Annotated in this window: 49 protein-coding genes (1 of these 49 running past the window's edge); 24 read left to right on the top strand and 25 right to left on the bottom strand. The window is 66.2% G+C overall.

Annotated elements, in window-relative coordinates; all coding sequences use genetic code 11:
- Positions 1–66: 66 nt before the first annotated feature.
- The gene (locus Q9R30_RS09240) at positions 67–333 is read right to left on the bottom strand and encodes a hypothetical protein (RefSeq protein ID WP_104997009.1); all 267 of its coding nucleotides are present in this window, start codon (positions 331–333) and stop codon (positions 67–69) included.
- 105 nt (positions 334–438) lie between these two features.
- Here Q9R30_RS09240 and Q9R30_RS09235 point away from each other — a divergent pair, with 105 nt between their 5' ends.
- Entirely contained in the window at positions 439–906 is a 468-nt protein-coding gene (locus Q9R30_RS09235) for a hypothetical protein (protein ID WP_104997008.1), read from the top strand.
- Between the two features lie 18 nt (positions 907–924).
- Here the strand turns inward: Q9R30_RS09235 and Q9R30_RS09230 are convergent, their stop codons facing one another.
- The 4 genes from Q9R30_RS09230 to Q9R30_RS09215 all read right to left on the bottom strand — a co-directional run bounded on the left by Q9R30_RS09230 (position 925) and on the right by Q9R30_RS09215 (position 4,548).
- Positions 925–1,815: a diacylglycerol kinase family protein gene (locus Q9R30_RS09230; RefSeq protein ID WP_104997007.1), complete on the bottom strand. Its 891-nt coding sequence runs from the start codon at positions 1,813–1,815 to the stop codon at positions 925–927.
- Between the two features lie 129 nt (positions 1,816–1,944).
- The gene (locus Q9R30_RS09225) at positions 1,945–2,793 is read right to left on the bottom strand and encodes a DUF1524 domain-containing protein (RefSeq protein WP_311217408.1); all 849 of its coding nucleotides are present in this window, start codon (positions 2,791–2,793) and stop codon (positions 1,945–1,947) included.
- 215 nt (positions 2,794–3,008) lie between these two features.
- Positions 3,009–3,152: a hypothetical protein gene (locus Q9R30_RS09220; protein WP_199775332.1), complete on the bottom strand. Its 144-nt coding sequence runs from the start codon at positions 3,150–3,152 to the stop codon at positions 3,009–3,011.
- A gap of 1 nt (position 3,153) precedes the next feature.
- Positions 3,154–4,548 (bottom strand): OFA family MFS transporter, encoded by a 1,395-nt coding sequence (locus Q9R30_RS09215; RefSeq protein ID WP_104997005.1) that lies wholly within the window; start codon positions 4,546–4,548, stop codon positions 3,154–3,156.
- Positions 4,549–4,864: 316 nt separating this feature from the next.
- On the opposite strand from Q9R30_RS09215, the gene Q9R30_RS09210 reads away from it, so the two are divergent.
- A complete protein-coding gene (locus Q9R30_RS09210) occupies positions 4,865–5,866 on the top strand; it encodes a bile acid:sodium symporter family protein (RefSeq protein ID WP_104997004.1) in 1,002 nt (333 codons plus the stop codon).
- A 107-nt stretch (positions 5,867–5,973) separates the two neighbouring features.
- On the opposite strand, the gene Q9R30_RS09205 is transcribed toward Q9R30_RS09210, so the two are convergent.
- Positions 5,974–6,309: a cupin domain-containing protein gene (locus Q9R30_RS09205; RefSeq protein ID WP_311217407.1), complete on the bottom strand. Its 336-nt coding sequence runs from the start codon at positions 6,307–6,309 to the stop codon at positions 5,974–5,976.
- A gap of 53 nt (positions 6,310–6,362) precedes the next feature.
- Complete coding sequence (locus Q9R30_RS09200; RefSeq protein WP_311217406.1) at positions 6,363–7,229, bottom strand: DUF1295 domain-containing protein; 867 nt, start codon at positions 7,227–7,229, stop codon at positions 6,363–6,365.
- Between the two features lie 158 nt (positions 7,230–7,387).
- On the opposite strand from Q9R30_RS09200, the gene Q9R30_RS09195 reads away from it, so the two are divergent.
- The 3 genes from Q9R30_RS09195 (at position 7,388) to Q9R30_RS09185 (ending at position 10,233) form a co-directional block, all read left to right on the top strand.
- Positions 7,388–8,662 carry a hemolysin family protein gene (locus tag Q9R30_RS09195; protein ID WP_104997001.1) on the top strand — a complete coding sequence of 425 codons (1,275 nt, stop codon included), beginning with the start codon at positions 7,388–7,390 and terminating at the stop codon, positions 8,660–8,662.
- 86 nt (positions 8,663–8,748) lie between these two features.
- Positions 8,749–9,636, top strand: coding sequence for a proline iminopeptidase-family hydrolase (locus Q9R30_RS09190; RefSeq protein WP_104997000.1), 888 nt, complete (start codon positions 8,749–8,751; stop codon positions 9,634–9,636).
- Positions 9,637–9,819: 183 nt separating this feature from the next.
- The gene (locus Q9R30_RS09185; protein WP_311217405.1) at positions 9,820–10,233 is read left to right on the top strand and encodes a nuclear transport factor 2 family protein; all 414 of its coding nucleotides are present in this window, start codon (positions 9,820–9,822) and stop codon (positions 10,231–10,233) included.
- A gap of 66 nt (positions 10,234–10,299) precedes the next feature.
- Here the strand turns inward: Q9R30_RS09185 and Q9R30_RS09180 are convergent, their stop codons facing one another.
- From Q9R30_RS09180 to Q9R30_RS09165, 4 genes are all read right to left on the bottom strand, one after another.
- Positions 10,300–12,234, bottom strand: a complete 1,935-nt coding sequence (locus Q9R30_RS09180; protein WP_311217404.1) for a hypothetical protein — start codon at positions 12,232–12,234, stop codon at positions 10,300–10,302.
- Positions 12,235–12,486: 252 nt separating this feature from the next.
- Entirely contained in the window at positions 12,487–13,578 is a 1,092-nt protein-coding gene (locus Q9R30_RS09175) for a DUF1524 domain-containing protein (RefSeq protein WP_311217403.1), read from the bottom strand.
- Positions 13,579–13,841: 263 nt separating this feature from the next.
- Complete coding sequence (locus Q9R30_RS09170; protein WP_104996996.1) at positions 13,842–14,219, bottom strand: VOC family protein; 378 nt, start codon at positions 14,217–14,219, stop codon at positions 13,842–13,844.
- A gap of 221 nt (positions 14,220–14,440) precedes the next feature.
- Complete coding sequence (locus Q9R30_RS09165) at positions 14,441–14,953, bottom strand: mycothiol transferase (RefSeq protein WP_311217402.1); 513 nt, start codon at positions 14,951–14,953, stop codon at positions 14,441–14,443.
- A gap of 141 nt (positions 14,954–15,094) precedes the next feature.
- Here Q9R30_RS09165 and Q9R30_RS09160 point away from each other — a divergent pair, with 141 nt between their 5' ends.
- Entirely contained in the window at positions 15,095–16,279 is a 1,185-nt protein-coding gene (locus Q9R30_RS09160; protein WP_311217401.1) for a metallophosphoesterase family protein, read from the top strand.
- Between the two features lie 3 nt (positions 16,280–16,282).
- Here the strand turns inward: Q9R30_RS09160 and Q9R30_RS09155 are convergent, their stop codons facing one another.
- Entirely contained in the window at positions 16,283–16,627 is a 345-nt protein-coding gene (locus Q9R30_RS09155; RefSeq protein ID WP_104996993.1) for an iron chaperone, read from the bottom strand.
- Between the two features lie 172 nt (positions 16,628–16,799).
- Positions 16,800–17,126, bottom strand: a complete 327-nt coding sequence (locus Q9R30_RS09150) for a hypothetical protein (protein WP_311217400.1) — start codon at positions 17,124–17,126, stop codon at positions 16,800–16,802.
- Positions 17,127–17,358: 232 nt separating this feature from the next.
- Between Q9R30_RS09150 and Q9R30_RS09145 the strand changes: the two genes are divergently transcribed.
- Together Q9R30_RS09145 and Q9R30_RS09140 are read left to right on the top strand one after the other, a co-directional pair.
- Entirely contained in the window at positions 17,359–17,814 is a 456-nt protein-coding gene (locus tag Q9R30_RS09145; protein ID WP_396136713.1) for a MarR family winged helix-turn-helix transcriptional regulator, read from the top strand.
- Positions 17,811–19,070, top strand: a complete 1,260-nt coding sequence (locus Q9R30_RS09140; RefSeq protein WP_104996983.1) for an MFS transporter — start codon at positions 17,811–17,813, stop codon at positions 19,068–19,070. Before Q9R30_RS09145 ends, Q9R30_RS09140 begins: the two co-directional genes overlap by 4 nt.
- A gap of 91 nt (positions 19,071–19,161) precedes the next feature.
- On the opposite strand, the gene Q9R30_RS09135 is transcribed toward Q9R30_RS09140, so the two are convergent.
- The 3 genes from Q9R30_RS09135 to Q9R30_RS09125 form a co-directional block, all read right to left on the bottom strand.
- Complete coding sequence (locus Q9R30_RS09135) at positions 19,162–20,094, bottom strand: 2-hydroxyacid dehydrogenase (protein WP_311217399.1); 933 nt, start codon at positions 20,092–20,094, stop codon at positions 19,162–19,164.
- Positions 20,091–20,873, bottom strand: coding sequence for a DeoR/GlpR family DNA-binding transcription regulator (locus tag Q9R30_RS09130; protein WP_104996981.1), 783 nt, complete (start codon positions 20,871–20,873; stop codon positions 20,091–20,093). The genes Q9R30_RS09135 and Q9R30_RS09130 overlap by 4 nt, the downstream gene beginning before the upstream one ends.
- A 69-nt stretch (positions 20,874–20,942) precedes the next feature.
- Positions 20,943–22,085, bottom strand: coding sequence for a Gfo/Idh/MocA family oxidoreductase (locus tag Q9R30_RS09125; protein WP_311217398.1), 1,143 nt, complete (start codon positions 22,083–22,085; stop codon positions 20,943–20,945).
- Between the two features lie 141 nt (positions 22,086–22,226).
- Between Q9R30_RS09125 and Q9R30_RS09120 the strand changes: the two genes are divergently transcribed.
- The 12 genes from Q9R30_RS09120 (at position 22,227) to Q9R30_RS09065 (ending at position 35,182) form a co-directional block, all read left to right on the top strand.
- Entirely contained in the window at positions 22,227–23,141 is a 915-nt protein-coding gene (locus Q9R30_RS09120; protein WP_104996979.1) for a PfkB family carbohydrate kinase, read from the top strand.
- A gap of 28 nt (positions 23,142–23,169) precedes the next feature.
- Positions 23,170–24,054 carry an aldolase gene (locus Q9R30_RS09115; RefSeq protein WP_104996978.1) on the top strand — a complete coding sequence of 295 codons (885 nt, stop codon included), beginning with the start codon at positions 23,170–23,172 and terminating at the stop codon, positions 24,052–24,054.
- A gap of 90 nt (positions 24,055–24,144) precedes the next feature.
- Positions 24,145–25,431: an ABC transporter substrate-binding protein gene (locus tag Q9R30_RS09110; protein ID WP_104996977.1), complete on the top strand. Its 1,287-nt coding sequence runs from the start codon at positions 24,145–24,147 to the stop codon at positions 25,429–25,431.
- The gene (locus Q9R30_RS09105) at positions 25,428–26,390 is read left to right on the top strand and encodes a sugar ABC transporter permease (protein WP_311217397.1); all 963 of its coding nucleotides are present in this window, start codon (positions 25,428–25,430) and stop codon (positions 26,388–26,390) included. The genes Q9R30_RS09110 and Q9R30_RS09105 overlap by 4 nt, the downstream gene beginning before the upstream one ends.
- A 4-nt stretch (positions 26,391–26,394) precedes the next feature.
- Positions 26,395–27,210, top strand: coding sequence for a carbohydrate ABC transporter permease (locus Q9R30_RS09100; RefSeq protein WP_311217396.1), 816 nt, complete (start codon positions 26,395–26,397; stop codon positions 27,208–27,210).
- A gap of 79 nt (positions 27,211–27,289) precedes the next feature.
- Complete coding sequence (locus tag Q9R30_RS09095; RefSeq protein ID WP_311217395.1) at positions 27,290–28,729, top strand: NAD-dependent succinate-semialdehyde dehydrogenase; 1,440 nt, start codon at positions 27,290–27,292, stop codon at positions 28,727–28,729.
- On the top strand, positions 28,730–29,473 hold the full coding sequence (locus Q9R30_RS09090; RefSeq protein ID WP_311217394.1) for a sulfite exporter TauE/SafE family protein: 744 nt from the start codon (positions 28,730–28,732) through the stop codon (positions 29,471–29,473).
- A 44-nt stretch (positions 29,474–29,517) separates the two neighbouring features.
- A complete protein-coding gene (locus tag Q9R30_RS09085) occupies positions 29,518–30,783 on the top strand; it encodes an AGE family epimerase/isomerase (protein ID WP_311217393.1) in 1,266 nt (421 codons plus the stop codon).
- An 80-nt stretch (positions 30,784–30,863) separates the two neighbouring features.
- The gene (locus Q9R30_RS09080; protein WP_311217392.1) at positions 30,864–31,061 is read left to right on the top strand and encodes a hypothetical protein; all 198 of its coding nucleotides are present in this window, start codon (positions 30,864–30,866) and stop codon (positions 31,059–31,061) included.
- Positions 31,062–31,235: 174 nt separating this feature from the next.
- Positions 31,236–32,510, top strand: coding sequence for an MFS transporter (locus Q9R30_RS09075; protein WP_311217391.1), 1,275 nt, complete (start codon positions 31,236–31,238; stop codon positions 32,508–32,510).
- Positions 32,511–32,729: 219 nt separating this feature from the next.
- The gene (locus tag Q9R30_RS09070; RefSeq protein ID WP_311217390.1) at positions 32,730–33,815 is read left to right on the top strand and encodes a glycerophosphodiester phosphodiesterase family protein; all 1,086 of its coding nucleotides are present in this window, start codon (positions 32,730–32,732) and stop codon (positions 33,813–33,815) included.
- Between the two features lie 155 nt (positions 33,816–33,970).
- The gene (locus Q9R30_RS09065; protein WP_104996966.1) at positions 33,971–35,182 is read left to right on the top strand and encodes a mechanosensitive ion channel family protein; all 1,212 of its coding nucleotides are present in this window, start codon (positions 33,971–33,973) and stop codon (positions 35,180–35,182) included.
- Here Q9R30_RS09065 and Q9R30_RS09060 read toward each other — a convergent pair.
- The 5 genes from Q9R30_RS09060 to fdhA all read right to left on the bottom strand — a co-directional run bounded on the left by Q9R30_RS09060 (position 35,179) and on the right by fdhA (position 39,598).
- Entirely contained in the window at positions 35,179–35,394 is a 216-nt protein-coding gene (locus tag Q9R30_RS09060; protein WP_311217389.1) for a hypothetical protein, read from the bottom strand. The two genes, Q9R30_RS09065 and Q9R30_RS09060, sit on opposite strands and share 4 nt — an antisense overlap.
- A 28-nt stretch (positions 35,395–35,422) precedes the next feature.
- Positions 35,423–36,787: an MFS transporter gene (locus Q9R30_RS09055; RefSeq protein WP_311217388.1), complete on the bottom strand. Its 1,365-nt coding sequence runs from the start codon at positions 36,785–36,787 to the stop codon at positions 35,423–35,425.
- A 45-nt stretch (positions 36,788–36,832) separates the two neighbouring features.
- Positions 36,833–37,660, bottom strand: a complete 828-nt coding sequence (locus Q9R30_RS09050; protein ID WP_311217387.1) for a serine hydrolase — start codon at positions 37,658–37,660, stop codon at positions 36,833–36,835.
- Positions 37,661–37,926: 266 nt separating this feature from the next.
- Positions 37,927–38,277 carry a GNAT family N-acetyltransferase gene (locus Q9R30_RS09045; protein WP_104996963.1) on the bottom strand — a complete coding sequence of 117 codons (351 nt, stop codon included), beginning with the start codon at positions 38,275–38,277 and terminating at the stop codon, positions 37,927–37,929.
- A 103-nt stretch (positions 38,278–38,380) separates the two neighbouring features.
- The gene (gene fdhA / locus Q9R30_RS09040; protein WP_104996962.1) at positions 38,381–39,598 is read right to left on the bottom strand and encodes a formaldehyde dehydrogenase, glutathione-independent; all 1,218 of its coding nucleotides are present in this window, start codon (positions 39,596–39,598) and stop codon (positions 38,381–38,383) included.
- 326 nt (positions 39,599–39,924) lie between these two features.
- Between fdhA and Q9R30_RS09035 the strand changes: the two genes are divergently transcribed.
- Positions 39,925–40,254, top strand: coding sequence for a DUF6457 domain-containing protein (locus tag Q9R30_RS09035; protein ID WP_104996961.1), 330 nt, complete (start codon positions 39,925–39,927; stop codon positions 40,252–40,254).
- A 23-nt stretch (positions 40,255–40,277) separates the two neighbouring features.
- Here Q9R30_RS09035 and Q9R30_RS09030 read toward each other — a convergent pair whose 3' ends face one another.
- Positions 40,278–42,605: an FdhF/YdeP family oxidoreductase gene (locus tag Q9R30_RS09030; RefSeq protein WP_104996960.1), complete on the bottom strand. Its 2,328-nt coding sequence runs from the start codon at positions 42,603–42,605 to the stop codon at positions 40,278–40,280.
- Between the two features lie 222 nt (positions 42,606–42,827).
- Between Q9R30_RS09030 and Q9R30_RS09025 the strand changes: the two genes are divergently transcribed.
- The 3 genes from Q9R30_RS09025 to Q9R30_RS09015 all read left to right on the top strand — a co-directional run bounded on the left by Q9R30_RS09025 (position 42,828) and on the right by Q9R30_RS09015 (position 49,533).
- Complete coding sequence (locus Q9R30_RS09025; protein WP_311217386.1) at positions 42,828–44,504, top strand: RecQ family ATP-dependent DNA helicase; 1,677 nt, start codon at positions 42,828–42,830, stop codon at positions 44,502–44,504.
- A gap of 37 nt (positions 44,505–44,541) precedes the next feature.
- The gene (locus tag Q9R30_RS09020) at positions 44,542–45,741 is read left to right on the top strand and encodes a TerC family protein (RefSeq protein ID WP_311217385.1); all 1,200 of its coding nucleotides are present in this window, start codon (positions 44,542–44,544) and stop codon (positions 45,739–45,741) included.
- A 177-nt stretch (positions 45,742–45,918) separates the two neighbouring features.
- Positions 45,919–49,533, top strand: a complete 3,615-nt coding sequence (locus Q9R30_RS09015) for a TM0106 family RecB-like putative nuclease (RefSeq protein ID WP_311217384.1) — start codon at positions 45,919–45,921, stop codon at positions 49,531–49,533.
- A 26-nt stretch (positions 49,534–49,559) separates the two neighbouring features.
- On the opposite strand, the gene Q9R30_RS09010 is transcribed toward Q9R30_RS09015, so the two are convergent.
- From Q9R30_RS09010 to Q9R30_RS09000, 3 genes are all read right to left on the bottom strand, one after another.
- Entirely contained in the window at positions 49,560–49,919 is a 360-nt protein-coding gene (locus tag Q9R30_RS09010) for an acylphosphatase (RefSeq protein WP_396136712.1), read from the bottom strand.
- A 111-nt stretch (positions 49,920–50,030) separates the two neighbouring features.
- Positions 50,031–50,960 (bottom strand): glycosidase, encoded by a 930-nt coding sequence (locus Q9R30_RS09005; protein WP_311217383.1) that lies wholly within the window; start codon positions 50,958–50,960, stop codon positions 50,031–50,033.
- A gap of 256 nt (positions 50,961–51,216) precedes the next feature.
- Positions 51,217–52,096, bottom strand: the 3' portion of a protein-coding gene (locus tag Q9R30_RS09000; protein ID WP_199775331.1) for an adenosine deaminase. It continues 185 nt past the right edge of the window; the window shows 880 of its 1,065 coding nt (coding positions 186–1,065); its start codon lies beyond the right edge, outside the window — the gene reads right to left on this strand; its stop codon occupies positions 51,217–51,219.

Genomic DNA, 52,096 nt, shown 5'->3' with positions numbered 1-52,096 from the left:
TGCCGGGATACCTAATTATTGGGTCCGCGGTGAACGGTGCCCGCGGCCGGTTGGGCGACGGGCGCGCTACTCCCCCATGCCGGGATGGACGGGAACAAAATCGACTTTGTTGCCGGAGTTTTGCCGGCCGGCGGGCGTCCTGGAGAACCCCCGCGCATCCAGGCCGTTCTTCGCGCGGAATTCCGCGAGGGCTGCGTCGTAGGCATTGTTGAGGGTCTGCCCTGAGAATTCGCCGGTGCTGCCGTCGGTGAAGGCGATCCTGATGCGGACGCTGTTGGGGTAGTGCCGGTTCATCCGGATGAAGCCGTCTGCGTCCTGCTGGAGAGTAATCAAGGGACTCCGCTTTCGTGGTGGGTGCAGCCTCCAGTCTGGCGCAGATTCACGCGCGCAGGTACCAGCCATGCAGTAAAGAGTGGCCGGGAGGCGCATAGTTGAAGAATGACAGGTCCTTACACCCGGGGCGATTCCTTTACCAGCGAGGCTTCCCGGAAACACATCAGGCGGGCGCTAGGAGACTACGGGGCAACGGACGTTCTTTTCACCCAACGGGGGAACCAGAGTGCCATCGCTTTCAAGGGCGGCGGCCGGCAATTCCGGATTGTCCTTCCGCTTTTGCAGTCTGAAGGCGCCCTGGCCATCCGCGGGGACGTAGCCGAAGGCCCGCTTCACGAGGCGAACGCAAAAGTCCTCGAACGCGCCAACCGCAAATCGTGGCATGCCCTGGCCCTGGCCATCGACGCCAAACTCGCAGCGGCGGCGGCAGGCATCGCCACCCTTGAATCCGAATTCCTGGCCCACGTGGTTCTCCCGGGGAACAAGACTGTGCTCGACGAACTCAAACCCGTCATCGACTCCGCCTACCGGTCCGGCCGGCGTCCGTCATTCGGCGGTCCGGCGCTGCCTTAACGCCCCGGCCATTTTCCATCAGATGGTTGGCAGGGCGCCCTTGGCGCTTTCCACCAGGACATGGGTGCCTGCCTGGACATAGACCACTTCGCCGTCAATCTGGCAGGGTACGGCGTCCCGCGTCGTGAAGGCATAACTGCTGACGCTGGGCTGATGCCCCAGTCCCAGCGTGACGGCCCGGAGGGTCATCAGCGCCATCCTCATAAGCCCGGCATGGGGTAATGTGACCACCTCGAACCGGCCATCGTCAGGGTGGTCCGCCTCGCTGACCGTTCCATACTTGGCCATCCGGGAAATGTTGGCCAGGATCAGGCTGTCGAACTTCGCGGTGGCACCGTCTGCCCGGACCAGCTCAAACGGCCTCAAACCCGAAAGCGTCCGGGCAACGGATATGAGTTCCAGGACTTTCCCTTTTCCACCCTTTTCGATCCCGATGGCCATCAGCGGCGTGAGCCCGAACCCCACATAGGAGTGGGCGTACCGGACCTGCTCCCGGTGCATCCCGCGGAAGGTCACGCGCAACAGGTCGATTCGCCGGACGCGGCCCTCGCGGATGGCTTCGGTGAGCGGCCGGACCGGCATGCTCCTATGGTGATCGTTGGCGTTCCCTGCCGGGAGCACAGTGCACACCGCCCTACTGGCGGACACGTCCATCACGCCGTTGACCACCTCGTTGTACCCGCCGTCGCCGCTGACCGAAACGATGAGCGGAGTTCCGCTTTCGGCCGCCGACCGTGCCAAGTCCCGGGCGTGCCCCGCGAACTCCGTGGGCAGCAGGTCCACTGGCAGGTCCGGAAGGTTCGCGGCAAGCTCCTCCTGCAGGGAATCGATCCGCGCGGCCATCCCGGCCCTCGTCGGATTGAAGATCAGGACTACCCGGTCAAAGGCAGGTGCCCGGTCATCAGCCATCGTGCCCATCCTCCGGTGCCCTTTGTTGTCTTGGTGCGGTCAGCTCCAGCCTATCCGTGGATACCCCCTCCTGAAGGTGACCGCGCCGCCGTCGTCCGCAGAGCGGTGCCGGACATGCCGGGACAGGAGCTACCCCTCGCAGGCCACGCCGTCGGAATCCCCGTCGAGCCCGGACCTGTACCCTAGCGAAGCGGCGCAAAGGGGCGCCGCTCCGGCAGCCACAACCTCGGCGCAGTTGGCGTAATAGACCGCGGCAGGAGCGGCGGGCCCGACGGCGGCGGGCGCCACTTGCCCGGGGCACCCGGCGAGGATGCCCGCGATCGCGTCGCGCTCGGCCTGCGTCACCCACAGGCTGTACCGCGCCTTCACCGAAACCTGCCGGGCGACGTACTCGCACCGGAAGCCCTTGTTCGGCGGCAGCCATGTGGCGGCGTCGCCGTCGCCCTTTTGCTGGTTGGTGGGGCCGTCCGTTGCCTGCAGGTTCAGCGGATCGTTGGCGAACGCCGTCCGCTGCTCGGTGGTCAGCTGCTGCGCGCCCTTCTGCCAGGCGTCGCTGAGCGCCACCACGTGGTCGATCTGCACGGCGCTGCTGGTGGTGGTGCCGCGGACGAAGCTGATGGTTGTGCCCGTGTACGGGTCCGCCAGGATGCCGGTCTTGACCGTGCAGGGGACGCTGGTGGTGTAGGTGACCTCGGTCAGGTCCCGCCGCAGGATGTCGTTCCGGGTATCGCAGCCGTTCTGGTCCACGTCCGCCCACGTCGGGCCAAACAGTGCACGTTCGTATCCGGTCTTGGGCGCGCGGCCCTTCACGGGGAGGGTGGCCAGCAGGTCCGCTGCCTCAACGGCAGCCGAAGCTTCGGCCGCGTATGTTGCGGTGCTGTCCACGGTGTCTGCGGCTGCCGGGGCACCCCCGGAGAACAGGGCAAGGACAGCGGCAAGGACGACGGCGGCCACCGCGCGGGTGCCGGATGCAGGCATCGTTTCAGGCAAGGACGTGTTGTTGGACATGCAGTTCCCCAGGTTGTGTGCACGATAGGTTCGGGCGCCGGCATCATGGCCGTGTTTGCGCCAGGGAAGAGCCTATGGCCCGCCGTGAACCGGAAACGTGCGTTTTGGTGGAACTGCGGAAATTCTTAAGGACTCCTGCGCCAACCCTGCGCCGCGGCCGGCGCGGGCAGGGTTGGCGCCATTCCTCACCCGAAGAGCGCAGCCACCCGGGTCAGGGTCTGGTAGATCCCGTAGGCAAGCGGGACGCCCACCAGCGCCCAGGCGATGGCGAGTTTGCCGACGGATACTTTGGCGGGCGCCTGCGCGCCGGGGGTGTGTGCAGTGCTCATCTCAGGCCTCCATGGCAGGTTCGTGTGCCCGTCCCCGGTCGGGGCGGGGTTCGTGGAATCGTGCGTCCACCGGCTTGACCATCAGGTTGGCCAGGAAACCGACCACCAGCAGCGCCACCATGGTCAGCAGTGCCGGCTGGTAGGAGGCGGCGTCCAGCTGGCCGGGCTTGCCCTGCGCATCCAGGAACGCGTTGACGATCAGCGGACCGGCCACGCCGGCGGCGGACCAGGCGGTCAGCAGCCGGCCGTGGATGGCCCCCACCTGGAAGGTTCCGAAGAGGTCACGCAGGTAGGCCGGAACGGTGGCGAAGCCGCCGCCGTAGAAGGAAATGATGACGAAGGCAAGCGCCACGTAGAGGAATGTGGTGCTCGATCCGGCCAGCGCCAGCACCGTGTAAAGGACGGCGCCGACGCCGAGGTAGACCATGTAGATGCGCTTGCGGCCGGTGACGTCGGAGGTGGCGGACCAGGCGAAGCGCCCCGCCATGTTGCCGATGGACAGGAGCCCCACGAAGCCGGCGGCGACGGCGGCACTCACCAGGGACACGCCGTCGGACTGGCGGAAGAAGTCCTGGATCATGGGCGCGGCCTGCTCGAGGATGCCGATGCCCGCGGTGACGTTGCAGAACAGGACGATCCAGACCAACCAGAACTGCTTGGTCTTAATGGCGTTCTTTGCGGAGACGTTCTCCGTGGTGACGAGCTTGGCGGCCTTGACCTTGGCGGGGTCGAAGCCCGCCGGCGCCCAGCCCGGCGCGGGAACCTTGATGGTGAAGGCGCCGAAGAGCATGTACGCGAGGTAGACGACGCCGAGCGTCAGGAAGAGCTTGCCCACGGCATCGCCGCTGGCCACCCAGTCCTTGGCGCCTGAGTTGGAATCGTACATCTTGAGCAGCGCCGTGGAGACTGGGCTGGCGATCAGCGCGCCGCCGCCGAAGCCCATGATGGCCATGCCGGTGGCGAGGCCGGGCCGGTCCGGGAACCACTTGATCAAGGTGGACACAGGTGAGATGTAGCCGATGCCCAGCCCAATGCCGCCGATGAAGCCGTAGCCCAGGTAGACGAGCCAAAGCTGGCCCGTGAAGATGCCCAGCGATCCGATCAGGAAGCCGCCGGCCCAGAACATGGCCGAGGTGAACATCGCCTTGCGCGGGCCGTTCGTGTCCACCCAGGTGCCCATGATCGCGGCCGAGAGGCCCAGCATCACGATGGCGATGGAGAAGATCACGCCGATTTCGGTCAGGCTGGCGCCGAAGTGCTTGACCAGGGCGGTCTTGTACACGCTCGTGGCGTAGGCCTGCCCGATGCAGAGATGGACCGCGAGCGCGGCGGGCGGCACCAGCCAGCGGTTGAATCCCGGCGGGGCAACAGTTCGTTCTCGGTCCAGCCAGCCCATAGATATTCCCTTTGCTTTGTTCGACGCTTGCTTATCCGACGCTTGCTTATCCGACGGCGTCGATGTCTGTTCGATTTAGGGGCGAAAAGCCCCACTTGGGCCAATGCCTCCGGCAATCATGGGGCAAATCGTCACCAAGCGTATGATTTTTGCGCCGAGCGGTATTAATTCCGCGGCGAGCGGCAAGAGGCAGGGCTGCGCCTTCCACCCGGGCCTGACCAGCGATGAATGCACCAAGGCGTCGCCGGGCACCTGCGCCGCGACATTAAGACCTGAGAATTCCGTGACCCGACCCTCACTGTGATAATCGATAGGTATGTCTTCCTTATCCGAATCTTCCACGACGGCCTCAGCCTCGGAAGAACGCAGCGCCCGCATCGCAGTCACGCTCTTTCCTGTGCTTATCCTGGCCGGAGGAGCCGTGGCGCTTGCCGCTCCATCAGCGTTTACCGGGCTGGGCCCCTGGATTAGCCCCCTTTTGGGACTCATCATGTTCGGCATGGGGCTGACGCTCACGCCCCCTGACTTCGCCGTCATCGCCAAACGTCCCGTCCCGGTGGTGATCGGGGTGGTGGCGCAGTACGCCATCATGCCGTTCCTGGGCTGGCTGGTGGCCGCGGCACTGGGGCTGCCGCCGGCGCTGGCCGCGGGCGTCATCCTGGTGGGCTGCTGCCCGGGTGGAACGGCGTCCAATGTGGTCTCCTACCTTGCCAAGGGGGACGTTGCCCTGTCCGTGGCGATGACCACCGTCTCCACCCTGATCGCTCCGCTGCTGACGCCGGTGCTGGCACTGTGGCTGGCAGGCCAATACATGCCCGTGGACGCCGGTTCCATGGCGTGGTCCATCGTCCAAATCGTACTGTTCCCTGTGCTGCTGGGACTCGTGGCCCGACTCTTCCTGCCCCGCCTTGTCAACATGGCCCTGCCTGCCCTTCCCTGGATTTCCGTGCTCGCCATTACCGCCGTGGTGGTTGCCGTGGTCGCCGGAAGCGCAAAGGCCATCTTCGCGGCCGGCCTGCTGGTACTTGCAGCAGTTATCCTTCACAACGGCCTTGGTTACGCCCTGGGTTACGCGGCGGCCCGCCTGTTCCGGTTGCCGATCCCCTCCCGACGCACCACCGCGATCGAAGTCGGCATGCAGAACTCGGGTCTGGCAGCCGGGCTGGCGCGGCAGTACCTGACGCCGGAGGCGGCCCTGCCCGGAGCCATCTTCTCGGTCTGGCACAACGTTTCCGGTGCAGTTCTGGCCGCATACTGGCGCCGCCGCAGCACTCCAGTCCTCCGCGACGGGGAGTTGGTCCCGGCGGCTGCGGAGTAACGGGCTTACCGTGGGGGCCGGTAGGTCCGCCTGTCCCCCCGGGCCTCCGGATGGGATTCAGCTGATGCCCGTCGCGCCAGCCCACCCGGGAGGCGCAGGCCCCTTCCCTACCGGTCCGTCTTGACCACCGTAAACAGCACCGCCGAGTCCTCGTCCGCTTCCAGGCTGTGCAGCCCGTCCGGAACGATGAGCAGGTCCCCGGCCTTTCCCTGCCAGGCCTCCCCTCCGGACTTCAGCCACACCGACCCCTTGATCACGTAGACCGTAGCTTCGCCGGGATTCTGGTGTTCGCTGAGCTGGGTACCTGCGCGGAAGGCCATGACGGTCTGGCGCAGCTTCTTCTCGTGGCCGCCGAACGCCGTGTCCGCAGCCCGGCCGCTGGGAGCCGCCACGGCCGCTTTGAGCTGCTGTCTGGCCAGGGCATCAATCGATATCTTCTGCATGCGGACACCGTACCCAGCCGGGACAGCCAGAGCTAGGGCACGCGCACATTCTCCTACAGCTTGGGGATCAAGATTGGGGTGTTCTTCTTGTAGGCCTCATAATCGGGATCGCCGCCCCATTTCTTGTCAGCCTTTTTCTCCAGCAACGGGATGCCGCTGCCCTTGATCAGCAGCAACGCTACGAACACCGGGGACAGCAAGGCCAGCCATTGCCAGCCCTCCAGGACCGGAACAGCGATAACGAGCACCCCGGTCCAGAGCACAATCTCGCCGAAGTAGTTGGGGTGGCGGGACCTGGACCACAAGCCGGTGGAGATGAATCGGCCTTTATTGACCGGGTCAGCCTTGAACCGGCCCTTCTGGTTGTCCGCCAGGGCCTCAATACCGAAACCAACAGCCCACACCACAAAGCCCGCCAGCGCCCACCAGTCGAGCGCAACCCGGGCAACGGACGTGATGGCAATCCAGGCCGCGGCCGCGGTGAGGACCACCCACAGCCCCTGCACCGTCCAGGTGTTCAGGAACCGGATGAACGACGGCTTGATTTCATCGAAGCGATCATCCTTGCCGTGCTTGCTCACACGGCGGAACAGGAAGCTCCCCAGCCTCACGGCCCACGCCACCACCATCGCGGCCAGGAGCAGCCCCCGCGCATCCACGCCCGGGGTCAGAACTACCAGAAGCACCGTGATGTTGATGTAGGTCAGGGCGCCGGTGAGGTCGTAATACTTTTCGGTCTGTGCCCTAAATGCGGGGACGAATGCCAGCCACTGGATGACGAAGGCCGCCGCCACCCCCAAAGCAAACAGGGGGAAGCCGCCCACGGTGGCACCACCCTGGCTGCCGGCGAGAGCGACGAGCATCCCCACCCCTACCGCGATCATGAAGATAACGAGCGCCTTGCGGTCCGAGTCCTTCATCAGGTCCTTCCTTTCCCCACGATGCAGGCAGCCGCGCTGGGTGAGCACTGCAGCACCATTCCCCGGACTGATTTCAGTACCTAGCTTGTCTAATTGCTATATGAACTAGCAAATTCCGCCATCCCGGGCTTCCGGCGCCCATTCGATATTGTCTGAGCATGGACGTGGACACGCTGCTCAATTTCCTGTTGGTCCTCTTCTTTGTGCTGCTGGGCGGGGTGTTCGCCGGGACGGAAATGGCGCTGGTGTCGCTCCGCGAGAGCCAGGTGCGCCGGATGGAAAAGTCGGGGAAGCGCGGCGCCCGGATCGCCGCCCTTGCCGGCAATCCCAACCGCTTCCTCTCCACCGTGCAGATCGGCGTGACGCTGTCCGGCTTCTTCTCGGCCGCCTACGGCGCCTCCACCATCGCGCCCGACGTCGAACCCCTCCTCGAAGGCATCGGCTTCGGCGCCGCGGCCGAACCTGTTGCGTTCATCGGCATGACGCTGCTGGTGGCATACCTGTCCCTGGTGCTCGGTGAACTGGTGCCGAAGCGCCTGGCCATGCAAAGCGCCGTCGGCTTCACCAAGGTGCTTGCCCCGCCGCTGGGGGTCCTCTCGCAGATCATGCGCCCGGCCGTCTGGCTGCTGTCCGTCTCCACCGACGCCGTGGTGCGGCTCTTCGGCGGCGACCCCCACGCCAGGCAGGAGAGCGTCAGCTCCGAGGAACTCTGGGACATGGTGGCCGAGAGCGAGGAACTGGAGGAACACAGCCGGAGCATCCTTAGCGACGTCTTCGGCGCCGGGGACCGATCGCTGCAGGAAGTGATGCGGCCGCGCACCGAGGTGACCTTCATCGACGGCAACCTCACCATCGCGGCCGTACGCAGCATGGTCAGGGACGGCCCGTTCTCACGGTATCCCGTCATCGACAAAACGCCCGACGACGTCCTGGGCTTCATCCATATCCGTGACCTCATGCCCCGGGACGGGAAGTACGACGACGGGCTGGTGCGTGACATCGCGCGGGAGATCCTTCCGCTGCCCGGCACCAACAAAGTGCTGCCCTCGCTGTCCCGCATGCGCAGGCTGGGCCAGCATATTGCGCTGGTGGTGGACGAATACGGCGGCACGGACGGCATCGTCACCCTGGAGGACCTGGTGGAGGAACTTGTGGGCGAGATCTACGACGAGTACGACACCGGCGCCGAACCCGAGGACCGCGTCACCAGGACCAACGGGGCGGTGGACGTGGACGGCGGGCTGATCCTGCAGGAGTTCGAATCGGCCGCCGGGATCGAACTGCCGGAAGGGCACTACGAGACGGTGGCAGGGTTCGTCATCGACCGGCTGGGCCGCCTCCCCCGCGTCGGCGACCAGGTGGAGGTGGCAGGCCACGTGCTGACGGTGACGGCGATGGACCGGCTGCGCATCTCCCGGATCAGGGTCACCTAGCAGCCGTTGACCGGGACGCGGATGGGGAGTGTAATCGAAGACGAGGACGCGTCCTGCGCACAAAAGCTCATCATGGATGGTGGATCATGTCCGCTGGAGTAAGCACTCGGGAAGGCCGGCTGCAGGTTCCGGGCGGTGGTGTCTGGTATCGCGTCGTCGGCGACAGCCCGGCTGTACCCTTGGTCATTGTTCACGGCGGCCCGGGTGCCACCCACGACTATCTCGAACCGTTGGAGGCCATGGCCGATGAGCGGCCGGTGGTTTTCTACGACCAGCTGGGCGCGGGAAAATCCGATGCACCGGACGACATTGGATTGTGGACCAACGAACGCCTGGTTGACGAACTGGGCAGGATACTTGACGGCCTCGCTTTGGACCGGGTCCATTTGCTTGGCCACTCGTGGGGGACAATCGTGGCGGCCGAGTACGCCCTCCGGGCGCCGGACAGGTTGGCGGGCTTGGTTCTGGCTGATCCATGCCTGAGCCTGCCGCGCTACGCTGAAACTGCAGCTGCACTCCGGGGGGAGCTGCCGGCAGAGGTCCGCGCTGTGCTTGACCGGCACGAGGCGGCAGGCACCACCGACTCAGATGAATACCAGGACGCCTCCATGGAATTCTATCGTCGGCACGTCTGCCGGCTGGACCCGTGGCCTGAGCCCCTCATGCGGACCTTTGGCCAGCTGAACCAAGTCATTTATGAGCGGATGCAGGGGCCCAGCGAATTCCAGATCACTGGAATCCACAAGGATTACGACGCAACCGGCCGCCTGGGGGACCTATCCGTTCCCACACTGTTCATCTGCGGCCGTCACGACGAGATGCGGCCCGAGGATACGGCGTGGTACCACAGCCTGGTACCGGCATCGGAGCTGGTCATTTTCGAGAACAGCAGCCACATGCCCCATCTCGAGGAGCCCGATCTGTTCCTGCAGGTGCTCCGTGATTTCCTGCGGCGGGCAGAACAGGCCACTTGAGAAAGCACTGCCGGGGTGTCTTCCCCGGTGATCAAGCGGTTGAACCGTCCGTTGACAGCAGCCTGCGGCGGGCGTGGAATTTAATTGGCTTCGACAAGCAGCCGAAACCAATCCACGAAGCGACCTCCGCTTCCGTGAGGCCGCCCAAATTGGAGGTCCACAATGGGACAGGCACGCGAAGTAATGGATCGCCTGAACAAGGCCATGGAAACAAAAGACAAAGAGGCGCTCGCACGTAGCTACGCCACCGATGCCGTGGCTTACACCCCTGACCAGGGTGAGCTCCGCGGCCGTGACGCCATCACCGGGTACCTGATGGAATTCTGGGAAGCGATGCCCGACGTCAGGTACAACCAGACGGGGCGGTACGAGTCCGGCAACGTAGCGATCGATGAAGGCATCGTCGTCGGAACCAACACCGGGCCGCTGCGCATGCCCACCGGCGAAACCCTGCCGGCCACCGGCAAGCAACTCAGTGTCCACAGCTGCGACGTCGCCACAGTCGAGAACGGGGAGATCGCCTCTCACCACTTCTATTTCGACCAGGTGGAGTTCCTGGCGCAACTCGGACTGATGCGCGAACTCACCTCGCACTGAAGGAGGTAGGAGCTTTAAAGACGGAGGGGGGCGCCCAGCCGCCCCCCTCCGTGTTTTGTTCCGGGTTTACGGATCCTTGAAAATCCAGAGGCCGCTGTCCCGGTCACTGCCCAGGACGTAGGTGGCTCCGTCCTCACCTACGAACGTCTCCACTCCCCAGAAGTCGTTCCCTGCCTCATCCAGGTAGCCGCCGACTTCCACCAGTTCGCACGTGGCGTTATCGGCCGGGTTGGTGCACTGGATCTGGACCGCCCGGAGGCCGCCGGAGTAGTACGAGAGGTAAGCCAGGGACGGGTCTTGCGGATCGACGGCCACCTCGTGAACGCTGAGGTCCCCGGAATTGAGCGCGTAGGCGGGATCATGTGCTTCCGGGATGGCGAACGTGTCCAACTCCTGCAGGGTGGCCGCGTCCAGGAGGTGGACGTAGCCCCAGCCGTCAAAGACGGACCCCACTTCAATGTCCGCCCCGATGGTGCCGACGGGAAGGGCTTCGGGGTAGGTCCACGGCGCATCCAGCGGTGCAAGGTCGAAGAGTCGGTGGAATGCCGCGTGGGTGGTGCAGACAGCAACGATCTCGTCCACGAAGGCGCCTGAACCGCAGAACGGCTCAGTCGTGGCAGCCTCACCCGTGTGGTGGTTGACGAAAAGCACGGCGTCCCAGCCCGCAAGGGCTGCCTGATGGGCCTTCTCCCCCGGGAAGCACGCACCCTCCGGGGCACTCGGGTCCCCGACCGGACCTCGTTGGAGCACCAGGGTGGTTTCCTCCCCGGGTGCCAGCGATTCCACGTATCCCGGCACGCTCTCCGGCGTGGGGACAGGCGCGGAGCCGGGGCAGGCGTAGCCGCCATACACCACAGGACCATTCAGGGTCAGGTCCGGCAGGACGGCAGGCGCCTGGCCCCCGGAAACCATCACCGAAGGGTAAGTGCCCGGGTGTGCTCCGCTGGTGATCTTGAAATCGTCCGTGCGGTAGGGTGCGAAATCCTCATCCGTGCTGATGATGAACCGGTTGTCGGCCGTAAACTCCGCCTGGTGCGCGTTGCCCTCAGGCGTAAGGGACACACCCAGGGATTCAAGCAGTTCAGGATCCACCGCCGCGAAGTCCGAGTCCCCGAGGAACACGGCGTTGGCGGGATCATCGACGTTCAGGAGAACGTAACCGCCGTCCCAGTACGAGAGCAGCATTATGAAATGGCCGTTGATTTCCTTGACCACCATGTCATGAAGGAAAGAATCGGTAAGCCCCAGTTCCGGCTGGTCTACCTTGAACGCATTCAGGTCATACTCCGCGACCAGGCGCGGCCGGTGCGGGTTGGTGATGTCGAGGATGTCCACATCCGTGACTTCCTCATTGTCGGTCATCACCACATAGGCGTTGGCCCCTGCATCCCAGGCAAAAACGCTGTGGATCTCGTTGGAATCCCGGCTTCCCGGCGCGCGGTCACCGAAGTTCTCGGACAGCTTCTTTGGGTTGAGGGGGTCCGTAACGTCGAAGAGCGACACGCCGCCCTTGCCGTTCTTCCCGCACGCTTCGTTGTTCACCACAAGGACTTCTCCGGTGAAGCTTGCGGTGCTGAGGGTGACGACCTGCAGGCCCTCACCCGGGCGTGAATCCTGGTGTGACGGGATGAATCCCACCTGTTTCGGTTCCGCTCCGGCCGCGCCCTGGTCCACGCCGGTGATGTCCACAATGTAGACGCCGGCATCCGGGCTGGTCTGCCCGCCCGTTTCCGGTCCCGCACAGTCAGGCTCGCCCCAGTTGGCGAGGTAGGCGGTGTTCCCATCTGGCGAGACACTCACATCGGCGATCAGGTCGGGAGTGTCTGTCAGGCGGACGACATCCAACAGATCAATCTTCCCGAACTCCCCGGTTCCGACGAGGTGCCCTTCGTCCATGCCGTGCTGGCCATCCGGGTGGGCGGTGGCGCCCGAGAGTCCGAGCGCTGATAGTGCCAGGGTACTTAGTGCTGCAAAAACAACCAATCTACTGCGTTGCGGCATGCTTTGCCTCCAGAAGAATTTTTCTTTAGCCCCCAATGGCGCTCAGCCTAGACCTCGAATTATTCCAGTGTCTAGGGATTTTCAGGTTTCATTCAGGTTCATCAATTATGGGACCGGAAAAGCAGCTTAGAGACGCCTCCTGTCAAGGCCGTTAGGGCGACGTCACAGGACACGCTGGCAGACGAAAGCCATGGATGCCTCCAAGAACGAAGGTATCCACGGCATTCAGCAAATTGAACTTACGCTTAGCGACTACTCGCAGGCAACGCCGTCGGAATCACGGTCCAGACCGGCACGGTAGCCCGCCTGCCCGGCGAAGAGCGGCGCGGCACCGGCAGCCCTGGCCGCGGCACAGTTGGCGAAGTAGGCGGCCGCAGGCGCCGGGACAACAGCGGGTGGGGCCGGCACCGCAGCCGGGGCCGGGGCCGGAGCAGCGGGAGCCGGCGCAACCGGGGCCGGCGCCACAGCAGGTGCGGGCGCCGGAGTGGCAGGTGCCTCCTGGTTTGTGGGCGCCAGCTGGCCCGGGCAGTCGGCCAGGATCCTGGCCATAGCGTCGTGCTCGGCCTTGGTTACCCACAGGCTGTAGGTAGCCTTCACTGAAATCTGCCGGGAGACGTACTCGCAGCGGAAGCCCTTGTTCGGCGGCAGCCAGGTGGCCGCGTCGCCGTCGCCCTTCTTCTGGTTGGTTGGCCCGTCCGTCGCCTGCAGGTTCAGCGGATCGTTGGCGAAGGCGGTCCGCTGTTCGGTGGTGAGCTGCTGCGCGCCCTTCTGCCACGCGTCGCTGAGCGCAACAACATGGTCGATCTGCACCTTGCTGCTGGTCCCGCTCCCCCGCAGGAAGCTGATGGTAGTGCCGGTGTACGGGTCCGCCAGCGTCCCCGACTGCACCTTGCAGGGCACGCTGTTGGTGTAGTTGATGCCCGTCATGTCCCGCTTGAGCATGTCATTGCGGGTGTCGCAGCCGTTACGGTCAACATCGAGCCACGCCTGCCCAAACAGCGCGCGGTCGTACCCCGTCTTGGGCGCACGGCCCTTGATGGGGAGGGTGGCCAGCAGGTCGATCGCCGTGGTGGCGAACGCGGGGTGCATCCTTGGAGCCGCCATAGCGGCGGCCTGCGGCACCAGGCTGGTGGTGTCGGGATCCAGCGGTGCGCCCGTTTCTTGGACGGACGACGGCGCCGGTGTTGCTCTGGCGGGTGCGCCCGCCAAAGCGGCGGCTGGCGAAGTTGTGGTTTCGGACGAGGCGGCCTTCAGGTCGGCGGGGCCCGCGCACCCGACGAGGACCGGAAGGACCAGCAGCGCGCTGATCCCAGCGACGGTGAAGGTAAAGGCGCGTGGCGGCAATGTTTCCCCATTAAATAAAGGCCCGGCAATAAGCCGGGCCTTTTGCCAAGCCAAAACTGATTATGGAAAGAACCTATTTCCCCGGACCGCAGATGACGCCGAAACTGGGGAGAACCTTTGGCAATTTTGATCAGGACTTGATTGTTCTTGCCGCATGGAGGATTCGGCGCTTAACAAGCGCTGCATCTTGAGGCCAGCCAGGTGGTGACCAGGCAGGGCTCAGCCCGCGCGGGCACCATGCCCGCGCGGGCTCGTGGCCCTTGTTATGCGCGCTGGGAGAGATTAAGGATATTTCCCTCGCTGTCCAGGAACCAGGCGGCCTTGCCCCAGCTGTCCGTGGCAATTCCGTTTTCTGTCTTCAGGCCGGGGAAGTCGTAGTCTTCGAACACCACGCCGCGGCCCCGCAGTTCCTCCATGTCGCGCTCGAGGCTGTCCGTTTCCCAGCCCATCTGCGTGTTCCTGGCCGTGCCCGCGTTATCTGTCTGGTACACAAGGAAGCTTGTTCCGTTGCCGCACCGGTACACCAAGTTGTCCTCCACGGTTTCGGAGGGCTCCAGCCCCAGCTTTTCCCGGTAAAAATCCTTGGCCCTGTTAATGTCCTTTGCGGGAAGGACAGCCATGACTGCTGAATCTTTGAGCATGGTGATTTCCTTTTGAGCATTCTTGTATTGGCGGCGGTTGCTCTCCCCCGGGCGCGGACCCGAACCACCAAGTCCGGGAACGCATGGCCGCCCGTCGCGCCAGTTTTCCGGGGCGGCCATCTGGGACTCTGCGTGCCCCGCCAGCCGTCATTGGCGCGAGGGTCCCCGAAGCCTATGTGGCCATTATGGAACCGAATTGTGCCCACGGAAATAGGGGATTGCTACTGCCCCTGCACCTGTTTCAGGCCCTTGGCGTATGCGGCCTGCCCCACGTGCTGGAGACAGTCTGCCAGGGTGCTCACCAGGCGCACGCCCAGCGTGACAGGCGGGTCCCACCGGGTATCCACGACGCGGTCCAGGTCCCGGTCCCCCAGGTCCTGCAGGAACTCCACGGTCCGCCGGTGGACGGCGTCGTAGTACTCCAGCAGCAGTTCCGGCTCAGCCTGCACCGAATCCACCTGCTCCGTGGAGTGGCCGTAGCCGGTGTCGCGGGGGTTCAGCGGGAGCCCGAAGCGGCCCACGAAGTCTTGCTCACTCCAGGCCTGTTCGCGGCCGGCGACGTCCGCCACCTGCGCGTCCTCCACGCGGCTGAGGTGCCAGATCAGCCAGGCAATCGAGTTGCCGGCGCCGCCCGGCCGCCAAGCAAGCGTCCCGCCGTCGAGCCCTTCAAGGGTGGCCTCCACGTGCTCGCGGATCCGGCCGAAGGCGTCCAGCAGCAGTTCGTTGGTTTTCACAGGTCCCTCCCGGTACGTGTCCGTTAAACGCTAGCTTCGCACGTGCCGTTCACCATGCGTTAGGCACCCCGATGCCCGGGCTTCCTACCCTCACAGGTGACGGCGGCCGGAACCCGGCGGCAACAATGCAGAGAGGCAGCGATGACCATCAAACTCAACCAGCCCAACTTCAGCAGGCGGGCGGCCCTGGCGGCAGCCGGAACCCTGGGTGCACTCGGCATGACGGTGGCGGCCGCAACCGGAGCCACCGCGGCACCGGGAACGAAGGCACCCAAGCCCGCCCTCGCGTTCCGCCCGGACGGCCGGTTCAAGGTAATCCAGTTCAACGACACCCAGGACGACGAGCAGACGGACCGCCGCACCATCGAACTCATGGACCGCACGCTGGATGCCGAAAAGCCTGACTTCGTGGTGATCAACGGGGACGTGATCAACGGCGGCTGCGACACTGAACTCGAGGTCAAGCAGGCCCTGAACCACGTGGTCCGGCCGATGGAAAGCCGGCAGATCCCGTGGGCCGTCACGTTCGGCAACCACGACGAGGACTCGGTGGCGAGGACCGGCATGACCGAGGCCCGGATGCTGCAATTCCTGCAGAGCTACGCGTTCAACGTCAACGGCGACTCCACGGATGGCCTCACCGGCACGTCCAACTCGCTGCTGCTGGTGCAGTCCTCGAAATCCAAGGACCCCGCCTTCGGCCTTTGGCTCATCGATACCGGCCGCTACGCCCCGGACACCATCAACGGCCAGGACTTCGAGGGCTACCCGGACTGGGACTGGGTCCGCATGGACCAGGTCACCTGGTACCGCAACCTCTCCATCGCCACCGAGCAGAAGTACGGCAGGAAGATTCCCTCCCTGATGTGGGGCCACATCGCCCTGCACGAACACCGCAGCATGTGGTTCGCCAGCATCGACTCCCGGACGGACGCGGACCACCAGCGGGCGGTGAAGAAGCACGGCATCGTTGGCGAGCGGAACGAGGACGAGTGCCCCGGCCCCTTCAACTCCGGGCTGTTCAACGCCTTTTTGGAACGCGGGGACGTCCGCGGCTACTTCGTGGGCCACGACCACGTCAACACCTACGTGGGCAACTACTACGGCGTGGAGCTCGGCTACGCCCCCGGGACGGGGTTCGGCGCCTACGGGCTGCCTGGCGCCGACCGGAACCGGCTCCGCGGCGCGCGCGTCTTCGAGCTGGATGAGAACCACGCGGGGATCTACAAGGAGACCCGCCTGGTGTTCGCCAAGGACCTGGGCATCGACCTGACCGCGAACGACCAGCCGATCACTCCGCTGCCCCTGGACGCGGCGCAGCTCTAGGCGCTACTTCCGGATCTCAGCCAGCCGCAGCCGGACCATCTCCTCCACCACTTCCTCGGGGACGGGATGGTCCGGCGTGAACCGGACAGTACCCTTGGACAGCGAGAAGCCCGCCAGCCTGGGCGCGACGGCGTCCACCACCTCGGGCGAGAACGGAAAGATGGACAGGTGCTTGGCAGCCGCCGCTACCCCGATGAGCGGCTTGCCGTCCACCTTCAACGCCGGCATCCCGTAGCTGCGCCCCTCTTCGGCCTCCGGGATCACGCGCCGCGCCGCCGCAATGACGCGCTGCAGGGAGCTGCGCTCCGGCTCGTCCAAGGCGGCAAGGGAATCGTCAACGTCACCCATGCGGCCATCCTAGCCCCGCAGGGATGGCCGACGGCGGGACGGCAGTTCCAGCGCCATGGCAGCTCCCTGCGCCGCGGCCTGGCGCAGTGGGGCCCGGCGCCGGTGCGCAGGAGCAGTCCGGGCGCACTGAACCCGGGCCCTGTTGCGCAGCCCCGTAGCGCCGGGCTTCCCGTTACGCCTTGGCGGCGCGGATGGCCTTCCGGACGGCTGCGCCCACAGCGGTGATGACCGGGACGAGGCACACCAGGGCAACCACGGTGTTCGGCCGGAACGCCACCTGACCGCCGATGTTCCGGTAGACGCCGAGCGGCAGCACCATCCCGCCACCGCCGCCCCCGGAGGCGCCGTCCTGCCCGGCCTCCCCGCCGCCGCCGAACCCGAAGGACACCAGCGCTACGGGAATGACCTCTTCCCCGCCCAACTTGACGGGCGCACCATAGGCCTTGGAAACTCCGACGTTCTTGAATGCTTCAATCAGGGACGAGAATGCATCAGCCATGGCCCCACCCTACGAGCGTTGCCCAGCCAGTAACAGACCTGCCAGGAGTTCAAGGATGTTCTCGCCGGTCAAGGACGGCCCCGGCCTGGTGGAGGCCACGGCACCGTGGCCGGAACCTGGCGCCCCGGCCGCATCAGGAATATCCGGACTACGTGCCGAAAAGAACACGTTAGCATACTTATTAGCAGGACTAATTAGCATTGCTAAGCATTTTCGGAGGCGCAACGCGGACGTGACCACAACCAAGAACAAGAGCACGGCCGGGCAGATCAGCCCGGACACCCTGGCCATCGACCTCCGAACCGCCGTGATGCGCACCTCGCGGCGGCTCCGCGTCGAGGCGACCGGCGACGTCATCACGCCGGGCCAGTACACGGTGCTGGCATTGCTCAACGGCAGCGGACCCAGCACCCTCCGCGAACTGGCCACAAGCGAGCACGTGCAAGCCCCGTCCATGACCCGGATCGTCAACGCCCTCGCCGAACTGGGCTTCGTCTCAAGGGCGGCAAACCCCGCCGACGGCCGTCAGGTCCACATCGACATCACCGATGCCGGCCGGGCCGTCCTTGAAGAGGCCCGGAACCAGCGGACCGCGTGGCTTGCGCAGCGCGTGGCCGGGCTGAGCGAGGAAGACCGGCTGGTCCTGAGCCGGGCCGCACACATCATGCAGGAGATGAGCGGCAGATGAGCGCCATGTTCCGCGCGTTGGAAGACCGCAACTACAGGATCTGGGCCGGCGGCGCGCTGGTGTCCAACATCGGGACCTGGATGCAGCGGGTGGCGCAGGACTGGCTGGTCCTGACCGTCCTCACCAACTACTCCGGCGCCGCCATCGGCATCACCACAGGCCTTCAGTTCCTCCCCATGCTGCTGCTTGGCCCGTACGGCGGAGTGCTGGCGGACCGCTACCGCAAGCGGGTAATCCTGCTGTGGACGCAGGTGGCCATGGGCGTGACCGGGCTGGCACTCGGGCTCCTGGTGGTGACCGGCACCGCCCAGCTCTGGCACGCCTATCTGGCCGCCCTCTGTCTTGGGATAGCCAGCGCCATCGATGCACCGTCGCGCCAGTCGTTTGTGTCCGAACTCGTGGGACAGGACAACATCTCCAACGCCGTTGCGCTGAACTCCGCCTCCTTCAACACAGCCCGGCTGACCGGCCCTGCCATTGCCGGGGTACTGATTGCCTGGGTTGGCACGGGACCGGTCTTCCTGCTGAACGCCGCCAGCTTCGCCGCCGTCATAGTTTCCCTCTTCCGGATCCGGACCGCAGAACCCGCCTCCGCTGCCCCGGCAACACGGAGCAAGCACCAGGTGGCGGAAGGCGTCCGCTATGTGCGCAACCGGCCGGACCTGGTGCTGACCATGGTCCTGGTGGGCATCCTTGGCGCGTTCGGAATGAACTTTCCCATCATCAACGCACTGATGGCCACCACTGAGTTCGGCGCCGGCCCGGGTGAATTCGGGCTTCTTGGTTCGATCATGGCCGTGGGCACGCTGGCCGGCGCGCTGCTTGCGGCACGCCGGGCGGGGCCGCGGCTACGGTTCCTGTTGGGCGGTGCACTGGGACTCGGTGCGTTCACCCTCCTGGGGAGCGTGTCGCCGTCGTTCTGGCTGTACGCAGCCGTCCTGATCCCCATCGGGCTGGCGTCCATCACGTTCCTGAACAGCTGCAACACGAGCATCCAACTCTCCGTGGAACCGCAGTTCCGCGGCCGCGTGCTGGCGCTCTACCTGGCGGTCCTCCAGGGCGGTACCGCCCTGGGCGCGCCCCTGATGGGCTGGATCGGCTCAGAGTTCGGCGCGCGCTGGTCAGTGGCTTCCGGCGGCGTCATCGTGCTGCTGGCTTCAGTCGCCGGCGTGATCATAGCCAGCCGGAGGAGCAGCCTGGGTTTCCGGGACCACCTGCGGATGGTGTTCCGCAGGAAGCGCCAGCCTGCCCTGTAAGCCTTATTCAAGCAACACGGGGTCACTTTTGGCCCAATAATGGTCAATTATTGGGCTGGGAGTGACCCCGCGTTGCAGTAGGCCGCGGAACCTAGCTCCGGGACGAGCCGCCCAGCACCACATTGACCGGCTCCTTGCCGTCGAGCATCAGGCCGATCTGCTGCCTGATCAGCCGGACCATCCGCGGGAACATCGCCGAGCTTGCGCCGCCGACGTGCGGGGTAATCAGCACGCCGGGCGAGGTCCACAGGGGATGGTCAGCGGGCAGCGGCTCGGGGTCCGTCACGTCCAGCGCGGCACGCAAACGGCCCGACGACGTCTCCGCCAGCAGCGCATCCGTGTCCGCCACCGGCCCGCGGGCCACGTTCACCAGCAGCGCCGCGTCAGGCATTGCGGCCAGGAACTTTGCGTCCACCAGCTGCTTTGTCTGCTCGCTGAGGGGCACGCTGACCACCACGATGTCGTGCAGGGGCAGCTGCTCATAAAGCGAGTCGATCCCGAGGATCCTCCCGCCGGCGTCCTCGCGTTCGCGGCTCGCCATCCGGGTCACCTGCGTTTCAAAGGGCAGGAGCCGGGCTTCGATGGCCTTGCCCACTCCCCCGTAGCCCACCAGCAGCACCCGGCGGTCTGCCAGGCTGGGCCGTTGGCTGTTGTCCCAGGTCCCGGTGGCCTGGTTGCGTGCAAAATCGGCCATGCCGCGCTGGCTGGCAATCATCATGCCCAGGGCAAGTTCCGCCGTCGACGTCTCATGCACCCCTGCCGCGTTGGCGAAAAGGCAACCGGCGGGCAGGACATCCGCCACGCCGTCGTACCCAATGGACTGGCTCTGGATCAGGCCGATCTCAACGGACTCCAGCGCAGCCAGTACCTCCGGCCCGCGCATGTACGGCGGCACCACGATGTCCAAACGCTCTGCGGGGGCAGGGCCGGAAAAGTCCCATACGAAGAATTCGACGCCGGCAGCCGGCTCAAGCGCGTCCACCAGTTTCTGGTCGGGCAGGGAAACCCGCAGCGGCGCGGTCATGCCGCCACCACGAGCTTGACGTTCGCCGCACGCAGCGCTGATTCGATTTCCCGAGGCGGGGGCGCGTCCGTCACCAGTACATCCGCGGCGTCGAAGGCCGCCAGCCGGGCCAGCGCGTACCGCAGCATCTTCTGGTGGGTTGCCACCACTACCACCTGTTCCGCAGAGTTCATGAGTGCGATCTTAGTGGCGCGCTCCACGTCACGCTCAATGTAAAACGCCTCATCATGGATTCCGCTGACGCCAATGAACGCGGTCCTGGCGCGCAGCCCGGCCGCGGCACTGACAGTCATGGGACCGTTGAACGCCTGGCTGTCCAGCAGCAGTTCCCCGCCGAGGCAGATGGTCCGTGCCGAGGTCAGCTGCAGGCACCGCTGGATGGCCGGGGCCGAGTGGGTAATAATTGTCCCCTTGAAGGCGGCGGGCAGTTCCTGCGCGATCTGGTACGTGGTGGTGCCGGCGTCCAGGATGATCGCGTCCCGCTCCCCGATCATGGATACGCAGGCGCGGGCCACGCGAAGCTTGGCTTCGGCATCCTCGCGGACCCGGGCAGCGAAGTCCGCGTTCTGGCCCTGCCCATGGATGGCGCTCACGCCGCCGTGCACCACCCGGACCAGGCCCAGTTTGGACAGTACCCGCGTGTCCCGGCGCACTGTCATGTCCGAAACCGCGAAAGTCTCGGCCAGATCGGTGGTGGAAATGAACCCCCGCCGGCCCAGCTCGTCCAAAATGGTGCGCTGGCGGGGCGTCAGCGGCGCCTCCTCGCGTGCGATGCTCATGACCCTTCTTCCTGCCCCACCCGCCGGACCCCGGCCCGCCGCAGTGTTGCTATTCCAACACCAACTTACCTAGTGATGTACCCCGGCACCGGCATTCGTAAGCTCGACGGGGCGTCCTTCCGCGATTGAACGTTCGGCCGCGAGGCCCATCCGGACCGATTGCAGCCCGTCCGCAACCGTTACTTCCACCGGCCCCTCGCCCAGGATCGCCTTCCGGTACCCAAGGTGCTCGTAGTAGGTGGAGCCGTGGTGCGCGCCCGCAGCAAGCACTGCCTCATCCACCGGGACCTCGTGCTTCTCCGGGCCCAGCGGCGAGCGCGGGCTGAACTCCACGGTGGCTTCCGCCTCATCGCCGGGAATCCAGTGGTTGGCTGCCACCGGGATGAGCGTCTCAATCTTGGCGGCATCCCCCACGATCGAGATCCGCTCCTGGAATTTGGACCCCTCGGCGAACATGGACAGCTCCAGCATGGCGCGGCGGCCACCCTTGAAGTCCACGATCACGTACGCGTTGTCGATCATGTCAGAGACGCGGCCGTCGTAGACCTCGTCCATGTGGTTCACGTCGTGGCCGCCGCTGGCATAGACCCGGACGGGCTCATCCTGCAGGATCAGCCGCATCAGGTCGAAGAAGTGGCAGCACTTCTCCACCAGGGTTCCGCCGGTCCGCTCCGCGAAGCGGTTCCAGGCGTCCACCTTGTGCAGGAAAGGGAAGCGGTGCTCCACGATGGAGAGCATGTAGATGTTGCCGAGCTTGCCGTTATGCGCAGCCTGGATGACTTCCTGCACCGGCGGCATGTAGCGGTACTCCATCGCCACCCACACCGGTGCCGGGTATCCGGCGGCCAGACCCTCCAGTTCGTCGGCCTGCTCGGCGGTGGTGCACACCGGCTTCTCCACAAGCACCGGGAGGTTCGTGCCGCTGGCAAAAATGTCTTTCAGGATGCCGAGGTGCGTGTCATTGGGGCTGGCGATGACCAGCGCGTCCACCAGACCGGAGGCCAGCAGTTCCTGGTGGGAGGGAAAGGTCTCCACCCCGTAGCCGATCTCCGCAACGGTCTCCTCCAGGGATGAGGGCTGGGGATCTGATACTGCGGTGATGCGGCTTCCGGGGATCAAGGCGAGGTTTCGGACGTGTTCGCGGGCCATGTGGCCGGCCCCGATGAGGCCGTATCGGATAGTCCGGACCGGTTCCGCAGAAGGCAATGACATGTGCTGCTCCGTTTCTCTACGTTGAGTTTTGGGGGACCGTGGCGTTGCATCCCAAACAGAACTATACCGAAAGTGTTGTTATTCCAACATAGCGTGTGTATATTTCTTCAGTATCAGCCCGGAACTACAACGAGGTGGAACGTGCCCCAACCGTCAACTGGAACCCTGCTCTTCGTAGGCTGCGCCACGCTTGACTCCATCGCCTTGGTGGAGGACTACCCCGCTGCGGACAGCCGCACCGTAGCCACGGACTTCGCGACGGCGGGCGGCGGCCCGGCCGCAACCGCGGCAGTGGCAGCCGCCCGCGCCGGAGCCAACACAGCTTTCGCAGGTGTCCTCGGCACCGACGAGGAAGGCGACCGCATCGTCGCCGGCCTGCAGGCCGAAGGCGTGGACACCTCCGCCGTGATCCGCGATCCCAACGTCAAAACGGGGGCCAGCGTGATCGTGGTCAGCAAGGTTTCCGAAAGCCGGGCCATCGTCACCCGTCCGGTGCCGCCGGTCAGCTTTCCCGCCGGCAGCCGCTTCCATGAACTGGTGGAATCGGCAGCCTGGGTCCACGTGGACCACTTGGGCTGGAACGCCGTCGCCTCCGGCGCACGCCGTGACCGTGGCACCCCAAGAATCAGCGTGGATGCCGGCAACCCCATTCCGTCCTTCAATCCCAAGGGCGTCGCGCTGTACGTCCCCACCATCGAGCGGCTGCGCGCGGAGTACGGCGAGCACCTCTCCCCCGCGGCGCTCCTTCAAAAGGCGGTCGACGACGGCGCCTCCGCCGTCGTTGCCACCGCCGGCTCCGAAGGCGCCTGGGTCAAGGACGGCAACGGCGACCCGGTCCACGTGCCTGCAACCCCCGCCAATATCGTCTCCACCCTGGGCGCCGGCGACGTGTACCACGGCGCCCTTCTGGCCGCCGTCGCCGCCGGGCTGCCGCTGGTGGAGGCTGCAGCCTTTGCCGGGCGCACCGCCTCCGCGTCCTGCCAGGGACTGGACGGCCGCTCCGCCATCCCGCACCAGACCATCAACCCTGTCCTCGCCTCCAAACTGCCCGCCTAACCAAACGCCCAGCTGAAAGAAGCAGCCCATGAGCCCCACAGACCTCTCACCCCTCCAGCGCCCGTCAGGCGCCTTCGCGATGCTCGCCGTGGACCAGCGCGAAGCCATGCGCAACATGTTCGCGGAACACACCGACCAGCCCGTCACGGACCAGGACCTCCAGGACTTCAAGCTCCAGGCCGCCAGAATCCTCACCCCCTACGCCTCGGGCGTCCTGATCGACCGGCAGTTCGCCCTCGACCAGGCCATCGAGGACAACGTGGTGGACCCCGGCTGCGGGCTGATCGCCTCGGCGGACCACTTCGAATCCGCACACGGCGAACTGGTGGGCGAGGTAACCATTGACCGCCTGGTGGACCCGCACAAGTACAAGGCCCTGGGCGTGAAGGCCCTCAAGCTCCTGGTCCTCTACCGCCCGGATGAGCCCGCCGAGGGCCGGGTGGAAATGGTCCGCGAATTCGTGGAACGGTGCCAGTCCGCCGGTCTCATCAGCATCATCGAGCCCGTCTCCCGCAAGCCGCTGGCCGGCGGAGACTTTGACTGGAACGCCGGGATCCTGGCGGCCGCCAAGGAGCTGGGCAGCCTGGGTGCGGACCTGTACAAGGCAGAAGTCCCCTTCCACGGCCAGGCCTCCGAAGCAGAGGTCCGTGCCGCGTGCGCCGACCTGACCAACGCCATCGACGGCCCCTGGGTGGTGCTCTCCTCCGGCGTCCCCGAGGACGTCTTCCCGGAGGCGGTCCGGTGGGCCTGCCTGGAAGGTGCCAGCGGCTTCCTCTCCGGACGCGCTGTGTGGGCGTCCTGCATCGGCGCGCCCGACGTCGTCGAATCCCTGTCCACTGACGCCGTCCGGCGGCTGCAGCGCCTCTGCGCCGTGGTGGACGACGTCGTCACCGCCCAAAGGACCAACGCATAAGCACCCGGGGAGCCAAAGCGTCGTGACCGTGGCAACCCTTTCCGCAGTCAAGTAAACAAGGCACAGCAAACACTCAACGAGGAGACTATTGTGAGTCAGATTTCACGCAGGCAGGCCATCGCAGTTCTCGGAGCCCTGGGCTTCGGCGCCACGGCGGCAGCATGTGCCGGGCCGGGCGGTTCCACCGCACCCGGCGGCGCCACCGGCCCTGCCGCGCCCTCCACCGGAGCCGTCACCGGCAAGGTGTCCTTCGCCCACTGGCGCGGCGAGGACAAGGCGGTGTTCGACGAACTGATCACGCGCTTCGCCGCCATGCACGACGGCGTGGAGGTTGCCCAGGACATTTCCACGTCCAACGACTACAACGCCCAGGCTCTCCAGAAACTGCGCGGCGGCTCCATCGGTGACGCCTTTGCCACGTTCCGCGGCGCCCAGTTCAAGAACTTCACCGAAGCCGGCATCTACGCGGAACTGAAGGGCAGCAAGGCTGTTTCGAACTACCAGGAAGGCCTGCTCTCCGCAGGCAAGTCAGGGGAGAGCCAACTGGGCCTTCCCTACCAGGTGGTGTTCCCCATGCCCATGGCCAACGTGGACCTCTTCGACAAAGCCGGCGCCGAGCTTGCACCCAAGGACTGGGATTCCTTCCTGGCCATGTGCGACAAACTGGCCTCGGCCGGCGTCATTCCCATCTCCTGGCCGGGCGGCGATGTTGGAAACGGCGGCCAGCTGTTCAACTGCATGATTGCCAACAACGCCCCCGTGGACGACATGTGCGCCCAGATCGAGCAGGGCAAGCTGAAGGTCACGGACGACTGGTTCATCAAGATGCTCAACCAGTACAAGGACCTGGTCCCGTACCTGCAGCCCAACGCCACGGGCACCGCCGTGGAGCCGGCCCAGAACCTGTTCTCGCAGGGGAAGGCCGCCATGCTGGCCACCGGCTCCTACCACATCGCCGCAGTCCGTGGCCTGGGCGCCCAGTTCCCCATTGAACTGGTGTTCCCGAACACCTCGGATGGCAACGGCAAGTACGAGGGCGTCTACAACGCCACGTTCATCCTGGGCGTGAACTCTGCCAGCAAGAACCAGGCCGCGGCGGCCGCCTGGATCGACTTCCTGTCCGAGCCGGAGAACGCCGGCTACTACGCCAACAAGACGGCCCAGCACGTGTCCGTGAACAATGTGGACTACACCAACCCCGACCTCAAGCGGTTGAGCCCGTGGCTGGAAAAGAAGACGGCGCTGGCGGCGCGGTTCCAGTTCCAGAACCTCGATGTCCGCAACGCCGTGGAAGCCAGCGCCACCGCCGTCATCTCCGGCACCAGCCCGGAGCAGGCAGCGGCGGCCGCCCAGAAGATTGTTGACGAACGGCTATGAGCATCCATCCCGGGACGGCGCCCACGCGGAAGGCGCCGGACAACCACACGGAACCTGACGACGCGAAGAAGCGCCGCCGCTCGCCCACGCGGGTGAATCCGGCACTATACCTGTTCCCGCTTCCCGCGGTGGCCGTCATTGCTTTCTTCCTGGTGATGCCCACGCTGCAGGCCTTCCAGTACGCCATCACGGACTGGAACGGCTTCTCGGCAGCGTTCAACTACGTGGGCCTGGACAACTTCATCCGGGCCTTCACCAAGGACTCGCTGTTCACCAACGCGCTGACCAACAACCTGAAGTTCGTGCTGCTGGTGGTGATCGCGCAGACGCTGTTCTCGCTGATCCTGGCGCTGCTGCTGACGAAGAATTCGCGGGGAAGCGTCCTGCTCCGCGCCCTGTTCTTCTTCCCCACCATCCTGTCCTCGGTGTCGGTGGCCTTCATCTGGAAGTTCATCTACGACCCCAACTTCGGCCTGGCCAACTCGGTCCTGGGCGGCGTTGGCCTGGAGTCGCTCCAGAGCTCCTACCTCGGCAACGACGCCCAGGCCCTGTACTGGGTGGCCGTGACCCAGGTGTGGTTCCACGCCGGGCAGATGATGGTGGTCTACATTGCCGGCCTGCAGGCCATCCCGCGGGAGCTGTACGAGGCAGCGGAAATGGACGGCGCCAACAAGTGGCAGCAGTTCAAGTCCATCACCTGGCCGTTCGTGGCCCCGGCAACGTCCATTGTGGTGGCCTACACCACCGTGCAGTCGTTCAAGGCCTTCGACCTGATCCTGGGCATCGCGGGCAACCCGCCCAAGCAGTCCCTGGACATCCTCTCCACCCGGATCTACAGCACCTTTGCCAACTCGGAGTTCGGCTACGCAGCCGCCCAGTCAATCATCTTCATGGCGATGATCGCCCTGGTCACCTGGCTGCAGCGCCGCCTGCTCCGCCTCACCCCGAAGGGGGAATGACAGCATGTTCGCGTCAATAACCCGCCGCGGAATCCTCGCGATCTACGCGGTCATCATCATCGTTCCGCTGACCGTGGTGGGGTTCGGCAGCTTCAAGTCCACCCAGGAACTGTTTGCCGGGCCGTTCAGCCTGCCGCAGTCCGTCTCCCCCGCCAACTATGCGGAAGTGATCGGCGGCCAGGACCTGGGCTCGTCCTTCATGAACAGCGTGATTGTCACGGCCATTTCCGTGCCGCTCACCCTGTTCCTGGCCAGCCTGGCCGGCTACGCCGTCTCCCGGCTCCGCGGTTTCATGTCCTGGGCCATCTTCGGCTTCCTCGTCCTGGGCATGGCCATTCCCGCGCAGGCCAACATGGTGCCGCTCTACGTCCTCTTCGGGCGGCTGGGTCTGCTCGACAACCTTACGGGCCTGGTGGTGGCGAACCTGGTGTCCACCCTGCCCATTGCCGTCTTCATCCTGGGCGGGTTCATGCGGACCCTGCCCAAGGAACTCTACGAGGCATCCTCGATCGACGGCACGGGCCCCTGGCGGACCTACGTCTCGATCGCCCTGCCGCTGTCCGCCCCGTCCATCGCCGCGGCCGCCATCTTCCTGTTCGTGATCCACTGGAACGAACTGCTGTACCCGCTGCTGTTCATCCAGTCACCCGGCAACCGCACCCTGCCGCTGGCACTGCTCAGCTTCCAGGGCGAGTTCCAGACCAACTACCCGCTGCTGTTCGCCGGCGTCATCATGGCCTCCCTTCCCGTGGTGGTGGCCTACGTCTTCCTGCAGCGCTACTTCGTGGCCGGCATCACCGCAGGCGCCAGCAAGGGATGAGCGTCACGACGACGACGGCGGCCAGCCGCGCCCGCCCCGCCGCAATGGACCCCTTCCAGCCCAATGAAAGGCATCATTCGTGAACCTCAAGTCAGCCCAACACCTCGTCAACGGCACCTGGCACACCGCCGGAACCGCCAAGGACGTGACTGACCCCGGCAACGGCAGCACCGTGGGCGAGGTGGCCTGGGGCACCGGCAAGGATGCCACCAAGGCCGCCGACGCCGCGGCGGAGGCCTTCAGTTCCTGGTCGCGCACCACCGTCCGGAACCGGGCGGATCTGCTCCGCAACGCCGCCGACCTCCTGGCCGAACGCCGCGACGAACTTGCCCACACCCTGGCGCTTGAAGCGGGCAAACGGCTCCCTGAAGCGCAGGGCGAAGTGGACTTCTCCGTGGAATACTTCCGCTGGTTCGCCGAGGAAGCGCGCCGCGCCACCGGCACCGTGAGCCCGCCCGAACTGCAGGGCCGCCGCCACCTGAGCCTCCGCAAACCCATCGGCGTGGCCCTCAGCCTCACGCCCTGGAACTTCCCGGTCTCCATCCAGGCCCGGAAGCTCGCCGCGATGCTGGCTGCCGGCTGCACCGTGGTGGGCAGGGTGTCCGAGAAGGCCCCGCTGGCTGCCACCGGGCTGTTCGAAGTCCTGCACGACGCCGGGTTCCCCGCCGGCGTTGTCAACCTGGTCCACGGCCCCTCCCGCGAGGTCACCGCTGCCCTGATGTCCCACCCCGCGGTCAGGGCCGTCAGCTTCACCGGCTCCACGGGCGTGGGCCGGCAGATCATGGCCTCCGCCTCCGAACGGGTGGTCCGGCCGCTGCTGGAGCTGGGCGGCAACGCGCCCTTCATAGTCTTCGAGGACGCCGACCTGGATGCCGCCGTCGAGGGTGCCGTCCTGGGCCGGCTCCGCAACACCGGGCAGTCCTGCGTGGCCGCCAACCGGTTCCTTGTCCAGGAGAGCATCGCCGAGGAGTTCGCCGCCAGGCTGGCCGCGCGCTTTGACGCGATGAGCATCGGCCACGGCGTTCCCGACGGCGGCGGCCAGGTTCCGGACCTCGGTCCCATGATCGACGCCGACCGGGTCACCGCGGTCCAGGCCCTGGTGGACGACGCCCTGGACCGCGGCGCCCGCCGCGTCACCCAACGCACCGATGTTCCCGGCAACGGCTCCTTCCTGGCCCCCACCCTGTTGGCCGACGTCCCGGACGACGCACCCCTGGTGACGCAGGAAGTGTTTGGCCCGGCGGCCGGCGTCGTAACCTTCTCCTCGGAGGAGGAAGCCATCCGGAAGGCCAACGCCACGGAAATGGGACTGGCCGCCTACGTCTGGAGCGGAAGCCCCAGGCGCGGCTGGGACATCCCGGAGCAGCTTGAAGCCGGCATCGTGGGCGTCAACGATCCCCTCCCGTCCGTTGCTTTCGCCCCCATGGGCGGCGCCAAGCAGTCAGGCCTGGGCCGGGAAGGATCAAGCCTGGGCCTCGAAGAGTTCGAGGAGGTCCAGTACGTGGCCTGGAGGCCCTAGGTGCTGACCACCGGGCTGGTGCTGGGCGCCGTGGTGCTGGGTGCCGGGATGCAGCGCATCACCGGGATGGGTTTCGCCCTGGTGGCTGCACCCTTCCTTGTCCTGCTCCTGGGCCCGGTGGAAGGTGTGGTGCTGGTGAACATGTGCGGTGCCGTGACCGCGGGGGCCATCATCTTCCGCGTGGTGCGGGACATTGACTGGAAACGGTACGTTCTGCTCACGGCCTCGGCCCTGCTCGGGATCATCCCCGCGGCCTTCCTGATCCGCCTCGTTCCACCGGCGGTGCTGGAGATCGGCATCGGGGTGATCCTCGCCGTCGGACTGACTGTCCTGCTGGCCCTCAAGTCCGTCACCCTTCCGGCACGGCGGCGCTACCTCTTCACGGCCGGCGGCCTGAGCGGGTTCATGAACACAGCCGCCGGCGTGGGTGGACCGGCGGTCAGCATGTACTCCATCGCCACCCGGTGGCAGCACAAGTCCTTCGCAGCCACCATGCAGCCGTACTTCTTTACCATCGGGGCGTTCTCGCTCATCTCCAAGTCCCTGACCGCGCCGGCCGCGTTTCCCGCGCTTCCGTGGGGAATGTGGACGGCCGTGGGCGTGGCCTGCCTGGCCGGGCTGGTGCTCGGTGACGTCGCCGCAAAGTTCGTCCCTGCCCGCGCCGCGCAGATACTGCTGATTATCCTGGCCTACCTGGGCGCGGCCGCCACCATCATCCGCGGCGTGTTCGACGCCGTCGGATGACCCCAACAACTTCGCTTGCACCCGTAACAAAGAAAGGAACTAACATGACGTGGCTGAACAGCGCCGCCCACGCACGATGGCTCGAGGCGGAAACCGACCGACTGGTCAATTTCGCCTCAGCTTCCAAGGTCCCCACGGGGTTCGGCTGGCTCGACAACTACGGCAAGGTGTTCGCCGATAAGCCGACCCATCTGTGGATCACCGCCCGGATGACGCACAGTTTCGCTGTCGCCGCGCTGATGGGACGCCCCGGTGCCGCAACACTCGTGGACCACGGGATCGCGGCGCTCAACGGAGTCCTCCACGATAAGGAGTTCGGCGGCTGGTACGCCGAGGTCGACGAAAACGGGCCGGTGAACGACACGAAGTCCGGCTACCAGCACTCCTTTGTGCTCCTCGCTGCTGCCAGTGCCGTTGCGGCCGGGCGACCGGGGGCCCGAGAACTGCTCGACGAAGCGCTGCGGATAGCCGACACGAAGTTCTGGGACCACCAGGCCAACATGTGCTTCGACTCCTGGAACCGGGAATTTACGGAAACCGAGGCATACCGGGGCGGAAACGCCAGCATGCACTCCGTGGAGGCGTACCTCATCGTCGCCGACGTGACCGGGGAGAACCGCTGGCTCGAACGGGCCCTGCACATCGCCGAGGTGCTCATCCACAAATTTGCGCGCAACAACAACTACCGGGTGTTCGAGCACTTCGACCCGGAGTGGAAGCCCATGCCGGAGTACAACACCGATGACCGGGCCAGCCAGTTCCGTGCCTATGGCGGTACCCCCGGCCACTGGGTTGAGTGGGCGCGCCTGCTCCTCCACCTCCGCGCCGGACTCGAAACCCGCGGCCTGGAGGTCCCGGCCTGGCTGCTGGAAGACGCACGGGGCTTGTTCGATGCCGCCATCCGCGATGCCTGGGAGCCGGACGGCCATCCGGGATTTGTCTACACCGTGGACTGGGAAGGCAAGCCCGTTGTCACCACCCGCATCCGCTGGGTGCCCGCAGAGGCAATCGGCGGCGCGGCAGCCCTCTACATCGCCACCGGTGAGAAGAAGTATGCGGACTGGTACGAGCGGATCTGGGACCACGCCCGCGACTGGTTCATCGACTACGAGCACGGATCCTGGAAGCAGGAACTCGACGAGGACGGCAACGTCACCTCGACCGTGTGGTCCGGCAAGGCGGACATCTATCACCTGTGGCACTGCCTGGTGGTGCCCCGCCTGCCGCTGGCTCCCGGTCTGGCTCCGGCAGTTGCGGCAGGCCTGCTGGACGCACGGCTCAACGGCACCATGCAAGGCGCGAGCCTGTGATCCACTGATTCCGCACCAGGTTCCCTGCCCGCGCTGCCTCCCCCACGCCGGCGGCCGATATCCCCCATGAAAGGACAACCATGCCTGCCATCTCCTCCGAAGAAACAGTCCTGCGCATCACCGCCGCTGATGATGCGGAAACCCTGAACCTGCGCGTCGATGCCGGCGCCCCGGCGTTGATACGTATCGACGTGCAGGGCACCTGCACCTGCACCTGCCAGGGCGGCAAGTCCGTGCGGCCGGGCTCCTACACGGACACCGACTTCGGCACCCGGTAGCCGTTACAGCCGGCGCAGCCGGTTGGCGAAATGCGCCCTGACAAGCACTGCAACATAGCTGCGCAAGGCATCTGCTTGTACAGGAGCGCCGGCGCGATCCTGTAAATTTAAGGGAGGAATTGTCCGGCCAGCGAGCCACGTTCCACCCCTCCCCCTTGAATGGATCGTTCCCCCATGTCTTCCGCCATTCCCGCGCCGGAACCTGCCCGCTTCCCGTATGCCGCGATGGTGGTTCTGGCCACTATCGCCTTCACCGCCATCACCACCGAACTCCTGCCGTCCGGGCTGCTGCCGCAGATCAGCGCTGGCCTGAACGTGTCCGAGCCGGTGGCGGGCTACTTGGCCGCGGCCTATGCCGCCGTCATTGTGGTCACGGTGGTCCCGGCCGCCCGGCTGCTGGGAAAGATTCCCCGGCATGCGCTGCTGGTGGGGCTCGTCCTGACGTTCGCCGCCAGCAACGCCATGGTGGGACTCGCGCCGGACTTCACCGCTGCGATGGTCGCCCGGCTGGTGGGCGGCCTGGCGCACGGCCTGCTCTGGACCACCATGGCCCCGTTTGTCGCAAGGGTGGTCCCGGCGGACAAGGTGGGCAAGGCCCTGGCCATTGTCTTCAGCGGCAACAGCCTGGGCCTGGCCATCGGCGCGCCGGTGGGCACCGCGCTGGGCGGCTTCCTTGGTTGGCGCTCGGCGTTCCTGGTGCTGGCAGGGTTCGGACTGGTCCTGACAGTGCTGGCGTTTTTCCTGCTGCCGCGGGTCCAGCGCATTTCCGACGCCGTGCGTCCTTCACTGCGCAAGGCGATCGCCCAGCCCGGGGTAAAGTCGGTGGCCATCGCCTGGCCGCTGCTGGTCCTGGCCCACTTCGCGCTGTTCACCTACATCGCGCCGTTCATCCGCGAGGCGGGCTTCCCCGACTACGCCATCAGCCTCTCCCTCACCGTCCTGGGCGGTTCGGGGCTGCTGGGCATCTGGATCGCGGGCCTCACCGTGGACTCCCGGCCCCGGCGTTCCCTGCTGATGACGACGGCGGCGATCGCCCTTTCCATGTTCTTCCTCCCCCTTGCGGTGGGCAACTTCGCCGTGGCCCTGGTCCTCATGACGGTCTGGGGTGCGGGACTCGGCGCGATAGGCATCTACAACCAGTCCGCCATCCTGCGTGCCGGAGGGGAGTTCCAGGAAGCCGCGAACGGCCTCACGGTGCTCACCATCCAGCTCGGCATCACGGTGGGCGCCCTGTACGGCTCCGCGGCACTTGTGGTGGGCGGACCGCTGTTGGTCCCCGTAGCCGCGGCGCTGCCGGTGGTGGCGGCCTGGATCATCACCCTTGCCGGAAAGAAGCACGCGTATCCGCCCGGACGGCGGGAGCGGGTGTGGCTCGAGCCGAGGCCCGTCCGTTCGGAGGACGTTCGTGTGGCGGAAACCAGTGCACCGCCGTCGCGCCCCCGTCCCTAATCCCCATCGATTGCTCCGTACCGGCCGTTTTCACCGCTCATAACGGCATCTGCGGAGCAATCGATGACCGGCGGACCCTGCGCTGAGAACCGCAGGACAAACAGGGCACCCGGCGTTAACCCCGGCGCCAACTCCCCGCACCCGGCGCGCAACCTGCCCCTCCTAGCGTTGACGGGTCACCGGCGAACCGCCGGAACCGTCACCTGGAGGAACCTTCACATGTGCAAAGTCCTGACGTCAGCGGCAGCCGCCGCCCTCATCGCCGCCGCGTTCGCCTCGGCGGGTCCCGCCGTCGCCGCCCCGGAGTTCAACGCCGGCACGCCGTCGTCGAACGCGGCCGCAGCGGCGCCGCAGGCAACAACAGCCCTGAAGGTGAACGAGCGCAACGGCTCCTTCGACCTGCAGTCGCACCGCGGCGGCCGCGGCGAATGGACCGAGGAGTCCCTGGCCGCGTTCACGAACTCCCTGGCTCTGGGTGTGACCACCTTGGAGCTGGACACCCACCTGACCGAGGACGGCAAGGTCATCGTGTGGCACGACGACACCATCCAGGCCGCCAAGTGCATCGACACCGCCCCCGCCGCCGCCGGCGACCCCGAGTTCCCCTACGTGGGCGACCGCGTGGCCGAGCTGTCCCTGGCACAGGTCAAAACGCTCAACTGCGGCTATGCGCAGCTGCCGGGCTACCCTGAGCAGGATGTGATCGAGGGCAACCGGATTGCCGAGCTCAAGGATGTCTACCAGCTGGTCCGCGATGCAGGCGCCGAGAAGGTCCGCTTCAACGTGGAAACCAAGGTGGAGAGCAGCCAGATCGGCGGCGCGGGCATGGAATCCCTTACCCGCGCCGTGGTGGCCGAAATCCAGGCCTCCGCCATGGCGGACCGCACCACCCTGCAGTCCTTCGACTGGTCCTCCCTCAACCTCACCCAGGAAATCGCGCCCGAACTGACCCTGGTTGCGCTCTCCAGCGGCGACACCTGGATGGGCGTGGGCCAGCCCGGGGCCAGCCGCAACTTGGGCGGCATCGACATCGACGACTACGACGGCTCCCTCGCCAAGGCGGCAGCCGCCCAGGGGTATGACGTCATCTCCCCCACGTTCCGCTCCGTCACCCCCACGATGATCGCCGAAGCCCACGGGCTGGGCCTGCCCGTGATCCCCTGGACCGTGAACACCACGGCTGACATGGAGCGCCTGATGGACCTGGGCGTGGACGGCATCATCACCGACTACCCCACCCGCCTGCGCACCCTCATGGCGGAGCGCGGCCTGAAGCTGCCCAAGGCCTACTCGCTGCAGGGCTAAATTCCGCGGAAGGCCCGACGGCGGCTGCCGGACGTCCGCGGAGGAGTCCGGCAGCCGCCGTCGTGCTTTTGCACCACGCCGGGGCGGAGGCGGATTTCGGCCCCGGGCGCGACGTTGGTAGAGGTTAAAGGATGCAAGACCTACTTAATCCCGCCATGCCCTTCATTGCCGTCACCCTGGCGGTGGCCGCAGGCCTGGTCCTGTCCTGGCTGCTGCGCAGGCTCGTCCTGCGCCTCAACCGCAAGCGTCCGGAACTGCAGGCCACGTCCCGGGTTGCCCGCCAGCCGCTGCGCATGGCCCTGTGCCTGATCGGCGTCCGCACCGCGCTGGGACTCACGGCAGCCGGCGAAAGCTGGCACGGCGCCGTCGACCACCTGCTGCTCATATCCCTCATCGGCTCCCTCGCCTGGCTGGCCGTGGCCGTACTGCTGATCGTCGAGGCGGTGGTGCTGGGCCGGTACAGCGTGGACGTTGCGGACAACCGGCGCGCGCGGCGGCTCCGCACCCAGATGATCCTGGCCCGGCGGATCGGGGTGGCGCTGGTGGTGGTGCTCGCCGCCGGCTCGGTGATGCTGACCTTCCCGGCCATCCAGGCCCTCGGCGCCGGGCTGCTGGCCTCCGCCGGCGTGATCTCGATCGTGGCAGGCCTGGCCGCCCAGACCTCCCTGGTGAACGTCTTCGCCGGCATGCAGCTGGCCTTCACGGACGCCATCCGCGTGGACGACGTTGTAGTGGTGCAGAAGGAGTGGGGCCGGATCGAGGAAATCACCCTCACCTACGTGGTGGTCCACATCTGGGACGACCGCCGCCTGATCCTACCGTCCACCTACTTCACCACCACCCCGTTCGAGAACTGGACCCGGCGCCAGTCCGAGGTCATGGGCACCGTGGAGTTCGACCTCGACTGGCGCGCCCCCGTGGAGGACATGCGCGCCGAGCTGCGGTCCGTCCTCGCCGGCACTGACCTGTGGGACGAGCGTGTGGGCATCCTGCAGATCACCGACGCCACTGGCGGCTTCGTCCGGGTGCGCATCCTGGTCAGCGCCGCGGACAGCGCCGCGCTCTTCGACCTGCGCTGCCTCATCCGCGAGGCCATGGTGAGCTTCCTGCAGCAGGGCCATCCGGAAGCGCTCCCCCAGCAGCGCTGGACCGAGGCAGCGTCCGACGGCGGCACCTCCGCCGGCCGCCAGCAGCCGTTGCGGGGGCTGGGTACGTCCAGCCGGGACGGCGCCCGGCCGGCCGCGGATCCGCACGAGTCACAGCTGTTCACCGGCTCGATCGAGGCTGTGCAGCGCTCGCGTGCCTTCACCGGCCCCGGCGAGGATGTCTTCCAGGACCGGGACCAGACCCTGGCATCACGGAACTAGGAAAGTGGACGCCGGTTCCTGCCGTCCCATCCCCGCTGCCGCAGGTGGCGGGATGCCACCAGGGACGCACCCATGAACAGCACACCAGCTACCACCGTGGCGACGCCCACGTAGAACCAGGCATCCCGGGCGAAGATCATCAGCGCTGCGCCCACGGTGCACAGGCCTTTCGCGGTGATGTCCAGGTACAGCTGCGCCTTTGGAGAAGCCATGTCTCCACGATAAACCCGGCAACAGGGACTACTGGTGCGCCCGCTGCCGCCACAGCAGGCTCACCGCGAACGTCACCGCGCACAGGACCAGCATCGCGAGGACCATCCGGGACCAACTTTCCTGGTCCACGCCACCGCCCGCGAAGACGCCGATCATCACCGTGGCGGTGATGGCGCCCACGTACCGGCAGGTCTGGTAGATGCCGGCCGCAACGCCGCGCTCCTGCGGCCCGATCGAAACGAACATGCCCTGGTTGGTGGCGATGCCCACCGTTCCGTAGGGGACACCCATCAGGGCAGTCAGCACCACCACCAGCGGGATCACCAGGGTGCCGGTCAGCAGCCACATCAGGGCGGCCGCCACGGTGAGGAGGACGACGCCGGCAATCAACACCCGCCGCACGCCGAACCTTCCCATCGCCCGGACCGCCCAGGGCGTGGCCAGGACGGACATGCCCGCCAGCGGCAGCATCAGGAGGCCAACAACGCCGGGATCGTAGCCGCCGGCTTCCTGCAGGAGCTGGGGAAGGCCGAAAAAGACAAAGTAGTACACGCTGCTGAACACCGCGAAGGCCAGGTAGATCAGCATCAGGGGTTTGTTGCGTCCCAGCAGCCGCAGGTCAAGGAACGGGCGGTTGAAGCGCAGCTCGCGCCAGGCGAACAGGGCTGCAATGACCGTTCCGGCGGCCAGCATCCACCAGCGGTAGGCGGGAAAGACGTTCAGTGCGGCCATCATCACCAGCAGCAGGGCGGCCACGAATCCCAGGATCCCGGGGATGTCCGAGTCGCGCAGCAACTGCGCGACGCTGCCGCGCTCCCGGGCCTCGTCTCTGGGTGCCGCCTGCCGGACGATCAACAGTGCGGCCAGCGCCAGCGGGACGTTGACCAGGAACAAAGCCTCCCAGCCCACAAGGCTGACCAGCAGTCCACCAACAACGGGGCCCACCGCAGCGGCCGAGGTGTTCGCCATCTGAAGCCTGCCAAGAGGACGCGCCGGCTCCATGTTGGCACGGTGTGCAATGGCCCCCACCATCACCACAGCACTGGGGTACGCGGTGGCCGTACCGAGCGCCATCACCGCACGGGCCAGGCAGAGCAGGGCGAAGTTCGGGGCCAACGGTGCCAGCGCACACGTCACCGCGACCAAAGCCATGCCGAGCATGAACATGCGCCGCGGGCCGAACCTGTCGGCCAGCCTGCCCATCACGGGCTGGCCTGCTGCCGACGCGAGGTAGAAGGACGTGACCACCCAGGTGACGGCAGCGACGTCGAGCCCGAAGTCCGCGCGGAGCACCACCAGGGCAACGGCGATCATGGACGAATTGAGGGGATTCAGCGCCGTGCCCAGGCTGAGGCCGGCGACGGCCAGGGCAGTCCGGGGTTTGTTGCTCACGGAAACAGTCTGGCGCACACGGCACAGATGGCGCGAGTTGATGGACTATCCGGCCTGGTTCCCGGCCCGCACCGGCGGGAACAATGCTTCCTCAACCAGTCCTGTCAGTTCGCGGATTGCGTCGGCCTGCCCGGCGGCTTCCAATCCCTCCGCATTCTCGGTGTATATCACCAGCGCAAAGGATGAGCCGCGGTAATTCAGGATGGCGGCATCGTGAAGCTGCCCGTCGAACTCCCCGTACTTGTGGAACACCTCGATCCCGGCCTGGGAGCCGGCGGGGATCAGGTCCTCGTTATTCGTCTCCTGCATGTAGCCGAGCAGTTCCGCCGTATTCTCCGGGTTCAGCAGGTCCCCGGCGTAAAGCTGTTTGAGGACACTGGCCATGGCGGCGGGAGTCAGGAGGTTCTCTTCGGGATCGTAAGTGACACCGATCGAGGCGGAATAGGCGGTCAGCTCCGGGTAGCCCACCTCATCCATCAGGAGCAGCCAGGAATCGTTGTTGCTCTGGTTCACCATCGCTTCAAGCTGGAACGCTGCGTCATAGTCTCCAAGGGGGTCGTCGAGGCGCGCCTCCCCCTTTTCCACCAGGCGGTAGTAGGCCGCTGCCGTGATGATCTTTGCCGTGCTGGCCGCGTTGAAGGCCTCCTGGTCCCCGAAGGTCAGCGCTGCGTCACCGGAAACGTCCGCCAGGGCCACCCCGATCCGGTAGCCGGCCTTATCCGCCAGAAGGGAGTCGATGCGGTCCTGCAGCGAATTCGGGGCGGCAGCAACAGGCTCCGTCGGCGCCGCGGCCGGGACCGGTTCCGCTCCCCCGGCCAGCGGCACCGATCGCTGGACGGCCAGGACAAAGGTGGCGGCTATCAGGAGCGCCACGGCACAAAACAACACCGCAAGCCGTCGCCTTGCCGCCCGCGGGCCCGGACGGGCCTTCGGCCCGGACGGAGTGTTTTTCTGGTCCACCGACATAGGGGCTCCTGCCTCCTTCAACAACCCGGTCTGCATCACGCGGCCCCAGCGCACGGGATGCGATGTTGATTAGACCATTGAAGGTCGGGAGCTGCCTGATAAGCCGCAGGCGCGCCATGTCCCGGCACCCCTTTATGGACACTGCACCCGCGGACGCGCAGGTGCGGTGTCCGTCAGCGGGTGCGGGCGGCCAGCGCGGCGTCCAGGAACTCCAGGTGTGCGGGAGCAACACGCACTGTGTGACCCGCGTAGTCAGGATGGCTGATGAGGAATTTCCTGATGTAGGGGCACACCGGGACGATTCCCATTCCGGCGCTGACCGTGGCACCCAGCGCGGCGGTGGCGAGCTGGCCCGCCAGTCCCTGGCCGCCGTACTCCTCGTTGATCACGGTGTGGTAGAAAATCCGCTGCGGCGAGCCGCCGCCGTCGTAATCCTTGTACGCGGCCTTGCCGATCACGTTGCCGGCGTCGAGCACTTCGAAGCGCTCGCGGCCGGGGTTGTGGCGGACGGTGATGTCACTCAAGGGGAATCTCCTTCTGTGCGGTGTGTCTTTCAGCTAACCACAGCCGAGGGACACTTGTTCCCGCACCCTTCCCTTGCCCGGCCCACCGTCCGCCAGTCCTGGGTCAGCTCAGGTAGCCATTCGGGTTGAGGACGTACTTGGTTGCTGCACCGGCGTCGAACTCCGCGTAGCCCTGCGGCGCTTCCTCAAGCGTGATCGCCTTGGCGTTCACGTTCTTGGCGATGTTCACCTTGTCGTTCAGGATGGCCATCATCAGCTGCCGGTTGTACTTCATCACCGGGCACTGGCCGGTGGTGAAGCTCAGGGACTTGGCCCAGCCGGTGCCCAGGCTCAGGCTCAGCGCGCCCTTCTTGGCGGCCTCGTCGATGCCGCCGGGATCACCCGTCACATAGAGGCCAGGGATGCCAAGCGCGCCGCCGGCCGCGGTGATCTCCATCAGCGAGTTCAGGACGGTGGCAGGTGCTTCCTCAGCGTCCTTTCCGTGCCCATGCCCCCGCGCCTCGAAGCCCACCGCGTCCACGCCGCAGTCCACTTCGGGCACCCCGAGGATCTGTTCGATCTGCTCCGCCGGGCCGCCCTTGGTGAGGTCCACCGTTTCGCAGCCAAAGCTGCGCGCCCGCGCCAGCCTGTCCTCGTTGAGGTCCCCCACAATCACGACGGCGGCACCCAGCAGATGCGCGCTCGTCGCCGCTGCGAGGCCCACAGGACCGGCTCCGGCCACGTACACCGTGGAACCAACACCCACACCGGCGCTCACGGCTCCGTGGAATCCCGTGGGGAAGATATCCGAAAGCATGGCAAGGTCCATGATCTTCTCCATGGCCCGGTCTTTGTCCGGGAACTTCAGCAGGTTCCAGTCGGCATACGGCACCAGCACGTAGTTTGCCTGGCCGCCCACCCAGCCGCCCATGTCCACGTACCCATACGCGCTGCCCGGGCGGTCCGGGTTCACGTTCAGGCAGATGCCGGTCTTGCGCTCCTTGCAGTTCCGGCAGCGGCCGCAGGCGATGTTGAACGGCACCGAACAGAGATCGCCGACTTTAATAAATTCCACGTCGCGGCCCACCTCCACCACTTCACCGGTGATCTCATGCCCCAGCACCAGGTTGGGCGGGGCGGTGGTGCGTCCGCGGACCATGTGCTGGTCCGAGCCGCAGATGTTGGTGGCCACGGTCTTGAGGATCACTCCGTGATTGACCGGACGGCCCACATTCGCTGGGTTGACCCCCGGCCCGTCCTTGAGTTCGAAACTGGGGTAGTCAATGTCGATCAGTTCAACCTTGCCCGGCTCTTTGTAGGCAACGGCTTTGTTTCCTGTCATCTCTGTCTCCTGTTGTCAGGCCTGCCCGGTGGGACGGCCGTGATTTTGGGTCGTTGATGCTACCCCGGGCAAGGGCACCGTCCGGTGGGCCGATATTCCTGGCGCCTCAACATCAGGTAGGGATCGGGCCGGAAAGGGTCCAATGGGCGGGGGTCCGCCCAGTCTAAGCACGGCGTGGCCGCGTAGCCATAGGTTCGACCCCTAATATCTCCACTCACGGGAATTAAGGGTTTCGGACACCCGGTGACTTCCGCGCCGAACCCTTGTAGTCTCGGCACGGAGAACGTTCCAGCGACCCAACACCGAGCCAAAACCAAGGAGTGGACATGCCGGCCAATGAGGACGAAATGCAGATCCTGGACCAATGGAGCAACCGGCTGGCCCAGGCGCTGCAAATCCTGGACCTGGACGTGGACCACGAACTGCTCCTGGACCTGGCCCGCAAATCGGCCGGGTCTGTCACCCACGCCGCAGCCCCGGTGACCACCTTCATGGTGGGATACGCCGCGGGACTGCAGGCCGGCACCGGCAGTGCCGGCAACCGCGGGAACGCGGCTGCCGCGGTGGCCAAGGCCGCGGACACCGCCTTCCAGCTGTGCGAGGACGGGCACGACGGCGGGCCCGCCAGCAAGGGCTGGGCGGACACCGCACAATAGTCGCGCCTGCTTATCCCCGCGGCTTATCCCGCGGCCGTTGGCTCCTCACGGAAGGCGGCTACGGGCTCAAGACGGACGATCACTGCTTTGGAGACGGGCGTCTGGCTGCCCTCCGCCACGCTCTCCAGCGGCACCAGCACGTTGGCTTCCGGATAGTAGGCGGCAGCACACCCGCGGGCTGACGGGTAGGACACCACCCGGTAGTTGCGGAGGACCCGCTCGGCGTTGTCCCCGTACACACCCCGCACGTCCACGTGCTGCCCGTCTTCAAGCCCCAGTTCGGCAAGGTCTTCCGGATTCACGAACACCACCTCGCGGCCCTTCTTGATGCCGCGGTAGCGGTCGTTGTGGCCGTAGATGGTGGTGTTGAACTGGTCGTGCGAGCGCATGCTCTGCAGGATCAGGGTGCCTGCCGGCCGCTCCACATGCTCGAGCTCGTTGACGGTCAGCATGGCCTTGCCGGTGGGGGTGTGGAACGTGCGGGAATCGCGGGGACCGTTCGGCAGGACGAAGCCGCCCTCCTGCCTGATCTTCCGGTTGTAGTCCTCGCAGCCCACCACCACGTGGGAGATGTGCTCGCGGATCAGGTCATAGTTCTCTTGGAAGCCCGCCCAGTCCGCCGCGATCCGGTCACCCAGCACCCGCTGTGCCAGCTGGCAGACGATGGCCACTTCCGAGAGCAGGCCGGGCGCCACGGGTTCCACCGTGCCGTGGGAGGCATGGACGGCGCAGACGGTGTCCTCCACGGACACGAACTGCGGGCCTGACGCCTGCCGGTCAATCTCGGTCCGCCCGAGCGTGGGCAGGATCAAGGCCTCGGCGCCCGTGACCGCGTGGGAGTGGTTGAGCTTCGTGGAAACCTGGACGGACAGTTCCGTGCCTTCCATCGCCGTCTCCGCGGCCCGGGTGTCCGACATGGCGCCCACGAAGTTGCCGCCCATGGCGATGAAAACCTTGATCCCGCCGTCGCGCATCTGCCGGATGGTCTCCACCGCATCCGCGCCGTGCGTCCGCGGCGGTTCGAAGCTGAATTCCTTGCCCAGGGCGTCCAGGAATGCCGGTGGCATCTGCTCCCAGATCCCCATGGTCCTGTCGCCCTGGACGTTGCTGTGTCCCCGGATGGGCGAGGCACCGGCGCCGGGCTTGCCGATGTTGCCGCGCAGCAGGAGCAGGTTGATGATCTCCTTGATGGTGGCAACGCCCTTCTTCTGCTGCGTGATGCCCATCGCCCAGGTGATGATCACCTTCTCCGCAGCGAGGTACCGGGCTGCGAGCTCGTCGATTTCCTCGGTCCGCAGGCCGGTGGCCTCAAGGACGGCGGCCTCGTCCAGTTCAGCAAGGTGCGCCCGGAGTTCCTCGAGGCCGTCGCAGTGTTCCTCGAGGAACTGGTGGTCCAGCACAGTCCCCGGATGAGCGGCCTCGGCATCGAGGACGCGCTTGGAGACGGCCTGCAGCAGCGCCATGTCGCCGCCGATCCGCACCTGCAGGAACTGGTCTGCCAGGTCCGTGCCGCGGCCGATAATCCCCTTCACCTTCTGCGGATTCTTGTAGCGCATCAGCCCGGCCTCCGGCAGCGGGTTGACCGCCACGATCCGGGCACCGGCCTCCTTCGCTTCTTCGAGGGCGGTGAGCATCCGGGGGTGGTTGGTGCCCGGGTTCTGGCCCATGATGATGATCAGCTCGGCCTTGGCGAAGTCGTCATAGGAAACCGTGGCTTTGCCGATGCCGATGGTCTGGCCCATTGCCCAGCCCGAGGACTCGTGGCACATGTTGGAGCAGTCCGGCAGGTTGTTGGTGCCGTACCCGCGGATGAAAAGCTGGTAGAGGAAGGCTGCCTCGTTCGAGGTCCGGCCGCTGGTGTAGAAGGCTGCCTGGTCGGGGCTGGGCAGCGACTTCAACTTGTCCGCAATGATCCCGAACGCTTCGTCCCAGCCCACGGGCCGGTAGTGGTCTTCGCCTGCAGGCTTGTACACAGGCTCCGTCAGGCGCCCCTGCATGCCCAGCCAGTACTCGGACCGTTCCCGCAGCTCACTGACCGGATGCTCCGCCCAGAATTCGGACCCGATCACCACCGGGGTGGCTTCCCAGGTCACTGCCTTGGCGCCGTTCTCGCAGAATTCGAACGTTTTGCGGTGGCCCGGGTCCGGCCAGGCACAGCTCATGCAGTCGAATCCGTCCTTCTGGTTCAGCGCCAGCAGGGTCTTCCGCGACCGGTCCAGGCCCATGTGCTTGAGGGCCGGCTGCATGGAATGGTAGACGCCGGGCACGCCGGCAGCCCAGGTTTTCGGGTGGCCGCTGACTTCAATCTCAGACTCGTCAGCCTCTTCGACTTCGGGATTCTTGCGCGTCACTGCTGGTTCTCCTCGCGTTCGGCCGGTACCTGCCACCCTCCGCATGTTCGGGGGTCCGGGCCCTTTCCACACTTGTTCAGGGAAACCGGGAAGTCAAGGAAAACGGCTTCCTGTCCATGACACCGCCGCGAACAATTGACGACGGCGGCTTCCGGGCCGCGATAGGCTGGTCACCTCGGCTGAAGCAAGCGGCCGCGGAAACCACTCTGCGGAGCGCCTTTTATGTCAGACGATCTTGCCCTCTCCGCCCTCGCGGCGTCCTCCTTTTCCCTGTCCCACCTGCGGGACGGCCAGCTGGCAGGCATGGCCGCGCTGGCCGCCGGCCGTGACGTCCTTGCGGTAATGCCCACCGGCTACGGAAAGTCTGCGATCTACCAGGTCGCTGCCCTGTTCCTCCACAACAAAACCCTGCGGCCCGCCGTCGTGGTCTCCCCGCTCATCGCCCTGCAGGAGGACCAGCTCGACGCGCTGGCCGGGGACCTGGGGGCGGGCGCCGCCGTCGCCGTCAATTCGTCCCGCAGCGATTCGGACGTGGAGGCCGCGTGGCAGGCGGTGGAAACCGGCAAGGCCGCGTTCCTGTTCCTCGCCCCGGAGCAACTGGCCAAGCAGAAGACGGTGGACCGCATCGCCGCCCTGGACATCTCGCTGTTCGTGGTGGACGAGGCCCACTGCGTCTCCTCCTGGGGCCACGACTTCCGCCCCGACTACCTCGGACTGGGCAGCGTCCGCGAACGGCTGGGCAATCCTCCCGTTGCAGCACTCACCGCCACCGCCTCGCCCCCGGTCCGGGACGAGATCGAGGAGCGGCTGCGCATGAAGGACCCGCTGGTCCTGGTGCACGGCTTCGACCGGCCCAACATCGGCCTTGACGTCGTCCGGCACCATGAGGACAAGGGCAAGCGCCAGGCCGTGGTGGACCAGGTGGCGGCGATGGCCCGGGAGGGCCAAGGCCTCCTCTACGCCGCCACCCGCAAAGATACCGAAAAGTACGCCGCCAAGCTGGGCAAGGAGGGGCTGCGCGCGGAGGCGTACCACGCCGGGCGTTCCGCGGCGGAACGCGAGCGCATTCACGAACAGTTCCTGGACGACCAGCTGGACATGGTGGTGGCCACCACCGCCTTCGGCATGGGAATCGACAAACCCAATGTGCGCTTCGTGGTCCACGCGGACATTCCCGAGTCGCTGGATTCCTACTATCAGGAAATTGGCCGGGCCGGGCGTGACGGTGAGCCGGCTGCGGCCGTGCTGCACTACCGCTCAGAGGATCTGGGCCTGCGGAAGTTCTTCGCAACTCACTCCCCCGATCCCGAGGCGCTCCTGGCCCTGTTGAAGGTCCTCAAGTCAGCGGGCGCGCCTGCCCCCAGGTCTTCCCTTGCCGAACTCACGGGTTTATCGGCCCGCCGCATCACCTCGCTGGTGAACCAGCTGGAGGAAACCGGCGCTGTCACGTCCGGCAGGCGCGGCGTCCGGCTCGTCTCCACGGAGAAGCTGCCCGCCCTGGTGGGTGGCGCCGTCGAACTCGCCGAAGCCCGGCAGCGCGTGGACCAGTCCCGGCTCACCATGATGCGCGGCTACGCCGAGGCGGACAGCTGCCGGCGGCAGTTCCTGCTGGCCTACTTTGGCGAGCACCTGCCGGAACCGTGCGGCAACTGCGACGCGTGCGCCGATGCTGCGGCCAAGGAGCCGGCCCTTCATTCAGCGGACGACGGCGGCAGGGCTTTCGGCGATCAGGCGGAGGAACGGTTCCCGCTCCAGTCCGCCGTGGTCCATAAGGAGTGGGGTCCGGGGCTGGTGATGCGGCACGAGGATGACGTGATGACCGTCCTGTTTGAACAGGAAGGCTACAAGACCCTCTCGCGGACCGCTGTGGTGGAACACGAACTTCTGAAGCCGGCGTAGGTAGGCTGGGAAGAGACCCGAACGAAAGGCCCGCCACGTGGAAGTACCTTCTTATGTCTGGACCCTGACCGTCATTGGGATCGTGGGCCTGCTGGTCTTCGACTTCTTCTTTCATGTCCGCAAGGCACACACTCCCTCGCTTAGGGAATCGGCCATCTGGTCAGCCCTGTACGTGGGAATCGCGCTGCTTTTCGGGCTCGGCGTGCTGCTGCTCGGCGGACCCACCATGGGCACCGAATACTTTGCCGGGTACATCACGGAGAAGGCGCTGTCCGTGGACAACCTCTTCGTGTTCCTCATCATCATGGCCAGCTTCCGGGTGCCCCGCGCGGACCAGCAGAAGGTGCTGCTCTTCGGCATCGTCTTTTCGCTCATCGCCCGCACGGCATTCATTTTCCTCGGCGCGGCCCTGATCAACAGCTTCGCGTGGGTGTTCTACATCTTCGGGCTGATCCTGCTCATCACCGCCGGCAACCTCCTCAGGCCGGACAGCCACGACGACGACTCCGAAGGCCTGGTGGTCCGGCTGGCCAAGAAGTTCCTGCCGGCGTCGGAACACTACGACGGCGACAAGCTCTTCACCGTGCAGGACGGCAAGCGGGTCCTCACCCCGATGCTCCTGGTGATGGTGGCGATCGGCGGCACGGACATCCTGTTTGCGCTGGACTCCATCCCGGCAATTTTCGGCCTGACCCAGAACGTGTTCATCGTGTTCACGGCCACGGCGTTCTCCCTGATGGGCCTGCGGCAGCTGTTCTTCCTGATCGACGGCCTGCTGGACCGCCTGATCTTCCTTTCCTACGGCCTGGCCGTCATCCTGGGGTTCATCGGCGTGAAGCTCATCCTGCATGCCCTGCATGAGAACACCCTGCCGTTCATCAACGACGGCCAGCACGTGAATGTGGTGGAGGTCAGCACGGAGGTGTCCCTGAGCGTGATCCTGGGTGTCCTGGTGGTCACCGTGCTGGCATCCATCTTCAGCCCCAAGGGCAAGGCCAAGAACGCCGTTTCCGGTGCGCGGCGGCATGCCGTTGAATACCTGGACCTCAACTACGAGACGGACATGAACGAGCGGGACAAGATCTTCGCCGCAATGTGCCGCGAGGAAGACCAGATCCACAAGCTCCCGGAGAAGTACAAGCGCCTCATCCGGAACGAAACCGAGTTCATGGACCTGCTGCGCTCCGCCCATGCCGAGCATGACAAAGCCCAGGTGCGGGCGGCCGCGGAGGGCTGACCCGCCCACCCAACTAGGTAGCGCCAAGTGTCGTTTTGGGGGCTCAAAACGACACTTGGCGCTACCTAGTTTCGGGGCCCGGCTGTTTGTCGGTGCCTCTTGCTAGCTTTGATTCTGGGCCACGGGAATTCTCCTCCGGCCCGCCGATGATAGCCCGGCTGTCGATGGGGAGGCCCCGTGTTCCTGCTTGAAGCTGCTGCCGCTGGCGCGCCGCCGGACCTGGTGTTTTCCGCCAGCGACCTTGTGGCTGCCAGCGAGTGCGAGTACCGCATGCTCCGGGTCCTGGACGAGAAGCTGGGCCGCTCCCCCAAGGCCGTCTTCCCAGCAGACGAGATGCAGGTCCGCGCCGGCGAACTGGGCGACCGGCATGAGCAAACCGTCCTTGCCAGCCTGGTTGCCAAGTACGGCGAATGGGATTCCAGCCGGGGTGCGGGCGTGTACTGCCTTGACCGTGGCCAGAACGTGCGCGGGGAACTGCAGGCCAAGCATGCGGAAACGGAGCTCGGACTGCGGTCCGGGGCGGACGTGGTGTTCCAGGCCACGTTCTTTGACGGGGAGTTTCTGGGTTACGCAGACTTCCTGGTCAACGAAGCCGCGGGCACCGGAGAGCCCGGCCGCTACGAGGTCTGGGACACAAAACTCGCCCGGCACGCCAAGGCGGGCGCCCTGCTCCAGCTCGCCGCCTACGGGGACCAGCTGCTGGAGATGGGCATTGAGCCCTCACCGATGGTCACGCTGGTGCTGGGCACGCGCATAGGTGAAGACTGGCTCCGCAGCAGCCACTCCCTGCCGGACCTGCTGCCTGTTTTCCGTGAACGGCGGCGCCGTTTCCGTGAACTGGTTGCGCACCACAGGGAGGCTGACGCCACGGTGCAGTGGCAGCAGCCGGGAATCGCCCACTGCGGCCGGTGCGATTACTGCGCCGAGCAGGTGCAGCTGCACCGGGACCTGCTGATGGTGGCAGGAATGTCTGTGGTGCAGCGAAAGAAACTGCACGCCGCCCGCATCACCACCATCGACGAACTCGCGGCAATGCCTGCCGGGGACGCCCGGAATTCCGTGGCCCGGCTCCGGTTGCAGGCGCGGATGCAGCTGGGGCTGGACGCCGCCGCGGGCTCCCGGACGTTCATCAAGGACGGCCATCCCCATACGGTCGCGTTCACTGTCCTGCCCGGAAGCACCATCGGGTCGCTCCCGCCGCCCAGCCCCGGAGACATCTTCTTCGATTTCGAGGGTGACCCCCTCTGGCAGGATCCCGCCACCGGAGCCTGGGGCATCGAGTACCTGTTCGGAGTGGTCGAGGCGCCGGCTCCAGACCATCACGGGGACCCGGTGTTCCGTCCGTTCTGGGCGCACTCCAGGTCCGGGGAGCGCCGCGCCTTCTTGGATTTCCTTGCCTACGTAGAGGAACGCCGGGCACGGTATCCGGACATGCACGTCTACCACTACGCGGCGTACGAAAAAACGGCGCTCCGCAACCTCTCGCTGGCGCACCAGGCCGGGGAGGAGACGGTGGACAAGTGGCTCCGGGAAGGGCTGCTGGTTGATCTTTACGCCACCGTCCGGCATTCGCTGCGCATTTCCGAGCCCTCCTACTCCATCAAGAAACTCGAACCGCTCTATATGGGCAGCAACCTGCGCTCGGGGGACGTGAAGGACGCCGGTGCCTCCGTGGTGGCCTACGCCGCCTATTGCGCGGCCCGCGATGCCGGGAATATGGCGGAAGCGGACAAGGTCCTCGCGTCCATCTCGGACTACAACCAGTACGACTGCCTGTCCACGCTCCGGCTCAGGGACTGGCTGCGGGAGGTGGGGGCGCAGGCCACCGCGCCCGCAGCATCCCCGGACCGCCGGGGTCCAGCCGAGCGCCAGCAAGCGCCGGAACAGCGGGCTGCCTCCGGGGAAAGTCCAGCGGAGGCCCGGCTGCGCGAGTATCTGGCAGACCTCCCGGACAACCGCTCCTGGACAGATGACGAACGCGCCATCGCGATGGTGGCCGCCGCCACCGGCTACCACCGCCGCGAGCGCAAGCAGTTCTGGTGGCAGCACTTCGACCGCGGGGAAGCACCGCTCGAGACCTGGGCGGACCAACGGAACGTGTTCGTGGTGTCCTCGGCCGAGGTCGTCTCCGACTGGGCGCTGGCCAAACCCCGGGAGCGTATGCGGACCCGGGTGCTCCGGCTCAGCGGCACCATGACCGAGGGGTCGGACTTCCGGGCAGAGTCCACCTGGTGCCGGCTCTACGATGCACCGCCCCCGGAGGGCATGGCCGCGCCGGACGCTGCTCCCGGTGCACGCGCCTACTCCTTCGGGACCAGGATCAGCGAGCTGGCTCCGGCCCCTGACAACCCGGAGCACACCATCATCACCATCGCGGAGCGCGAGTCGGGGAAGGTTGCCGCCTACCCGCACCTGCCCGTGGCCCTTACCGAGGACCAGCCGCTGGCCACCGCGAGCATCGAAGCTGCGATCGCGGAGATCGCCGCCGCCGTTGGCGCGTCCGTGCCATCGCTGCCCGCCCAACCCGGGCCGGACATCCTGCGCAAGCAGCCGCCGCGGTTCAGAAGCCTGGACGGACCGGTGGTCGTGCCCCATGGCACCGATGGTGCCGCGGACTACGCTGCGGCGATCACGGCGTCACTCCTGGACCTTCACCGCTCCTACCTCGCCGTGCAGGGCCCGCCGGGCACTGGAAAGACGTACGTCGGCGCCCACGTCATCGGCCGGCTGGTGAATGAGGGCTGGAAAATCGGCGTAGTAGGCCAGTCGCACAACGTGGTGGAGAACCTGCTCTGCTGCGCCATTGCCGCCGGCGGCGTTGATCCGGCGGCGGTTGCCAAGAAGCTGGCGGCCCCGCACGACGTTCCTTGGAAGTCCAGGGGCGACGGCGACGTCGCCCGACTGCTCGCATCCTCCGGCGGCTGCCTTGTGGGCGGAACGGCCTGGACCATGACCGGCAAGGAGGTCCCGGCCGGCTCCCTGGACCTGCTGGTGATCGATGAAGCCGGGCAGTTCTCGCTGGCCAACACTCTCGCTGTTTCCCGGGCCGCCAAGCGGCTGCTCCTGCTCGGCGATCCGCAGCAGCTGCCACAAGTCACCCAGGGCGCGCACCCCGAGCCCGTGGATGAGTCCGCACTGGGGTGGCTGGCCGCAGGCCACGCCACCCTGCCTGCCAGCCTTGGCTACTTCCTGGCCGACAGCTGGCGGATGCACCCGGAACTGTGCCGCGCAGTTTCCGGGCTCAGCTACGAAGGAAAGCTGAAGTCCGCCCCGGCAGCCTCGCAGCGGAAACTCGAGGAGCTGCCGCCCGGCGTCGAAACTGTGTTCGTGGAGCACACCGGCAACACCACAGCGTCCAGGGAAGAGGCTGCGGAGGTGGTCCGTCAGGCGCGGCGGCACCTTGGCCTGAAATGGAAACCGGGGGCGGAGAGCGAGGCGCGGCCCCTCGACCAGCAGGACCTGCTGGTGGTGGCCGCCTACAACGCCCAGGTCCACCTGGTCCGGAAAGCCCTGGAGGAAGCCGGGCTGCCGGATGTCCGGGTGGGAACCGTGGACAAGTTCCAGGGCCAGGAAGCACCCGTTGTGCTCGTATCCATGGCATGCTCCGCCGTGGCCGAGGCACCGCGGGGAGCTGAGTTCCTGCTCAACAGGAACCGGATCAATGTGGCCGTGTCACGCGGGCAATGGCGGGCCGTGATCATCCGCTCCCCCGAGCTCACCAGCTACGCGCCGCACAAGCCCGCAGCGCTGGAGGAGCTGGGTGCCTTCATTGGGCTCAGCCCGCGCACGTAAGCCAATTGGGTCAGGAGCCGTAAAGCTCAGCGCGCCCTGAACCCGCGGAAGCCACCCTCCGCCGCGGAGATGGAGTCCTCCACGCGCTCCACACGCCCGGGGGTGCGCCCGGAATTCAGCCAGGTCCGGAGTTCGTTGATTTTCCCCTGGGGTCCTTCGGCGACCAGGCCCACCGAGCCATCGGCGAGGTTCTTCACCTCGCCGGTGAGGCCGAGCTCTTCGGCTTTGCCCCTGGTCCAGTAGCGGAAGCCAACACCCTGAACCACGCCGAAAACCCGGGCAGTCAGCCGCACCGCACCCGCCTCGGATGACGCATCGCCCTCGGATGGCCGGGCGCCGTCAGAAGGATCGGGCACCTCGGATGACGGACCTGCGTGCCTGGCCAAGGTGCCTCCCCTCCGTTAGTGCCGTCCCCTCCCAACTAGGTAGCAGTAAGTGTCGTTTTGAGCGTCCAAAACGACACTTGGCGCTACCTAGTTGGGCAGGCGGACGGGCACTTAGTTGATGGTGATGTCGCGGGTGCTGTGATCGTAGCGGATGGTGACCGGGCCGCCGGCGTGGTGCAGTTCGTGGTTGGGGCCGTCGAACGCGCCGAACGCGCCGTAGTTCTCTTCCCAGGACCGGTTGAGGGCGATCTTGAAGGTGTAGAAACCGGCGGGCAGGTCGGCGTTCTTCTTCCAGAGCTGGTCCAGGAAGTCGAACTCCATCTGGGCTTCGTCGTACTGCGGTGCCCAGTTCTCCGGGGCGCCCAGGATCGTGTTGAAGTCGCCCGCTACAGCCACGGCTTCGGGCTGCGGGTGCGTCTCAACGTCCGCGTCCTCGAACGGCTCCGCTGCCACGGGTACGGCGGTTTCAGTGGCCTTGGCCGGCGCCTTGCGCGTGCGCACGGCTTTGACAACGGGCTCGACGGCGTCCTCGATCACCTTGGCTGCCTTGCCCACGGCGGCGGCGGCCTTCTTTGCCGGGGTCTTCTTTGCAGGAGCCTTCTTGGCGTCGGCGGCCACGGCTGCCGGCGCTGCCGCTTCGGGGACCGCGGTGGTCCTGCGCACGAAGCCCTCGGGAGCAGTGGGAACCTGGACCTCGGCAGGCACTGGAGCGCCGGCGTCGAGCGCGGTGGCAAAGGACACTGCGTCCGGGAAGGCAACCGTGGCGCGCATGCCTTCGTCAGTGATGGTCCAGCCGGACCGGCCCTTGACCAGCCAGCCGGCCTTGACCAGCTTTGCGGTGGCTGAGGTGAGCGTCTTGTGCCCGCGGGGAATTCCGCCGCTGAGCAGTTCAGCCTCGTGCTCGTTGAACGGCACGCGTGCCGTAGCCTCCGCGAGGACCTGCCCCGCGTTCAGTGCATCGCCGGACCACACGCCTTCGGTCAGGACATCCAGCACGGTCTTGAGGCGAAGGAAGGTGTTTTCTGCGGTGGACTTGGCCATGATTCCCCTTTATAAATGCGATCGGTCTTAGGCATCTTGCCAACTGCCGGTTAATTCGCGCGACTTGAAATGGTTAACACTGCGTGTCGTGACCGACTATTAAGCGGACGTCCCCACAAAATGAGGCTGAGGTCTCGGGAAACGGGCTGACTGCACAACCCTTGAGCGCTGACATGGGTGCGACATTGCACTTCCCCAGACACGCCTGCGGCACCCATATTAGCGGGATTAATCAGCGGCTGTTGCCTGGGACACGTTAAGCGCCCGCCACTTCGCCGCCGTTGAGTTCCTCCAGCAGTTCCGCCTTCCGTTCCTCGGAAGCGAAGGACGAATGGATCGAGTTCGCGGCCAGCCGGGCCTTGTCGAAATCGGAGAGCTCAAACACCGCCCCCAGCTGGGCGAAGTTGTCGTCCACATAGCCGCCAAAGTACGCAGGGTCGTCCGAGTTGACGGACACGTTCAGCCCCGCCGCGAGCATTGCGGGCAGCGGATGGTCGGCAAGGGTGTCCACGGCCCTGAGCCTGACGTTGGACAGCGGGCAGACGGTGAGCGGAATCCGCGCATCCACCAGGCGTTCCACCAGGTCCGGATCCTCCATGCAGCGGATGCCGTGGTCAATGCGTTCCACGCCCAGGATGTCCAGGGCTTCGATGATGTACGACGGCGGCCCCTCCTCGCCGGCGTGCGCCGTCAGCCGCAGGCCTGCTTCGCGTGCCTTGTCATAGAGCCGCTCGAATTTCGACGGCGGATTGCCCACCTCGGCGGAATCCAGGCCGACGGCGGAAATGGGTGCGTCCATGGCCAGCAAGCTGTCCAGCACTTCCAGTGCCGACTCCTCGGAAAGATCACGCAGGAACGCAGCGATCAGCAGGGTTGAAATCCCAAAGTCCTCCTGCGACGTTGCCAGTACGGACGCCACACCGTTGACGCAGGTCTGCAGGGAAATCCCGCGTGTGAGGTGGGCCTGCGGGTCCATCATGATCTCGGCGTGCCGCACCCCGGCTGCAGCTGCGCGCTCCAGGTAGGTCCGGGTCATGTCCGCGAAATCCTGCTCTGTCTGCAGCACAGCCATGTTGGCGTAGTACAGGTCAAGGAAGGACTGCAGGTCCGTGAACTCGTACCTTTCCCGGAGCTCG

The sequence above is a fragment of the Arthrobacter sp. AB6 genome (assembly GCF_031844545.1).
Taxonomy (GTDB): domain Bacteria; phylum Actinomycetota; class Actinomycetes; order Actinomycetales; family Micrococcaceae; genus Arthrobacter.
Note: the sequence above shows the minus strand (reverse complement) of the source record. Positions and strands in the feature narration are given on the sequence as shown.

Bases quoted from the DNA above. Each gene is read 5' to 3' on its own strand.
- Q9R30_RS09210 (WP_104997004.1), top strand. From the start codon at position 4,865: ATGTCTTCCTTATCCGAATCTTCCACGACGGCCTCAGCCTCGGAAGAA.
- Q9R30_RS09075 (WP_311217391.1), top strand. From the start codon at position 31,236: ATGTCTTCCGCCATTCCCGCGCCGGAACCTGCCCGCTTCCCGTATGCC.
- Q9R30_RS09005 (WP_311217383.1), bottom strand. From the start codon at position 50,960: ATGGCCAAGTCCACCGCAGAAAACACCTTCCTTCGCCTCAAGACCGTG.
- Q9R30_RS09125 (WP_311217398.1), bottom strand. From the start codon at position 22,085: ATGTCATTGCCTTCTGCGGAACCGGTCCGGACTATCCGATACGGCCTC.
- Q9R30_RS09080 (WP_311217392.1), top strand. From the start codon at position 30,864: ATGCCTGCCATCTCCTCCGAAGAAACAGTCCTGCGCATCACCGCCGCT.
- Q9R30_RS09170 (WP_104996996.1), bottom strand. From the start codon at position 14,219: ATGCTCAAAGATTCAGCAGTCATGGCTGTCCTTCCCGCAAAGGACATT.
- Q9R30_RS09035 (WP_104996961.1), top strand. From the start codon at position 39,925: ATGCCGGCCAATGAGGACGAAATGCAGATCCTGGACCAATGGAGCAAC.
- Q9R30_RS09215 (WP_104997005.1), bottom strand. From the start codon at position 4,548: ATGGGCTGGCTGGACCGAGAACGAACTGTTGCCCCGCCGGGATTCAAC.
- Q9R30_RS09065 (WP_104996966.1), top strand. From the start codon at position 33,971: ATGCCCTTCATTGCCGTCACCCTGGCGGTGGCCGCAGGCCTGGTCCTG.
- Q9R30_RS09135 (WP_311217399.1), bottom strand. From the start codon at position 20,094: ATGACCGCGCCGCTGCGGGTTTCCCTGCCCGACCAGAAACTGGTGGAC.
- Q9R30_RS09225 (WP_311217408.1), bottom strand. From the start codon at position 2,793: ATGCCTGCATCCGGCACCCGCGCGGTGGCCGCCGTCGTCCTTGCCGCT.
- Q9R30_RS09150 (WP_311217400.1), bottom strand. From the start codon at position 17,126: ATGGCTGATGCATTCTCGTCCCTGATTGAAGCATTCAAGAACGTCGGA.
- Q9R30_RS09155 (WP_104996993.1), bottom strand. From the start codon at position 16,627: ATGGGTGACGTTGACGATTCCCTTGCCGCCTTGGACGAGCCGGAGCGC.
- fdhA (WP_104996962.1), bottom strand. From the start codon at position 39,598: ATGACAGGAAACAAAGCCGTTGCCTACAAAGAGCCGGGCAAGGTTGAA.
- Q9R30_RS09105 (WP_311217397.1), top strand. From the start codon at position 25,428: ATGAGCATCCATCCCGGGACGGCGCCCACGCGGAAGGCGCCGGACAAC.
- Q9R30_RS09235 (WP_104997008.1), top strand. From the start codon at position 439: ATGACAGGTCCTTACACCCGGGGCGATTCCTTTACCAGCGAGGCTTCC.
- Q9R30_RS09195 (WP_104997001.1), top strand. From the start codon at position 7,388: ATGGACGTGGACACGCTGCTCAATTTCCTGTTGGTCCTCTTCTTTGTG.
- Q9R30_RS09180 (WP_311217404.1), bottom strand. From the start codon at position 12,234: ATGCCGCAACGCAGTAGATTGGTTGTTTTTGCAGCACTAAGTACCCTG.
- Q9R30_RS09070 (WP_311217390.1), top strand. From the start codon at position 32,730: ATGTGCAAAGTCCTGACGTCAGCGGCAGCCGCCGCCCTCATCGCCGCC.
- Q9R30_RS09160 (WP_311217401.1), top strand. From the start codon at position 15,095: ATGACCATCAAACTCAACCAGCCCAACTTCAGCAGGCGGGCGGCCCTG.
- Q9R30_RS09230 (WP_104997007.1), bottom strand. From the start codon at position 1,815: ATGGCTGATGACCGGGCACCTGCCTTTGACCGGGTAGTCCTGATCTTC.
- Q9R30_RS09085 (WP_311217393.1), top strand. From the start codon at position 29,518: ATGACGTGGCTGAACAGCGCCGCCCACGCACGATGGCTCGAGGCGGAA.
- Q9R30_RS09190 (WP_104997000.1), top strand. From the start codon at position 8,749: ATGTCCGCTGGAGTAAGCACTCGGGAAGGCCGGCTGCAGGTTCCGGGC.
- Q9R30_RS09140 (WP_104996983.1), top strand. From the start codon at position 17,811: ATGAGCGCCATGTTCCGCGCGTTGGAAGACCGCAACTACAGGATCTGG.
- Q9R30_RS09185 (WP_311217405.1), top strand. From the start codon at position 9,820: ATGGATCGCCTGAACAAGGCCATGGAAACAAAAGACAAAGAGGCGCTC.
- Q9R30_RS09205 (WP_311217407.1), bottom strand. From the start codon at position 6,309: ATGCAGAAGATATCGATTGATGCCCTGGCCAGACAGCAGCTCAAAGCG.
- Q9R30_RS09100 (WP_311217396.1), top strand. From the start codon at position 26,395: ATGTTCGCGTCAATAACCCGCCGCGGAATCCTCGCGATCTACGCGGTC.
- Q9R30_RS09115 (WP_104996978.1), top strand. From the start codon at position 23,170: ATGAGCCCCACAGACCTCTCACCCCTCCAGCGCCCGTCAGGCGCCTTC.
- Q9R30_RS09130 (WP_104996981.1), bottom strand. From the start codon at position 20,873: ATGAGCATCGCACGCGAGGAGGCGCCGCTGACGCCCCGCCAGCGCACC.
- Q9R30_RS09025 (WP_311217386.1), top strand. From the start codon at position 42,828: ATGTCAGACGATCTTGCCCTCTCCGCCCTCGCGGCGTCCTCCTTTTCC.
- Q9R30_RS09200 (WP_311217406.1), bottom strand. From the start codon at position 7,229: ATGAAGGACTCGGACCGCAAGGCGCTCGTTATCTTCATGATCGCGGTA.
- Q9R30_RS09060 (WP_311217389.1), bottom strand. From the start codon at position 35,394: ATGGCTTCTCCAAAGGCGCAGCTGTACCTGGACATCACCGCGAAAGGC.
- Q9R30_RS09220 (WP_199775332.1), bottom strand. From the start codon at position 3,152: ATGAGCACTGCACACACCCCCGGCGCGCAGGCGCCCGCCAAAGTATCC.